We start from the raw sequence: 41,429 nt of genomic DNA on the forward strand, positions 1-41,429 counted from the left end.
TATCAGACTGCCTCAACGTCGAGAACTTTTGCTTCCTTACTCAGACTGTCCCCCTCCGGGTTGAAAGGGAAAGGGGTAAAAAACGTGGGAGTCAAAGAGACGCTTTTGACAGTCTCGTTCATATCAGGGAGTCCATGCCTCTCGTTAAGGGCGTAGCCGCAACAAGCTGCGTCCCTAACGGCTGCATGATGCCTGCCCTTGTGCGCTCCCTCCTTTGTCAGCGTTCTCTTTTAAAACCATTGCCCAATACTTCGTGCGTATCGCCGATAATAACAAATGCATCCGGATCTACGGACCTGACGAGCGTTTTGAGCCGGGTGACTTCATTCTGTCCCACGACCACCATCAGCACCGGCCGGTCCTCCTGCGTAAATCCGCCACGGCCCGCCAGCTCGGTCAAGCCTCGATCCAGATCCTCCAGAATGACTTTGGCCATTTTCTCCTTGTGATTGGAAATAATATAAGCCACCTTCGAATATCCAAGCCCCATTTCCACCGCATCAATAACTTTACCCGTGATATAGAGGCCGATGAGAGCATACAGCGCATTTTCCGGTGAAAGAGCGAAGCCTGCCAGCACAATAACCGTGCCATCGAGCAGAACGACCGACAGCGAAAAGCTGAAGCCAGTATATTTCTGGATGATCTGCGCTAGAATGCTCAGTCCCCCGGTAGACCCTCGTCCCCTGAATACGATGCCCAGTCCCAGCCCGACACCGATCCCGCCATATAATGAGGCCAGCAACGGGTTGGTCGTCGGCACCGGCCAGTTACTTGTAAAATAGACAAACAGCGGCAGCAGCACACTTCCCAGCAGTGAACGGAGGCCATACTGCCTGCCAAGCAGCAGCACACCGGCGATGAACAACGGAATATTAAGCGCCCACTGTGTAAAGGCAGGTTCCAGCCCGAACCATTCCTGCGCTAGGATCGACAGACCCGATACTCCTCCGGAAGCAATCCGGCTAGGCAGCAGAAACATGTTGAAAGTCAGCGCCGTTATAAAGGAGCCCAATGCGATCAAAAACATATCAAGCGCATTGCGTCCCGGCCCCGATGCGGGGAATAATTCCGCGATTCGCTTTCTGCGTGCGGAAGGTGAGTAAGATGATGCCATAGTTCAATTTCTCCTTTAAATGTTATTCACTTGTTATTCGTTGTTACCCCAAGCGCTGCAAAAGCATACCTATGCAACAGAAACGGACAACGGAAGCGGAACGGGTATGCATAATTTTAAGCAAAAAAATTCCTACACGAAGTGTACTCAAAAAACGTACACCACGTGTAGGAAAGGTTAGATTATTCGGTTTCCACCTTGATTTGGCTGCGCAGGTAACCGTCGATAAACGCATCCAGGTCTCCGTCCATAACAGCACCTACGTTCCCTGTCTCAACACTGGTACGGTGATCCTTTACCATACTATAGGGATGAAACACATAGGAGCGAATCTGGCTGCCCCACGCAATTTCCGACTGTTCTCCTCGGATTTCGGCCAAATGCTGCTCTTGCTCTTCAATTTTACGCTCATACAGCTTCGAACGAAGCATCGTCATGGCGCGTTCACGGTTCTTGATCTGGGATCTTTCGTTCTGACAGGTCACCACGATGCCTGTTGGCAGGTGGGTAATCCGCACAGCCGAGTCGGTCGTATTGATGTGCTGGCCACCCGCGCCACTGGCACGGTACGTGTCGATCTTCAGATCCTCCGTACGGATTTCGATGTCCACATCATCCGCGATCTCCGGCACAACATCGCAGGATACAAACGACGTATGACGGCGTCCTGACGAGTCGAACGGCGAGATACGCACCAGACGGTGAACACCTTTTTCCGCCTTCAGATAACCATAAGCGTTAAAGCCCTTGATCAGCAGGGTAACGCTCTTGATTCCCGCCTCATCGCCGGGCAGATAATCCAGTGTCTCCACCTTGAAGCCGCGCTTCTCGGCCCAACGGGTGTACATACGATGCAGCATTTGCCCCCAGTCCTGCGACTCGGTTCCACCGGCGCCCGGATGCAGCTCCAGAATGGCGTTCAGCTTATCGTAAGGCTGGTTTAACAGCAACTGCAGCTCGAATTCCTCCAGCCTGCTAACCAATGCGGACACGCTGTTCGTGACCTCGGTTGCCAGCTCCTCGTCGCCTTCTTCATCAGCCAGTTCAACCATCATGCTGGCATCCTCGTATTCCTGACGGAGCTTCTCATATTCGTCAACAGAGGATTTGACAGCGTTCAATTCAGCAATAATCCCCTGTGCCTTCTCATTGTCATCCCAAAAATCCGGGGCCGCCATCTTCTCTTCAAAGTTGGCGATCATCTCCTGCTTCAGATCTAAGTCAAAGAGACCCCCTAAGGTTTGTTAGTTTCTTGCTTATTTCACGCAGATCATGCTTTACACTTGGATCGATCATTCCGCAAAACCCCTTTTCATGAAATGAGCCCCCGGAGTGCAGCAGGCAATGAGCACCAGCCATCAGCTGGCACCCATTGCCTCTGCTCTCCAAGGAGCCTTATGTTCACCTCGCAGCAGCTTATGATGCTCAAGCTGCTGCAGCCTGTTTATTCTAATATCCTATGCTGTCCATCCCAAAAAAACTCGGCATGCCTTAAGCCTTGCCTGATCTCCGGGATGCTCTGTTCTGCTTCGGCGTCGAAGGCTCGCCGCTGGTGGACATTTTCTTCTCATCCACGACCGCCTGGCGCTCCTGGTTCGATTCGATTTTCGCTTTCATCACGTAAGTCGCAACCTCTTCCTGGATGCTGGCGATCATTTCATGGAACATTTCAAAACCTTCAAATTGATACTCACGCAGCGGATCCGTACCACCGTAAGCACGAAGATGAATGCCCTGACGGAGCTGATCCATGGCGTCGATATGGTCCATCCACTTGCTGTCTACAGCGCGCAGCACGATAACCTTTTCGAATTCGCGAACCATTTCCTCGCCAATCTCTTCTTCACGAGCATTGTACTTGGTCGTAACTTTCTCAAACAGAAGCTCGACAATCTCTTCCTTCTCTTTGCCCCAAAGCTCGTCGCGGCTCACTGCGCCTTCTTCCAGCAGCTTGCCGTTGACGTACTCAGCCACTTCTTCAAGCTCCCAGTTCTCAGGAATGTCGTCCCCGCAGTGCGCCTCAACTATACGCTCGATGGTAGGCTTGATCATGTCGAATACGATCTCTTTGATATTCTCCGACTCCAGCACTTCACGGCGCTGCTTGTAAATAATCTCACGCTGCTGATTCATGACGTCGTCATACTGCAGCACGACTTTACGGAGATCGAAGTTATTGCCTTCCACCCGCTTCTGGGCGGATTCGATGGCACGCGTAATCATGCGGCTCTCAATCGGCTGATCTTCCTCAAAGCCAAGACGCTCCATCATACTCAGCACGTTGTCTGCGCCAAAGCGCTTCATCAGATCATCGCCAAGAGACAGGTAGAATTGCGTCGAGCCCGGGTCCCCTTGACGGCCTGCACGGCCTCGCAACTGATTGTCAATCCGGCGGGATTCGTGCCGCTCTGTACCGATGATATGCAGACCGCCGGTTTCGGCTACGCCTTCACCCAACACAATATCCGTACCCCGGCCAGCCATGTTCGTGGCAATCGTAACCGCACCGGCTTCACCCGCGCGGGAGATAATTTCCGCTTCCTCCGCATGGTATTTCGCATTCAGCACCTTATGCTTCACGCCTTTGCGCTTCAGCATTTCGGACAGCAGCTCGGAGTTCTCGATCGATACCGTACCCACAAGCACCGGCTGCTGCTTCTGATGGCGCTCCATAATTTCATCGACAACCGCTTTGAACTTGCCTTTCACACTTTTATAAACAACATCAGGCGTGTCAATACGCTGATTCGGACGATTGGTCGGAATTTGCAGCACTTCCAGGCCGTAGATTTTCTTGAACTCTTCTTCCTCGGTTTTGGCCGTACCGGTCATGCCCGCCAGCTTCCGATACATACGGAAATAGTTCTGGAAGGTAATCGTCGCCAGCGTCATGCTCTCGTTCTGTACGCCGATGCCTTCCTTCGCTTCAATTGCCTGGTGCAGACCGTCGCTGTAGCGACGACCGGCCATCAGACGGCCCGTAAATTCATCAACGATGACAACCTCGTCCTCGGTTACCACGTAATCCACGTCACGACGCATGATCACATTCGCCTTCAACGCTTGCACTACATGATGGTTGATCGTCACGTTAGCCTGATCATACAGGTTTTCCACGGCGAAGAAATTTTCCGCTTTGGACACACCGTTCTCCGTCAGCGCAACCGATTTCACCTTCACGTCAACCGTGTAATCCTCTTCAATCCCCAGCGTTTTCACGAATCGGTCGGCCGCAAAATACAGCTGCGTCGATTTCTGGGCCTGTCCTGAAATGATCAGCGGTGTCCGCGCCTCATCAACCAGGATAGAGTCCACTTCGTCAATGATGCAGAACTGCAGAGGACGCTGAACCATCTGTTCCTTATACAGCACCATGTTATCGCGCAGATAGTCAAAGCCGAACTCGTTGTTGGTCCCGTACGTAATATCACAAGCATAAGCATGCTGCTTCGCACCATGGTCCATACCACTCAGGTTCAAGCCGACCGTCATGCCAAGAAACTCATAGATCTGCCCCATTTCACCGCTGTCGCGCTGGGCCAAATAATCGTTGACCGTAACCACGTGCACGCCACGACCCGCAAGCGCGTTCAGATAGACGGGCAGGGTACCGACCAATGTCTTACCTTCCCCTGTCTTCATTTCAGCAATTTTACCTTCATGCAGCGCCATCCCGCCCAGCAACTGAACGTCATAATGACGTTTGCCCAGCACACGCTTGGACGCTTCACGTACAGTAGCATACGCTTCAGGCAACAGCTCGTCCAACGATCCTCCCTGCTCCAGGCGGCTGCGGAATTCCTCCGTCTTCCCTTTCAGCTGTTCATCGGTAAGCGCACTAAAGTCCGGCTCCATCTTATTAATCAGGTCAACCGTCTTCATTAGACGTTTGACGTCCCGTTCATTCGTATCTCCGAATATCTTCTTAACTATGCCTAGCATGGTTTACCCCTTTCGCGCAAAAACAATTGATGGAATCAATTTCACAAACAAAAGGGTCCATGAAAATGAAATTGATTCGTACCTTTCAGCTTGCATCTGCTTGTTCATCAGCCATTTTCAGAAAAAAGTCTTTGGATAAATTGTAACAGTTTGTGGGAGTTGCCGCAACACACATGGGCTGGGCAATATCTACAAAATCCATTTCCTTTCATTGTATATTGTACAGACGAAGCATACGTCCGTTAAGTTTCGGATTTTGGCATTTTATCGGTGCCGATGGGTACGAAAAAGGCCCTCGTCCGGATATACGTCCGGGACAAGGGCACTCGTTAGTATTTTAGTTATTTTGCATTCTTAGTTAAAGGGTTCATCCATGCCTGCTGAAACGATCACTCCTGCTCAATCAGACCGTACTTCCCGTCATTACGTTTATAAACCACATTTACTTCCTGATTATCAATGTTGGAAAACACAAAGAAATTATGCCCGATCATGTTCATCTGGAGAATGGCCTCCTCCACATCCATCGGCTTCAATAAAAAGCGCTTGGTGCGGACTACCTCCAGCTCGTCGCTCTGGTCATCTTCGCCAAACTCGGGAACCTCCACCTCCGCAGCCGGCTGCTCTACGAACAGCGTCTTCAAGCCACCCTCTTGGCGGAACTTGCGGTTCAGCTTCGTTTTGTGCTTGCGGATCTGACGTTCGAGCTTGTCCGCTACCGCGTCGATGGACGCGTACATGTCTTCGCTTCTGTCTTCAGCCCGGAGGAGTACCCCTGGCAAAGGAATGGTTACTTCCACGGTGCGCAGCCCTCTTGTCGTGCTTAGCGTGACACTTCCATCAGATGTTGGCGGAGCATCGAAATACTTCTCAAGCCTGTTGAATTTCTTCTCAACATATTCTTTCAAAGCGTCAGTAACATCGATCTGTTGACCTCGAACGGTTAGGTTCATATGGAACGCCTCCTTTGCCCTTTCAGTATACCATATTTGTTAGGCGGGAGTAAAAATGAAGGTAGGGAAATGCAGGGATTTGTTAACGCCCGCACAATCTATTAAAAGAAGCTATGAAAATAAAAAGAAACCCTGGAATCGAGATTCCAGGGTTCATGCTAGCGTTTTCTCAATTGCTAACCATCTTACCGATTATGTAGGTCGGCTATGCCGGGATGATTATAATTTGATTACGTTAGCTGCTTGCGGTCCACGAGCGCCTTCAACGATGTCGAATTCAACGTCTTGTCCCTCTTCCAAGGTTTTGAAGCCTTCGGATTGGATTGCGGAGAAGTGTACGAAAACGTCGCCACCTTCTGCAGTTTCAATGAAACCATAACCTTTTTCTGCGTTGAACCATTTAACTTTACCTTGCATGCACTAACATTCCCTTCGTCATCAAATGAAGTGAAGCTCTCGCTCACATTTCCGACTATACCACCCAAGCTTATCCATTGTCAATTGGAAATGTAAATGGTTTAATACATTATTTTTCCACTGGTAGATTGACTGGAATTACAGCATAAATGGACCAATCCGGTTCTGAACTTGAGCTATTGATTATCTATTAAACCTATATGCTCCGGGTGAATCACACTCTGAATATTTTTTGTAGAATTTTTACTATCGAAAGCCTTAGCCGAACGGCTTAGCGAAACAATGTATTCTTCCAGGAGCGGCTGATAGCTGAAGATCGAAACGGTTCCAAGGTAGATAATGAAACGACTGTCTGAAACGATCGCGTAAGAAGAAGTACTGGTTGCCGTAGAGATAGAAATCAGCAAGCGGTTGAGATGGATAACACTTTACGTAACACGGTAACTGGGCTAGTAAATTCTCGACAGAAATTGACAGAAACATTTTTTTCAAGGTGAAGTATGTTGGGGTATAGAAAGAGAGCAAAAAAGAAAGAGCGATTGTTAATCGCCCTTTCCACATGGATATAAGGCTACCCAGTAATTCAAATACTGGTTTCAGGCTGGGAAGAAGCCTGTATGGGTTGCACGTTGGTGTTGTAGGCATTTACCTCAAAGGTAATAATTTTGTCATAAATGATATATTCCTTCCGATTCGTAAAAGGCCCTTTGTTGTTGTTATGTCTGTTAATCGCAAATGTGACAGACCCGGAGCCTGAGGCACGTTGCTCATACCAGCTAATGAAGGCATCCACTTCGCTCATGGAAAGATCATACTCTTTGACTTCACCGGTATTCAGCATGATGTCAAGTAAAGCTCTGTTTCCACTATTGTCTATCGGTGGCTCAGAGGGATTCCCCGGATCTGTTGTAACAAGAGTAGCTTGGGCTTCATTGGAAACAGCTACTTCGATACTGCCGTTAACAGCACGAACGATATAGTAATAAGGGGTGTTATTAACCACATTTGTATCTTCAAAGGTAGTAGCAGTTCCATATACAGTATCGATCACACTGTAAGGCCCACCACTTGTAGTTCCGCGTTGAATTTCAAAATTTGCAGCCTTTGAAATAGAATTCCAGTTTAATGTGACTTTTCCATTGCTTGCGGAAGCGGTCAAATTAAGTTTCTCCGTGGAGGGAACCTCCATGCTTTTTCCAAATAAGTTCCATTCGTACTGGTAAACGGACGTTCCAGCTCTAAGCACAACAGTTGAGACGTTCTGAACAGGGAGCGGCAAGTTCTCTAGTGTGTCATTGACTTTAGGCGAATAGGAATACAGTAAGGTATTACTGCTATCATAAAAATCAATGGATGAGTTGGCTATACTACTGCTTTTCAGAATAACCGAAGAAACCTCCATAGGTGAAGGGAAAGTATACCAGACAAGGCTGCCGCTCGACACGTAGTAACTGGTATTACTGCTATTATCTGTAACTTCACGAATAGTTGCAGTTTTAGTTGAAGTGGAAGTGCCAACATTAAGGGCAACCCGGTCAAGGAGACCACCCGTATATTTGGAAGCATTCGGGGTGATCGATTTTTCGGCTGAATCAGCGCTTTCACCCGCCTCATTGATAGACGATACAACATAATAATAGGTTGTTCCGTTGACAACGGAGGTATCGGTGTAAGAAGTACCGCTTACTGAAGCCAGTGATGCATAAGGTCCGCTTTTACTTGTTGAACGTTTAATATTATAAGATTTGGCCGCTGTAGATCCCCAATATAGATCAACAGTTTTATCCCCGCCCTGAATCCAGTTGATTACCGGCACCGCAGGAGCCGCTGTTGGAGTGGAGAAAACATTCCATTCATAAAAATAAGTGCTGGTGGCGGCTTTAAGGACAACTGTCGATACATTGGTAACCTCGACCGGCAGAGATTGCACAGTATCATTAGCTATAGGGGTGTAGGATAAAAGCAAATTATTGCTAGAATCATAAAACTCAATAGCTGTCGCCGAGCCACTATTTAAGATTACTGCAGAAATCGTTTGTGGTGATGAAAAAGTATGCCAGATTAAATTACCACTTGTTAAATAAGAGCTGGTGCTTGCGCTGTTATCTGTCACTTCCCGTGCTGAACCCGTTTTGTTCGATGTAGATGTGCCTATATTGAGAGTAATCCGGTCAAGCAGACCACCTGTATATTTGGTCGCGTTAGGAGTTGCGTTTTTTTCCCCGGAATTTTCGCTTTCCCCAGCTTCATTTACGGATGAAATAACATAGTAATATTTTGTTCCATTGTTAACAGAAGAGTCTGTGTAGGAATTGCCGTAAACTGATGCGAGAACGGAGTATGGACCGCCTGTAGATGTTGAACGTTTGATGGTATAGGACTTGGCCGCAATATTATTCCAGCTCAGATCGACGGTCTTGTCTCCGGCTTGAATCCAGCTAATGCTTGAAACTGCCGGGGGAGCCGATGGAGTTGTAAATACATTCCACTCATAGTGATAAACAGAAGCGGTTGATTTCAGCACAACAGTTGTGACATTCGATGCCGGTGTCGGTAAAGATTGAACTGTATCATTCGCTACAGGTGTAAACGATGTGATCATATTATTACTAGAATCATAAAATTCTATTGTTGAATTCAGGGAACTGCTCTTTAAAATAATAGCTGAGATATTTTGTGGTGAGGAGAAGTTGTGCCAGATTAAACTCCCGCTAGTCGAATAGTAACTTGTTTTTGAGTCTCCATCGGTCATTTGAGTGACAGTACCCTTGCTATTGTTAACCGAGGTACCAACCTTCAACTCCACATTGTCTAAGAGACCTCCTGTATATTGGCTGGCTGCTTGTGTTGACGTGTTAGGCAGGATAACCCATAATAGCGCCAGCAACAAAAAAGTGAAACCTATCTTTCTACTTTTCAAAACTTCTTCCCCCTTAATAATTCCTAATTTCGACAAGGAAAATTATAACATAATTATAGTTCTAAAGAAGTCGGTCTAAAGAATTATTTTTTAGCAATAAATGTTTAATTACATCTCTTAAAATGGGTATATATAACCGAATAAACATTCACTAAAGTGCACTTAAATGCCATCTTGCTCAAAGCAAGCTAAAGTTCGTGTCTGAAACTCGCTCTTCAATCTTGAACACTTCGTCGATTCTGGGGCTCCCTTGATCTTCGACATATTCTTTGATCATTTCTTCGGTAACGGCTCCAACTGTTCTACAGAAATATCCGGGTCGACAACCAGCTTGCTCAGCGTGTAAACTAAATGCGCCTCCCTATAATTTATCGGTTGACCCAGAGAGGGTTCCAATGTCTATTATAGAGGGCGCATTTCACGATCCTGACAGAGCTTTGTTAAATCTTTTAAGAATTCGAAGGATAATTTGGATTATCCAGCATTCTATTTACGATATAAATCAAGTCATCCTGATTTACATTGCCGTCGCTCACTTGATCAGCGCTGTGCTTTGTTGTGTCTGTATCAGCTACTGCAATACCATAATAAAAACCATCAACCGCGAGGTCAACAAGCGTATATTCACCCGAATGATTGACGTCCAATACCTCAGATTTCTCCACTATCACAGTATCTTTCCCACAAGAATCACCTTCAAGATCCCATTCGCTTTCCGTATTAGCAATTCGACAGCGAGTAGCATCTACATCTCCAGTTCCTTCTGCTTTGGCTCTGAAGTTAAGATTTAAGAAATGTAGCTTTGTCAGAAATGCTGTATTCTTTACCTTGACTTGCTACAATAAAACGAATCTTCCCATTCTCATCTGTTGGTGTGTTGTAAACTTTGTACCCTTCAACTTCATCATAACCCAAATATTCAAAAAGACTCGGGTCATATTGGATCGTGAAGTCTTCAGCGTAAATGTCACTTACATTCTCAAGAGAAATAGCGGAAGTAAATTTATCTCCGACTTTGACAGTATCTTTATCGATAGTAACATTCAGAACAGCTCCAACTGTAGTTTGTGGTGTGGCTGAAGCTTCATTAGAGTAACCAGATTCAATTCCATTTACTGTCGCTGTTACAACGAAGTAGTAGGTTGTTCCGTTAGTCAGACCAGGGATAACATAGCTTCCATAGGCGTCTTTAGTGACCGTTACTGTTTCAGTATATTTCCCAGCCTCGGTTCCGTATCTGACAATGTAGCTTTCAGATTCTTGAACTTGGTCCCAATTTAATGTTGCCTGACTATCTCCGGCAGCAGCTTTGAGATTGGTAGGAGTGTTTATATTTACTCCTAATGTTATTTCGCTTATTGCTACCCATGAAGAAGGGGTGTTGACTTCAATTTTTAATGAGTCGTAACTTCCCTTGGTTACTTCAATAGGATCTAGGATTGTTAGTTTACTTACAAGAGGAAACTTTTTTTCACCAATGACAGACCAAGTTTCATTTTGTAGTCCATAAATTGTATAAGAAGCGCTTGAGTTAGGGTCCGCATAACCAGCAATCTGCACAGAGTTCAAAGTGATTGCTTTCGGGAAGTCTAACTCAATAGTATCTTTATACCCAGCCGATAGCCATCGTGTAGTTAAATCTTTATCAAATACTTTGTCTGCTTCATAGTTGCCGTATGTTCTTGCTCCAGTGGCTTTTGTTCCATCAGGAGGACTAGCTCCCTGCATCCCATCAACATCTGAAGCCATCGCCATTGGAACCGTTAATAAAAAGACAAGAAAAAACAAAAATCCAGATGTCCATATAATAAATTCCTCATAATCAAATATTTTCTATATTAAACTGGACAAAAGGACCACTTTCTCTAAAATCTATACTCTATAGATTCAGAAAATTGGAAGAAAAATCTACTTAGAGCCTATCTCAAAATAAATTAATGTGAATGGACAGGAATAAAATTTTTTCCGAAATTTTTGTACCCTGCTTAAATTTATTGGCGCTTTCTCAAATCACTGCGCGGTTGATAATTTGGTGAATATTGAAAAAAAAGTTCGGGTGGTGCACTGAATTGTCGAATCCTGACGGATTGCTCGTAAAATGTAGAATGTATGCTTTTTTGTCGTACTGCTGATTTTCGTTCATTTATTCACCCCCCATTTTTAGGTAACCACTTTTTTTAGTTCGTCTAATCTACCTTATAGGGGGCATATCAAGTGGAAGGCTATAACAATCCCTTAATTATACGCGTTGACTTCAAAAGTCAAGATGTTATTGAAAGTGAGATAATCTATTCGACTGCGGAATGATCCGATGTTATTGTTGTTTTTATCGATAGCATACTTGGATGACCCGCTGCCAGCATCCTTTTTATCATATCAACTTATAGGAGTTTACTTCGGACATGGATAGATCATATTCCTTTTCCAAGTCATTTACCATGGTTATAACGAGGATCGCTCTGTCTCTGGAAGGGACTTCAGGTGTTGTTGGCAGATTGCCTTTAACTTTTTAAGCAATTCCTGATACCAGCGGATATAAAGTTACCGCTCACACGTTGTGACTATGCTACCGCCAAAAAGAGATGGCGATGAAACTTCACAGACTTGAGTGTCTAATACCGCCATCCTACTGTTCCTTGTATGGCTAATGAAAGTGATTAAGTGAGCCTCCTTGAGGACTTTTCATTATCGATGAGATTCTACTATTACCTGCAAGAAGCCTACCTCTGCCTTCTTCTCCACGATCTTGATTACAATAATAAACGGCGCAGAGCCAGATGATTTCAAACTAAAATTATTTTCTTTTCTTTCTGCAAACAGCCACCAAATACATAGGTTGCATATCTTTTACTAACCCCAATGGTATGAGATCATGATCAGCCCCATGTATCGAGTCCTTCCCAGTGGGTTTGAAATTTATATCCAATTTCCGTACTGTTCTAAGAAAAGTTGTACTTGCATTATTTTGATCATGAACATATGATTGTCCGTAAATTCCCACAATATCAAATTCCTTTGTCAGTTCTCCAATGAATTCAATAGCATTATATTCAAAACAATGATGCCTATTTAGAGGAGCTTCTTCAAAATAAGTACCTGGGTTAGTAATACTTCTGTTAGGAGTAGAGACTAAAAACAAGCCGTCCTCCTTGAGTAATCGTGTTGCTTCGCGAATCCAATGTGAACCATCTCTAATATGCTCTATTGTTTCAAACGAAACGATCACTTCAAAACTTGAGTCCTTAAATGGTAATTTATTTACGTCACCATATGAAAATTTAATATTAGAAGAGTTATAATCTTTTCTGGCATGTATTAAACTTTCCTCAGAAATATCAACCCCGGTAACATGTGTTGCTCCCGCTTCACTCATCATTTTGGATCCATACCCGGCTCCACAAGCAGCATCCAAAACTATTTTGTTTTTCACATGGCTGCAAGCAAATTTATATCTATTGATATGCTCTTCTAACACATCAGGATATTGATACTTAACATGACGATTGATAATCAGGCGCTCACCTGTAAATTCAACATCATTTTGTTCAAATTCTAAAATATCTTCATTTTCAAAAGACTCGTTTAAGTAATTTATGAATGATAGTACTTCTTGATCTTTATCCCTAATTTTTAGTACATAGCTAAGTGCAAGTTTTTGTTCACCTACTTCAGATAAGATCTGACCCAAATTCATTAACGCATCTTTATTAAACTCATCTTCTTTTAAAGCCTCTTCCAGAAAAGGTATGACATAATCAAATTGTTTGTATTGGTAGCACCCTACTGCAAGAATATTGAATAATTCAATCCTGTTATTTACTCGCTCATGAATACGAGCAATTAAAACAGGAAAAATTTTCTCGTCCTCTTTTATTGCATCTATAAGCCACTCAACGTTGCCATCCAATTTACCTTGATCCAGCATCCCTAATTTTTCTATCCAATTTAATCCAATCCCCATGGTATCCACTGCCTTTCAATATTTTTATCTTAAATTTCGAATCCCTCATAGCAAGGTCGGTTTATAAAACGGGAGCTAACTCTTACATCCTGGGTTGTGTGGATTCGTATTCTTGGCCGCGCGAGACTTATTCCCCTATACACCGTCTCCACAGTGGAATCAAGATCAAATTGTCATCATAACGTTGCTTTTAGCTCGTTTATAACTATAAGGAGATCATCATATGCCGATTTATCCAAATCACGGAGCTCTTCTATATATTCTGCTACCGCGCTTTCTTCCCCAATAAAATAAAGGGAATAGGAAATATTATACAGAACCTCCGTGTTGAAAAGATCCGTAAAATGAGCCCGTTCAAAAAATGGTAGTGCTCGATTGTATTCTCCGCTTTCAAAATGCACAACACCTATAAGATTGAACAATTCAGTTTTATAGCTGTCATCCGAAAATAATACATTAATCATTGTCAAAATATCTGTTGTTGCATAATCTTTAAGCTTATCTATGATTAAATTAGGCCGATCCTTATTATCCATAATTATAGGTATTATGTCATAAAGCGGATTTTTTGAAGCACTCAAAATATATTGATACGTTTCGAATTGAGCCTTAAGATTCTGTTCACCCAGCATGTCGAGCCGACTAATAAAACCTTCATCTTTCTGAGAAATCCCTTTACTCACTCCGCTTACTTCGTTGATCGTAAATCCAGTCCTAAAGTTCATCCGATGAATTTCATTAAGAGTGAAAAACCTCATTTGAGTTCGATTCAATATTCCTGCATCCTCATAAGAGAAGTTACCATCAATTAATAGATCACTCAAAACACTATGGTGCATAATATTATGAAGACTAATAAGTAATTTCCCGTTCGGCTTAAGATATTTACGAATATTGGTGAGTACTGTCCACGGATCGTATAAGTGTTCCAACACATCGGCCAAAATGATATAATCGAAGAAATTTTCTTCGTAGCTCATTATATCGTTTTCAACGTTTTCCGGTCTTACATCCGCGATAATCTTCGCAACCTCTGCAGTCGCTTCATTAAGTTCTATCCCATATAAATTACTATTCTTGTAGCGATTTCTAATTTCAAGCAACGTACCTCCGCAGGCACATCCTACTTCAAGTACATTTATCGGCGCTTCTGCCGGTTCTGTTATCAGGTTAACGATCTCCAAGCGGATATGCTGAGAATATAATGGACTAAATCCCCATTTTGTTTCGTATTTACGTGCATTGTTTCTCAAAATTTGACTATACTTTGAAGGCATTCTTCCAAATGACACACTGCCAAAATGATGAATAAATGTATCCCTGCACAGGAGAAGCTTATAGCCTGCTTTGCGGATTCTCAAAGAATAATCGTCATCCTCAAAGTTTCCGGGAGAAAACATTTCATCCAATGCTCCAACCTTTTTAAGAACAGAACCTTTAATCAGATAACAGAATCCAATCAGTTTTAAACGCTCATCCCATTTCGTTGGATCACTGACATTATACTGGGAAGCGAACTGTTGCATTTGCTTCAGGTCTTGATAACTAGTTGAAATCTTTTGACCATAGGAGCAATTGTTAGTTACACAACTCACGGCCCCGACGGAGTCATCACTGTATAATGCATACGTTAATTGCTCAAGCCATCGTTCAGTTACTATGGTATCATTATTCAACAGTAAAACATTATCACCAGAAGCTATTTCAATCCCTTGATTGCAGCCTTTTGGAAACCCGAGGTTACTTTCATTGAAAATTACTTTTATATCCTGCTGCCCTTTAAGCCAGTCAGTCGTCCCGTCTGATGAGGCATTATCGACAATAATAATCTCATAACTTCTCGGTTCCGTATATTTTCGGATGCTTTCTATGCAAAGTTTGGTATATTCCAGTTGATTATACGTCAAGATAATAATGCTTGTTTTCATTCTGCCTCCTGCTTGCTTTATGTCAAATTGACTGCTTTATTGTACCTATCATGGTTGATATATAATTGGTTTCCGGTCGGTCACCAACGCAAAACCCTATTTATGGAATAATAGGGACAAACTGTTCGGAGCGTTAAACTATGAAACCAGAAAAGTGAAATTTCGTGACGGTGAAAAGTATGATGTTCTTCTGTTATTTGATTTCTGAATTTGTTTTGCAGGAATATCCAACGGGCAAGATCGTGATGATTTGGGATAAAGGGAGAATCCGCCATGTTGCCCAGGCACTGTGGCTGCTTTCATGAAACGCGTTAGCATCGAGCCAATGAATGTCATTGATCGGCTTTGTATACCCTGCAAATCAAAAGTTCATTCTACATTAAATAATCGAAATGCTCTTCAGCAATTTTAAAAGTTACCGAAGCCCTCCAAAAAGAAAATGCTCCTTGTACAAGTTCAAAAAACTGACTCACGTCTTTTGGATATAAATGTAGAATTCGCAACATTCGATCTGTATGTGTATTAAACTCAGCATTATCCTCAAGAAAATTTAAATTTTGATTTGCATCAACCCATCTACATGTTCAGCAACCACTATGCTCATATCTTGTCTCCTCTTCTTTCGTTAATGCAAAATTGTGACAAGCAAGAAACAGAGCAATCCCGCTTTTTAAGCAAAGCTGCTCTGTAAACTCATAGCACTTCATTTTCGTTTATCCATCAAATAACTGTCCGGTGTATATCTGGATTCATATACGTTCTTTTGCACTTTGGCAGCGTTACGTTTCATTAGCCATTGTTGAGCATTGTTTCTCAGGGACAACATGTGCTGCTGAATTCTCTCATCGTATGACAATATGTTAGCAAGTTCTTTCTTCTGCTTGTCGTTCAACACCGTGGTGCCTGTTACTTGCTGCAACTGATCTACCACCATTTGCCGCTCACTTACAAATGCCTCTACTTCCTCCGAAGTTTTGTCCTCCAGTTGAACCACAAAACGTTCTGTCAGATTCGATAATCTTTCAAGCACAGCATTGATTTCTGCCTGATCGTTATTCATCTCAAACGGTTCCTGTCATTTGTTTATTAACCAATACCCACGTTTCACGTAATTCCTGCAAATAGCTGAGAGCCTCTTCTCCGTGCGCTATTTCCTTTTTGATGTTCGCCTGAATTAATAGATGGTTCATGTACTCATACAGAGCAAACAAATTTTTCGCTATATCATAAGAAGGATTCAAGGTCGACATCAGTTCGCTCAAAATGGTCTGCGCCTTGCCTAGATTTATATTTGCCTTAGCATAATCTTTAGCTTCGATCCCCTCTAAGCCAGCTTTCACAAAACGAATCGCCCCATCGTACAGCATGATCACCAACTGGCCAGGAGTAGAAGTCTGTACAGAAGATTGCTTGTATTTCTCATAAGGAGATGTAACCATAATCCATTATTCCCCACTCTCTTTATTGAAGATAACTTGTTAAACTTGAGGATTGGGATTGAAGTTGAGACATTGCCTGTTCCATAGCAGTGAACTGCTTATAATAACGGGTTTCCCAATTGGTCATTTTTCTTTCCATATCAAAGATTCTTTTGTTGTACTCCTTTAACTGCTCGCCCATAATACTTTCCGTCTTCAGGTTCATACTTGCATTCGTATCAAACTTTGAAGTACCTACTTTTTTGGAGAACAAATCCAGCGTATCATCCAACTCTGAGCTCAACTCACTAAAAATAGGCTTGCTCTTGGGATCTGATAGAGAACCGGTAAAAATGCTGAGCATCTTGTCAGGATTCGTGGTCAGCGCCTCAGTAAGCTTGGCCTCATCAATATATAGTTTGCCATTTTCATAGTATTGTCCGGTGGTAATTCCGATCTCACTTAATTCCTTATAATTACTTGAAATTACCGAACGCATAGATGTAACTGTTGAGCTGAGAATGGAGTCATTTTTCAGCAGGCCGCTTTTCGCCTTTTCTTCCCACTTCTTAATTTCGTCTTCCTTCATGTCCTTCTTCTGTTCATCTGTCAATGGAGGGAAATCACGATACTTCTGCTCGTCAACTTTGGAGTTCATCAGTCCCAGCAGTTCGTTATATGAATCCACAAAAGATTTAATCGTTTCAACTGCTTTGGCAGGATCGGATTGAGTCGTGATTTGGGAAGGCGTCCCCCCCGTTGTTTGCAGGATGGTTAGGTTAATGCCGTTAACGGTAAGCCTGTCACTATCCGTCGTATACGTTTTGGTCCCTCCAAGCTCACTGGTAACCTTAACCTCACCTTTTTGGGCAGCATTTGTAGTCATACCCAACAAAGTTGTCAGTGAGCTAGGTTTTGCTGTCTTATCCTGCCCGGTCGCAGTGATATCTTTCCCATACTCCTTAGAGGTGATCGTAAGTTTACCACTCACCTCATCAAAACTCGCATTAACCGTAGAGACTTCAGAATTAATCCGCGCAATAACTGTAGAAAGCTTATCTGTTTTCAGAAAGGTTACTGATTTATCATTGATGTGGAGTTCATATGTGTCTTGAGCGCTTCCAGAGCCACCAACAAGCTGCTCCAACGTCGTATTTAATGTAGCTCCCTCCAACCCTGCTCCTGTCTGCATATTGGCCTTTTGGGCCAGCTTGGTGACTTCAACAGTCATCGCTGTTGGGTTGGCATCTGCCCTGGCCTCAGCTTTAACAGCCGTTGTATTGCCACTTACGGTTGATTTTTTAGTATTCAAAGCTTCCGACTTGCTCAATTTTGCCAGCTTATCATTGAATTGAACAATTTTACTATTCATCTCTCGATAGCTGTCTCTTGTCCATTCGAGCGTTTGTTTTTGCTGACTCAATTTATCCAGAGGCACTCTCTTAACCGTCATAAGAGACTTCACCATACTGTCAATATCCATTCCTGAAAAACCGTTGACCCGCATACTCATTTACGCTAACCCCCTATACCTTTTCGTCAACCAGAATTCCGGCGATTTCCATCATCTTGGCTACCAAATCTAACGTCTTCTCTGGAGGGACCTCACGAATGGTCTCACCTGTTTCCTTGTCAAGCACTTTGACCATGATTTGATGAGTTTTCTCATGTATACTGATATCCAACGTTGTAGAGGGGCCTTGAAGAGCTTTAACCGCTTTGTCAATCGCTTGGATCAGACGTTCATCGCCAAGTGGAACACTAACTCCCTGACGCTCAAGTCTGGACAACTCCGTACTATTTCTGACCGTCTTCAATAATGAACTGTCCTGGCTGCCACGAGAATCAACTTTCATACCATCTACGGCCGCTTTGTTACCAGATACATTTGTAGTAAGTGAAAACTGTAGATTCATCGCTCATCCCCCGATGGAAATTATTTATTATATTTATCGGCTGGCGAGGCTTGGGATTGTAGAGGGGCGATGTAATCTCCCTTTTTTTGCACACGATTATTTTGCCCACAAACACAAGCTAAACTTCTTAGATATCTCAGCTAATACAGAGTCTTTTCCATTTGCATCATTCATCTTATCGTACAAGTCATACATATGTTCATAAGCACTATACTCATCACACATTCCAACCAGCTTCGTATAAAACAGCTTGGCATCCTCAAAGTAGCCAGACTTGAAACATACATCCCCTAGCAGCTTAACAACGCTCATATTTCTGGGATGGTCCTTATACAAATTAGCTAATAAATCAATAGCAATTTCACTAAAACCATAAGCAACTAAATTGACACACACTTGAGTCTTGACTCCAATACTTCCGCTCCATAAATAATTAAGTACAATCTCAAATATTTCGAACTCTTGCAAACGAATAAGATAAACCGAGATTCTCTCTAAAATATGTTCTACATGTGTAGTCATATTTATTACTTCAACAGGTTCGTTACTTACAACTTTCAAAAGCAGTTTTTTCTCTTTCACATTTAAGTTTAATAATGGAACAGCTTTTCGGAACAACTCTTCATCTCTAAGAATCATAGCCAACAAAAGTATATCCGTACCGTTTTGTTCCTCCAGATCAGTCAGCTCTAACCAAATCTTTCTTGCCTGTTGATGGTCTCTATCATATTGATGGGCAACGGCCGTGACATTACTTTGAACATTAACTTTATACATATCCATATATTTCAGTAGTAGGGGGTGCCTGAGTTGATATAACACTTCCAATAATTTTTGCAGTTGTTCTCGATGTTGGATATCAAAAAGATTGTCGACATTCTCAAGTACATCGTTCAAAGGAACTTGCGCTTTTTCGACAATTTCAAAATATTTAGCCATGATAGGCACGAAATCATTTTTCAGCTTAAGAGCCTCTACGATGTGCTCATATCCTTGTGCAAACTCGTTACGAGATGTATGCCACTCTGCTAGCCTGAAACGAGCAATATATGTGCCGTTCCCTTCCATAAACGTAATGCCCTTATCGCCAATTTCCATACATTTCTTCATACATTCGATGGCGTCTTTAGAGTAACCAATCTCCCAGTAGAATAGAGCCTGAATATGACGTAAGTCTACCTCTCGAGGATACACTTCCACAGCTTCTTTCAATACTGTAAGAGCCTCCTCATATCTCCCAAGTTCACCAAGACTCCGGCATAACGACGCAATCAACTCAGGGGCAATGGTCAGATTTTTGCTCATAGGATACGCCTGCTGCAAATACTTGATGGCCTTCTCATGTTCTCCCAGCCACATATAGGTTCTGCCCATATTAAATATATTGTAGACGGATGGATTTTCCTCAACCTCGACTTTCATTAAAGAGAGGTTCCTGCGCGCTTTCTCTCGATCCCTCATCATCTCGTCTGTATAACCTGTGTGCATAATGGTGAAGCTTGCATACCCTGCGAGTAATTGATCTTCTCGCTCTGTTGTGTTGAGATGCTCATGGAGACGATTTTTATAGTACAGCCCTATTTTATTTTTAAAAAGGCGAATAGCCATATGCGTCATTGCCCGCTCACCAGACATCAAGTTGCATATATTCACGAAATAGTAATCGGCTTCAGAGCCTAGTTCTGCCTCCAGGTCTGTCGACGATTCCAAATACTCATCCGCATCCAGGATTAGGATGTAATCCGTCTCTGCGTGCTTTATAGACTCATTCCTGGCTGCCGCGAAGTCGTTAATCCATTCCATATGAAAGATATCTTCCGTATACTCACTAGCGATTGAAATCGTGTTATCCGTTGATCCGGTATCCACTATAATAATTTGATCAACTTTGCCTTTTACGCTATCCAGACAACGTCTAAGAAATTGCTGTTCATTCTTTACAATCATGCACAACGCAATCGTTTTCCTCATGTGCTCCCTCTCTCGTTTCGCATTTACGAATTAAACCTTGTTACTGTAATTATCGGCTAAAACATATGTAATGGTTAGTAAACATGAACAAAACTGAAAAAAAGCCTCCGAGAATAATCTCGGAGACTCTGCTGATTCGAATATTAACGAAGCAATTGCAGTACAGCTTGTGGCTGTTGGTTTGCTTGCGCCAACATCGCTTGGGAAGCTTGTGCAAGGATGTTGTTTTTCGTTTGATTCATCATTTCTTTCGCCATGTCTACGTCACGGATACGGGATTCTGCAGCAGACAGGTTCTCAGAAGTTGTTCCCAGGTTGTTGATGGTATGCTCCAGACGGTTTTGGTTCGCACCCAGCTTGGCACGCTCAGCAGATACTGATTTAATGGCCACATCCAAGGTGCTGATCGCAGCAGCCGCACCCGTTTGACTTGCAATGCTTACTGAGGTAAGCCCCAAGGAATCTGCCCCCATATTTCCAATAGACAATGTAATTTGTTGTCCAGAGTTTGCTCCAATTTGGAAGACTGCCCCACTAACACCCGCTCCATCAAGCAGTTTCTTCGTATTGAACTCAGTGGTCGTAGAAATACGAGTTACCTCAGCAGTCAACTCAGCAACTTCTTTTTGAAGTTCAGCGCGATCTTCATTTGTGTTTGTATCGTTTGCAGATTGCACCGCTAGTTCACGAACACGTTGCAGAATGCTGTGTGTTTCGTTCAGTGCGCCCTCTGCTGTTTGGATCAGAGAGATACCATCTTGAGCATTCTTGGAAGCCATATCCAAACCGCGGATCTGACCACGCATTTTTTCGGAAATTGCCAGACCTGCAGCGTCATCGCCGGCGCGGTTGATACGCAGACCAGAAGACAATTTCTCGATAGCTTTGTTCGTGTTCGCAGTGTTCGTGTTCAGCTGACGATGAGTGTTCATTGCAGCAATATTGTGGTTGATAATCATTGTAAGTTTCCTCCCTGAATATAAATGAAGTTCCACATCCTTGTGGTAAACGCTGCGACATTAAGGTCGGCCGCCCTCCTGTTGCAGCGTCTACATTATATATCGACAGGAGAAAACCAAATTTTTATAGCCAGGGCAAATTTTTTTTATTTCTTTCTATCCTTCTCTTCGCGTAACAATTCCATTAATGCTGCAACCTCGGGAACAGATGGTGTTGCCGATTCCCGATTAGCCTCTTGAATCGAAACATATAGCTCTTTGCGAAAAATGTCCACATGCTTGGGGGCTGATATTCCAATCCTTACTGTATCACCGTCTACTTCTAGGACAGTAACCTCAATATGATCCTGAATGATGATGGATTCCCCTTTTTTGCGTGACAGGACAAGCATAGTTAGTCGCCACCCTTCATCAATTCTGCCTTGTCGGTCCACAATGCATGTCTTGTTTCATATCCGGATTGATGAAGTACAACCTGTTTCCCCATGCGGGTAACTGGATTCAGGACAAGAGGAGCCAACAAATTCATCGTCGATTGTACAACCTCGGAATGGATCGTTACGATAGCATATACAGCAACCTGGTCCTCAATCTTCAACTCTTCCTTGTCCTCATCAGCCAGTTCAAAGCTGTATTCCGAATGGAATTCGAACGGATCTGCTATCAAAAAAGACAATTCAGGCTTTGTCGTTGACTGCAGATAATGGAATGCCGTACCTTCAACAGGTACCATTGCAAAATCTGTCTCTGTCTCAAAGCCTGGCAACCCTTTCGCAAAATGATATATATCCTCTTCGCTTAACTCCAATTCTCCCCACTGACTGGTAGAAATTAAAATAACAAGCGCCCCCTTTGGCGATAAATTAAAATATATACAAAAAAGCTATAGCGGACTCAAAACGACCGTTTATAGCTTTCATTATAGCTATACCCCCAAATCTATAGCAGGTGGAGTAATTTGTACCGCTGCATATTGTGTGACATACATATCAAGTTTACCGCGCTGATACTCAATTTCGGGTTTATTGACCGTTACATTCATTTCCGATACGGCGGACTCAAAGCGAATCTCAGGCGGTCGGGTATTTATTCGTATATCCACATTATCGCTAGAAGCAGGTGTTCTTGTTTCGGGAAACGGCTTCGATTGCCAGTTGGTGCCCACGATATTAGCAATCGTATTGCCTGGCTTATGGATCGCTGCTAATTCGTTTCCTTGCTTGACCCGCTCAGCAATGTTCTCCAGAAATATCTTCTCCATACCTGAATAAATACGATGATTCATCTCCAGCATGCCGCCACCCGTATATGCGGAGAAGGCTTTACTTTGATCTACCTGAAAACTTATAGGGTGGCTCTCTATCGTTAATTTTGCAGGTCTCGTATGCATCTGAACATCTGCTTTAGGCTGGCGAATAGAATATTGCCCCGGATCAGCATCAATATGCAGGATAGCTGGTGTTGTTTGAATCTGTATGACAGGAAGCAGCTTCATAAGGTTAGCTCCTCCTTGACTATCTCAGAAAATCCATCAGCGATGGCGAAATAATTTTAGCCCCTGTGGACAAGGAAGCATTATAAATATTTTCCTGGATCTTCGATTGGATCATAAGCTCGGCATAATCCGCATCTTCGACCTTGGATTGCAGATCGGTCAAATTCCCTTCCAGATCATCCAGTCGTCCCATCATCAAATCTATGCGATTGGTCTTAGCGCCTATTTCGGAACGAATAGACAGCATTTTATCCGTCCGGCTATCAATCTGATCAAGCTGATTAGACAGCTCTTCTTGATCCCCTGTCGAAAGCGCCTGAATGATCGTGTCGAATACAACGAACAGATTGTCCTTTTCGGTTGAGTTACCAAACACCTCATTGCCATTCACATTAATCGGCAACTGCATGCTCTCGCCAACTGTAAAATTGATTTTCCCCGGATCCGTAACAATCGCTGCTGCACCCGATGTATCAAAAGATCCATCCGCATTCATTGGAAAATTGTAAGGCTTCTCATCATACATTTCACCATTAAATACATACTTTCCATTCAGTGTGCTATTAGAAATGTCGATCAATTGCGCTTTCAATTGCTTGACTTCCTCATTAATGCTATCCAGTGCGGATTGAGGGTTAGTCCCTGTAGATGCTTGCACTGTGAGCTCACGCAGACGCTGAACCACATTTCCTGCCTGATCTATAACTGTATCATTAAACTCCAGCCAGGATACAGCGCTATCCACATTTTTCTGATACTGTTCGTTGGAGGATAGTTCCGCACGATAACGTAATGAATAGGTGATGCCAGACGGGTCATCCGAAGGCTTGTTCAACTTTCTGCCGGTTGCCAACTGGATCTGAGTATTGTTCATCTGTCCGGCATTGCGATTCAGATTAAGCATTAACTGCGAGCTAAGCATGTTATTGGTAATTCTCATGGCTGTTAACTCCCTCCCGCAGGCTATCTGCCCACGACTCCCGTAGAATTAATCAATTTATCAAGCAACTCGTCGAAGGTCGTCATGAATCGTGCAGAGGCCGTGTAAGCGTGCTGGAACTTGATCATATTCGACATTTCTTCATCCAGCGACACGCCACTGACTGACTGGCGGCGAGTTTCCACCTGCTGCACGAGCACTTCCTGATTGGCAGCCTGGCGTGCCGCTTCCTGGGATTGAACCCCCAATTGCCCGACAATAGCGCTGAATTGGGCTCCAATAGGGGCATTGCGCAGACCATCAATCGACTTGATTGGTGTGTTTTTTATATTAGCCATCAGATTGGCCAAGGTGTTATTCCCTGCAACTACGTCTTCCTTGTCAGAGCTGGTCGTTGTCCGCAGAGAAGCGGCGATTTTTTTAGGATCTGCCTGAATCGCAGCGTTCATCGAAATATTTCCCGCTGTAATCGTTGCTGCACCGCCAGAAGCTGTAAAGAACGGCAGCCCAGCCGCAGTCGTGCCGTCCAGCCCGTAGCCTAACTGGTGCAGACCATTTAAGCCTTTTACGGTCACTTTCAAATCAGCAGTCAATGTGCGGGCCGTTCCTGTGTAGGTAACGTCATTCAAGACTGTATTATCAGGCAAAATAGAGCCCGCCGGAATGGTAATCTCCATATCTCCATTAGCAAGCGTATTGGCCAGCTCATCCATTTGTCTTTGATAATCCCTTACCAGCACATCCTTGGAGCGAATCATGCCGTATACTTCTCCGTCCGTCAGGGTCCCTCCCTGGAAAGCCCCTGTCAGAAACGCCCCATCCACTGCGGTGCCAACAGCATTACCTGTTACAAGATTTTGCCCGTTCATTTGAATTTGATAGCCCTGTGCCGTGTCAGTTACTGTAATGTTGATAATTTTGGATAGTTTATCTGTCAGCAAGTCGCGCTGATCCCGCAAATCGTTGGCGTTATCCCCAAGCGACTCAATTTTGGTGATGGAATCGTTCAAGTTGGCAATGTTCGTCAAGTATCCCTGTACTTCCTGTGCCTTAATATTAATATTCGTATTCAAGTCCTGGCTCAGGGCGTTAAGCTGGCGGCTAATCTGGTTCATCGAATCGGTCAGAGCTATCGTTCTTTCCTTTAAAACGGTACGTGCCGTAACATCCTCAGGATTTTTACTGAGGTCCGACCAGGCATTGAAAAAATTATCCATTACGGTACGAAGCCCGGTATCGGACGGCTCGTTTACGATCGCTTCCAGCTTCTCCAGCGTATCCTTCTGCACGGTCCAGTTCCCCAGGCTCGTATTCTCATTGCGGTACTGATCATCAAGAAATTTCTCGCGTACACGAGTGATAGAGCTGAACTCTACCCCTGTGCCGAGCTGGCCTGGCGCCGTACTGCGCAAAAACGCCAAGGGCTCCATCGGAATGGAGGCCTGCATGTTGACCCGCTGCCTGGAGTAGCCCTCTGTATTAGCATTCGCCACATTGTGACCCGTTGTGCTCAATGCCGTCGTCTGGGTCATTACACCACGTTTGGCGGTCTCTATGGAATGAAATGTAGATGCCATATTGCGTCCTCCTCGTTATTTTGTCATCCCCGAGCATCAAAAAGGCCCGTTCTTCCAACTGCGCCCCCCGCCTGAGAAGGATGCTTATAGGTAGCCTCTTGCTCCGGTCTCATACTGAACATCTCCATAGAGAGATCAAGGAACATGATGGACTGTTCAATCAGCTTCTGATTAAGTTCATTCAACCGCTTGAGTTCCTGCAAAGTTGAAGATAACTTCTGTTGAATGTCAAACAGTCGTTGCTTGTCATCGTGATCAAAAACCAGCCTGGACAGTTCGGTAATGCTTAGGTTGAGTAACGATTTAATACCACGCTCCTGCAGGAATTCATGAACAGAATCCATTCTCGCCTTCTCCAATGACTCCAGTTGTTTCATGAATCTGGATTCCTTATTCAGAATTTTGATTAGTTCATCAACCTCATTGTTCACGATAGCCTGACGTTTCCATTGGCTCAAATCCAGCATCTCGCTGTGACTTTGCTCCAGTTGTTCCAATACGGCAATTAATTTGTCCAGTGCTGTCATGGCCATAATTCCTTAGTCCACATCAGTCGACTTGAAATAAGGCATCAGCTTCTCCGCAAGTTTGTCCGCATCCACTTTGTACGTGCCCGAAGCGACCTGCTGCTTCAATTCCTGGATTCGGTTGGCCCGGTCTGTGTTGCTGCTGCGCTGCAGCATTTCCATGGCCTCTGCTGAGATGGATACCTCGTCCTTGCGCTGGCTTTTCTTCTGGTTTTCTTGAACGTTAGCTTCGATATTCCGCTGATATGGATTAATGGCACCGATACGGTTGGTCTCGTTAATTTTCATAACTTAACTTCCACCTTCCTTAATATTTCAATATTTTAAATGCAAATTTATCGAGAAAATGAAAAAACCGATAAGCTCTAATTAAGATTATCGGCGGTTTACAAAGCATTTTGAATAGCTTTAAATGTTTTTAATTCTACTGTACTAGAAAGTCCGTTTCTTGTCGATAGCGCTGTAGGTAGACGAGCCCATGTTATGCCCCTGGTCCCGTGCGTTATCATTGCGTGTCGCTTCCGTCAGCTCCTTCGTAAGTCGTGTTCTGCAGGATTCACACATGTGGCCTTCACGAATCAGGGTTCCACACACCTCGCACGGATACGTCAGGTTGGGCGCGTTCACAACGGAAATACGCCCTTCACGGATAAACTTGGTGATTTGCTTGATGCTCACTTCCGTCGCTTCAGACAGTTCCTGGATATCGGCACCCTTGTTATCGCGTAGATATTGCACGCATATTTCATATTCTTTTTCAATGTCTTTAATGCAATTAAAGCATAATTCCCGGATATTAACCGCGTACAGCTTGCCGCAACGAGGGCAGTTATCAATATTCATCCGCTCTATTGCTCCTCTCATTTCCGACACATGCAACTCTAGTACTTCCAGAGTACATGATATGCGGATCATTCGTCTAGTGGGGCTTGGCCGTTTTCAGCATATTTTGCGTGAACGTGCATTGTTCTTCCCTTAGTGAATATATCGGCATCTGACTGCAGCATTTTAATCACCCGCATCAGGATCTGGCCCAGGTAAGTCCATACACTTCAATCTTCAGCCCGACCGCCTCACCTTCACTGCGGAGTACACGGCTGCACGCCTCAAGCGTGCTCCCGGTGGTGTAAATATCATCAACCAGCAATACACGCAGCGGAGGATTTGGTAAAGAAGAGCCCTTGCGATACTCCCTCACCTCCCACAGCCGATCCCCGATGCCAGGCAATACCGAGAAGGCGGCCTTCATGGACTCACCTCGCTCGCTGCGGGATTTAAAGCTTTGCTTGCCCGTATCCCGGTTTCTGACAAGCAGCGGACAAAAAGGAACCTGACTGTCGGCAGCCAAGAGCACAGCCAGCCTTTCCGCCTGATTAAACCCGCGGTCCGCCAATCTCGCCTCACTTACCGGCACACAGGTCATGAGATCAGCCTGCCACCACTCTTTCTTATGCCCGCTCCATTTCTTCGCGAATAACCGGGGAAAGCTTGTAGATTCACGGGCACGCGTCCCCTGATTCCGGAACGTGAGCTCTGACTGCATGGCTGTATAAGCCCTGCCCAGCATAGCAGCCAGCAAAGGCTCATATCTTTCTTCCCCCCTGTATTTATACCATGAAATCCATTCTTTCATTTCGGCCGTATAAGCAACAGCACTCCGGTTGCAGACGAAGGCCCGGTTCACGCGGTCCGGCCGCAAGCAATCCGGGCAGCCTACAGGGCGGCCGCAGCAGTTGCAACGGATTCTGCCGATCCATGGAATTCGCTGTGCGCAGCGGCTGCATATACCGGGTAGTCCGGCGTTTAATACGGCACGGCCTCCGCAGGTGAGACAGCGTTCGACCGGGGGCTTCAGCAGTTCCAATAGATGGCGGCCAATGGATGCCAAGGTAACAACAGGCATGTGTATACCTCCTTCATGAATTCGGATAGATCATAAGCAGTAGTACCAGCTACACTAGATTCACCTTAAATAGCCAAGCTTGGATGCCAATGCATTCATGGAACGGATATGGGCTATCGCTTGTTTTTGCCCCTTCGTCCATTCAGGTGAGACAAAAACGACCTTCCCTTTGGGATCATCCTTGGAACGTCCTGCTCTACCAGCCATTTGTACAAGTGAAGCCTCGTCAAACAAAGTGTCATTTGCATCCAGGATGTAGACATCACTCCTGGGGACCGTAACTCCCCGTTCCAATATCGTCGTTGTTACCAGTAGTCGGATATCCGTATTCCGAAAGGCGCTGACTTTGGCGCTCCGGTCGGGGTCCTGGGAAGAAGTGCCTGCCACTCTCACATCAGGAAAGCAATCGGCCAGCAGCTTTACCAGAGGATCGATCTGTGAGATGCGCGTGGCAAACAGGAAAACCTGCGCACCTCGGGTGAGAGATTCTTGAAGCCGTGAAAGCAGGGAGGATGGGAGCCTCCGCTGTTGCAGGCAGCGGCTTAGAGAAGCCCCTACCAGCCTGACGGGAACAGGGAGCGGATAGCGATGGAAGCGTACCGGCACTCGGGCATGTGCCAGCTTGCCCTGCCTAGCTTCCCGCTGCAGCGCGGCAGGCGGCGTGGCCGACAGATAGATGAATTTGCCGCTTGTAAGACATGCCTGCTCCGCCGCAAATGCAAGCATAGGGTCATTGTGATAGGGAAAAGCGTCAATTTCATCCACAATAACAAGGTCAAACGCCTGATGAAACCGCAGTAGTTGGTGTGTTGTAGCCAGCGTCAGCTTTCCTTTCTTCCAGCGTTCGGGACTGCCGCCATAAAGGAGAGCCATTTCAACATCGGGAAAAGCCTTGGCCAAGCGAGGCGCAAGCTCCAGCACAACATCCCGGCGCGGTGACGCAACCAGCGCGCTGCCGCCCCGCTGGATGACCTCATCCAACAGCGGAAAAATCATTTCGGTCTTGCCGGCACCCGTTACGGCCCATAGCAGGAAGCGACGGTCAGTGTGAGGCGGCTGGCCGGAAGCCGCCCACAGCCGCTGCAGCCACGCGGGCGCAGCGGGCCTGGCTGCCGCGCGCACAGCCGGCGCGGCCAGAAAGCGCAGCGCCGCTTCGGTGGCGGCCCGCTGCGCCGGGCTTAGCCCCCACCGCTCCAGCGCGGCGGTGGGGGCGGGGTCGCCGGCCTGGCTACGCATGGCCGGCACCGCTGCTGCTGCATGAAGCAGCAGCGAGCAAGCGCGGCTGCGCCCCAGCGCGAGGCAGGCCTCGCAGTAGGCGCAGCCCGCCAGCCCGCACGACGCACAGGCCGTGCGGGCCCCGGCTACGCTGCCGCAGCGTCGGCAGCACAGCCCACTGCGCCGCGCTCGCGAAGCGTGCGGCGCAGGCGACAGGCCGGCGGCAAAGCCGAGCCGGCCCTGGAGATGCGCAAGCTGGGCGGCGGCACGCCAGCTTGCGACCAAGGCTGGCGCTGCCTCCGCCAGCAGCGCCTCCAGCTCGGGCACGAGCAGCTTCCTGCCGGCCAGCAATCCGGCAAGCTCGTCTGCCCCTCGCTGCAGCTTCTGCCAGACTAACACTCCTTCCCCTTCTGCTACGGCTATCCCATCTCCGCTACGGCCTTGTCCATCATTCCAGCGGTTTACACGCCCCAACGCCCTTTCCCTTTCCAAACCAGCTCCGTTCACGCGGGGCAGTTCAGCAGCGAGGTCCTCATGCAGCCGGGCAGCAGTATACTCCCCCCACCTTTGCAACGTCCAAGAATCCATAACCGGCTGGCTGCGAAAACTGCGGCACAGCTTAAATGCCCACGGAAGCGGAAATGCTGAGCCCAGCAAAATCCCCCCTCCTGCATTCAAATCCCCCTCCTCCTGTGGACTAAACTCCCGCCACAATTGATCAACCTCCAGATCAAGTGAGAGATTGATTTCCCAGCCTTTACGGTTTCGAAGCACATACACAGCCACTTTCAATGCTTTACCCTCCCCTATTTTTTTCGAGCAGCACAAAAAAGCACATACCGACCCAATGGCAACGGCGTGTGCTTCACGCTTTTAACAAATTAACTTAGCTAAAAGTTTATAATATAAGTCATTAAGCAGCTAAGTCTTTTAACACCTAAATCATTCTTAATCTACATATAACCTGCTATCCAAAAACCCGCCTTACCTAAGCAGCGAATCGTAGAAATTCTTCTTCTGAAGATAGATCCGTGACCCTTCGCCCCATAGTCCAGTACAGAAAAGGACATTGCAGACGCACTACAGCAAAAAAGCACCCCTCCATGCCAAACGGCAAAAAGTGTGCTTCACTCATTCACGTTATTCATCTATAACTCGTAAAATCATATAAGAAAAACGTCTATCGACGTACATTCTAAGAAGACAGACCGCCATAACGGATCAACGAACAAACGGGATTTTATCGGTAGGCTTCATCGTTCTCAGGTCGAGCACTGCCCGGGCTTCCCCTGCCTCTGCTTCCATCGTAGAGGGCTCCACACTTAATGGGCTTGAAATTACAGCCAGCTCAAATCCACCCCTACGACCCAACCGTTCCAAAATACGCACCGTATGGTCTTCCGACTGATCATCTATGACCGATATGCGCAGATGTCTGCCCAGCAAATAGGAATATACTGTTAGTACTCTGATTACCCACTCCACCCACAGCTCATGGTTGGACGTAATCAGAATATAATGAATGCGCCTTTGATCAGGACGTTTCTGATGCCCTGTCAGCAATTCGGTCGCATGCCGTATATAAAGCAAACGAACCACGGCGGCCGCCAGACCGTACACAAGCAGAATCCATGCCAGTTGAATTGCCATGGAAGCCCCACCTCCTCATAGCGACAATATATGCCGGTATGCAGGAAGGAGTGACAGCCTAGCAGCCTGGCCGATTATAGAGTAACCCAGCCGTATTTGATGGAATTGATTACCGCTTGAGTGCGGTCATCGACCTCCATCTTCTGCAAAATACTGCTGACGTGGTTTTTCACCGTCTTCTCACTGATAAAGAGATATTCACCAATCATCTTGTTGCTCTTGCCTTCCGCCATCAGACGCAGAACTTCAGCTTCGCGGCGTGTCAGCGGATTGTTCTCGCCCGCCACAAACTTCACTCCGGCTTCAGCGGAATGCCCTTCAGACATAGCGCCTGTTTCGTTCAGATAAGTCATCCGGCGCAGTTGCTGAATCAGCTTGCCTGTAACCTTCGGATGAATAAACGCATACCCTTCATGTACGGAACGGATCGCATTGATCAGTGACTCCGCCTCCATGTCCTTCAGCAGATAGCCATTGGCTCCTTTACGAAGCGTCTCAAAAACATAGCTTTCATCATCGTGGATCGACAAAATGATGACTTTCACTTCCGGGAACATCTCGCGCAGCTTCTCGGTAGCCTCAACACCGTTCTCGACAGGCATATTAATATCCATGAGCACGATGTCAGGTTTCTCCTCGTTGCAAAACTCGAGCACCTGAATTCCGTCACCGCATTCTCCGATAACCTCGATATCCTCTTCCATATTCAAAATACGCTTCAGTCCCTCTCGAAACAACTGATGATCATCAGCCAAGAGGACCTTAATTGCTGCAGCTCTGCTGTCATGGTTTTCCATCCTGTTACTCCTTTCCCTTCTCCACGTTGGTCGGGATATGAATGACGATCTTCGTCCCTTCGTTCTCTGCAGACTCGATCTCCATTCTCCCTTCGAGCAGTTCAACCCTTTCTCGCATGCCAATCAAGCCAAAATGATTATGATCTTTGCCCTTTTGTTCGAATAACTCAGGTTTGAATCCCAGTCCGTTATCCTGCACAACTATTTTTACCAGTTGCGCCTGGTAAGTGATCTCTACCAGAACGTAAGTTGGATAGGCATGTTTTGCGGCATTGGTGAGGCCTTCTTGGATCAAACGGTAAATGGCCGCTTCCATCGCGGAAGAGAGACGGTGTTCCTTCCCCCTCGTTTCAAAGATCGCTCTTATTTTCGTCTTTTCCTCAAAGTCCTGAACATACTTCCGCAGCGTAGGAATAAGACCCAAATCATCCAGCGCCATCGGACGCAAATTGAAAATGACCTTTCGCATTTCTTCGAGGCTGGAACGGACCTGTCTCTTCAAATCTATTATTTCGTCCTGTACCATCTTGAATTCCTGCTTTGCAATCATTCTTTCAACAATTTCCGTCCTAAGCACTAGATGAGCGAGCAGTTGTGCAGGTCCGTCGTGTATTTCGCGCGAAATTCGCTTGCGCTCTTCTTCCTGGGCCAGAATAATTTTCAAACCAATAAGTTGTCGATTCTTAGCAGATTCAATAATCCGGGTCACCTGCCCCAACTCCCCTGACAGATACTCCAGCACCACACCCATTTGCGAGCCGATCGTTTCCGCCCGTTCCACCGATGCTTCGACACTCTTCGCCCGCTTCTGGAGATCATCCCTTCTCGCTTTGAGATACATCTCTTTTTCACGGTAGATCATCAGGTCTAGCTGCAGTTGTGTCGCCTTTTCATAAGCCGTTTTGATATCCTCTTCCGTATAACGGACAAAATCCCGGCTGACTTCCGTCAGCCGGATCCGCGAGCGCCGGTAATTCATCTCCAGTTGATCGACCTTCTCAATCGTCTCGGCCGTTTCCTTAAGCACCGCCTGCAATTCCTGGTTCAAATTAATTAGTTCAGTCCGCGCCGAATCCAATACTTCGAACATTTGGTACTTGCTCTTCTCCATCACCTGGATGGCGTTCTTGATGACTCGGTCTATGACATCGGCTTGAAAATCCACGAATTTTAATCTCCAATCCTAGCATTTCAGGTATATATCATACCATATCATGATTGGATCGTAACGGTCTTAGTTTTCTGTTCCCATTTTACAGTAAGTCCTAGCTGCTCAGACACTAGTCTTAATGGGACCAAAGTCCTACCATCCAGAACCAATGGAGCCACATCGGCATTCATACGTTTTCCGTTCAGGACAAACTGCTTTTCTCCTACGGTAAGATCCATCAGCACTGCGCCGCGAATAACCGTCACGCGCTGGGCTGAGGCATTCCACTGCGCTTGTCCGCCAAACGCATCCAGAATGTATTTAATTGGTACATAGGTAGAGCCGTTACGGGTAATTGGGGCGGCGTCAATTGCCGTCTTGCTGCTGTTCACGGTCATTGACTTTTGGCCGATACTCATCTGAACCGTTCCGGTTTTGAGGCCATTGTCGCTTATCGTCCCAGGAGCATTTAACGCTATGTTATCAACAGCCACGCTTCCTGTTTTGGCCCGCTCATCCTGTCCTTCCTCCACATTGACGACGTACAGACGCTTCAGCTTCGCAGGATAAGCAATATTCAGCCCGCTCAGGTCTGCACTCAACGATTTCCAGCCGTTCCAGTCAATCGCCTTGGCCAGATCAACATATACCGTGTCGCCGTCGGCATCCGTAATCTCAGCACGAAGCCAATTGAGACTCTTGTCGCCGAGCACATCCATCGAAATGGCTGTTGCCGGGCTTTGAATGGTTTTGCCGGAAGTGCCGTTCAGTTCGGCATAGGCGTACATTTTGCCCGATCCACCCGTCATGTCGTAGTCCAGTTGAAGAACCTTCGAGCCCGCCTTCTCACCGCTGCCTGCCGTGATGGAAGCTGCACCGGTTACCCCCTGGGCATTGGTGGTGAAGCTCACCTCGTAGCCAGCATTTTCAAAATCCTCCCACATGCTGCTTCCGCCATCCGCTGTCAGAGTAACCACCGTGCTGAATCCATCATAACGGCCGATGGCATATCCGACTTCAGCCCCGGAGTCTACAGAGAATACTGTCAGCTCGTTCCCTTTCACACTGCCTTTAAAGCCGATAAATTCCCATTTCAACGCGTCGGCGGAAATGCTTACACTTTGTCCGTCCGTCGTTTTGGCCGTTACCGGGATGGATACGGTTGTTCCTTTACTGAGCGAGCCCGTGCCACTGCCTGCCGTCAGGGAAGAGATGCCTTCCGCTCCCAGCACGGTTACCTTCATGGTCGCTGTAGCGGAGCCGCTCTTGGCCGTCAGGGTTGCCGTCCCTGTCTTCACTCCTTTGACGGTTCCGCCGCTGGCCGAAACCACTGCCGGATTGCTCGATGACCAAGTAACGGTCGTATTTCCGATATTATAAGGATTGTAATACGTATCGTAGCCTTTTAACGTGTAACTTCCTGTTTGGCCGATCAACAGCGTTTTGCTTCCACCAACCGTGAAGCCCTTCAGTGTCCCTTTTGGAGCCTCCGAGTAGACACCCACTCCGTTGACCACACTGCGCTGCTGCGTACCGTATTCCGTGTTGAACGTCAAATCAGGCTTAGTATTGCCGAGATCGCGGGTGACCAGGGTCGTGGAACCGCCGCCATCCAAATTCAAGCCCTTCCATACGCCGATGCTGGTCATGAACGACTGCAGCTCGTTAAGCGACATGCCCACACTGCTGCTGTTCTTCTGCACAGCTATCAAATAAACATACCGATTATCTTTGGAATACCCTAGAGCCGTGCGTGCACGGGTTCCTCCTATACTGGATACGCTGCGGGAAAAGGAAGATGCCTTGCCATCGTTAACCAGTATGGTATGACCGCCGATCATCATTTGCAGAGTTGAAGGATCAACCTCTTTGCCGCTCGATTTTACGCGCAGCTTATAATCAGTCGTAATCGACTGGCCTACGGCCAAATGCTGTTTCACAAAATCCGCAGCCTTGCCGTGTGTACGCAGAATATAACCGTTCTCAGGTACAGCCACCTGCAGCGCGGCATTCGCCGAGATTTGGGTAACGACCCCATTCTCGACCAATACCTCCGTCGGCGTCGTCGAACTGTTCTTCGGCCGTTCAAGCGCCTTCCATGCAGAGGTATAAATATAGGCCGCATTCGAATGGCTGTAAGTGCCGCCTGTTGACTCAGGCGTATAAGCCACTTTATTGATCCCGGCGAGCTCAAACGACGAACCGTCTTCCGCCGTAACGCTTCCTTCAAATGTAAACTGCTCAACCATTGGGGTGCCGTCCTTCGTCACGGCAAAAGCATACATTCCCGACAGATCGGAAGGTGTGGACATTAGTTCTCCATCAGATACCTGCCCGCCGATCGGTGCACCCTCACGTGAGGTGTTGAAATAATCGCCATTAATTCCTGCCACGGCTCCAGTTTCTTCAGCCATGCCTTCCGTGCTTTGCCGTGTTGTGAACTGGCCTCCCTGACCTGTCATAACATCCAGCTTCACATTCGGATTGTCCAAATCCACTCGAACAACATCCGCCAAAGCCGTTCCTGATGAGGTGCTGTACCGGTATTTCATCAAAATGGCACCCGAAGTAAGGATCTCTTCACCAAGCTTAACCGCGGATGCGGCGCTGGCTACAGAGCCCCCTGTCCAATTGAACGGCGTAAAGCCGCTCCCTCCGATGACCGGTCCAACCCACAATATGCCTGCAAGCGATAGAATCGCCAATCTTTTTCCGCTGCCCGTCCCATTGCCCGTTTGTTTGGTGCGACGCAAAACCATTTAGTTATAAACTCTCCCATCTTCATGCTTATTTGAAATAGGTTCATCCTGTGAAAACTGCTTCCTAGTAATAATAGACTGAAAAAATAGAGAAAAGTTACGGACTTGTCCTAATTTTCCTGGGCAAATGTCTGTCTGGTAATCCAACCCACTTATATATTGACAGGCCCATGTCCTCCTTCTATAATCGATTTGAACTTATAAGTTCAAATTATACTAATAAGTTCAAATGTTATTTACAGGGAGGAAGCCATTCAGAATGAACCAAAATAAATTCCCATTTCTACTGCCAGCTTTACTCGCTATCGCTATCGCTACGGTCGGGTGCTCGGCGGAACAGCCCGCTTCGGATGCGGCAGTGGAGGCCAACGGCACCTTTGTAGATACCATGGTGGTCAAACAAGAACCCCTGAACACGGTCTACGACCTTTCCGGAACGCTGCAAGCCTATGAGGAGCGGGCGCTTTCTTTTGAAAACGGGGGGCGTGTCACGGCCGCTTCTCCTGCAGCAGGTGCCGCAGTAAGCCAAGGGAGCATTCTCGCGCAACTGGATCAGTCCAATTACCGGCTCCAGCTTGCCCAAGCAGAAGCGGCCATCCAGGAGATGCAAGCAGCAGTCGCCAATGCGGAAGCGGGAATCCGTTCGGCGTCCTCCTCTCTTGCGTCGGCAGAGGCTCAGGTCGAAAGTGCCCAGGCCAACGTACGCAAAGTCAACAAGGGGGCAAGAAAACAGGAGAAAGCTCAGGCCCAGGCCGCTGTTGACAAAGCGCAAAGCGCTTATGAAAAGATAAAAGCGGATGCCGACCGCATTCGCCAACTGTATGAGGCAGGCGCTGCCTCAGCGTCGGATTATGAAAATGCCCAGCTTCAGCTAATCAGCGCAGAAAAGGATCTTGAAACTGCTCGCGATTCATTATCTCTGCTGCTAGAAGGAGCCACTCCCGAGGATACCGATACCGCTGAAGCCGCCCTAAAAGAGGCAGTAGCGGGCAAATCCGCCGCTGAAGCCGCACAACTGCAGGCCCGTTCCTCCAAAGAGCAGGCGGAAGCCTCTTACGAAAAGGCAAAGGTCGCCAAAGAGCAGGCCGAGCTCGCTCTGTCCCGCACGACGCTGTCAGTCCCTTTTGACGGGGTTGTGTTGGAAAAACTGATCGAGCCCGGAGAACTTGTGGCTTCCGGCCAGACGATCTACCGGATCGGCAGCATAGACCAGTTAAAGGTGTTGCTCCCCGTTCCGGACAGTGAAATTCAGGAATGGAAAAAGGGACAAAAGGTCAGCATTAGTCTGTATGGTCAAACCCGTACCGCCTCTGTGTCCGCCATCTACGCAGCCACAAATGCCAATACAGGCACGATCAACGCCGAGGTGGTCATTCCTAATCCTGCACATGACTGGATGCCTGGCCAGGTTGTAAAAGCCGCGCGCGGGCTCTCAAGCAAACAAGGTTTACTTGTCCCGGTTGAAGCGGTCATTCAGACAGGAGACCAGCCTTATGTATTCAGGGAGGTTGACGGCAAAGCCGTTAAAACAACCGTCGAGCTGGGCGGGCAAATGACGGGCAACAAGCTGCAGATCATTTCCGGCCTGAATGAGGGGGACCACGTCGTCACAAAGGGGGGCTCCTCTCTATTTAACGGAGACACGCTCCAGCCAACGGGAGGCGACAACGAATGATCGCCTACTTCGTCAAGAAACGTAAAATTACGATTCTCTTCTTCCTGATGGCGGTTCTTGTCGGGGCTTTTAGCTTCATGCAGCTCCCCCGCCAGGAAATGCCGGATGTTGTCGTAAGACAAGCTATGGTAACCACCATTTATCCCGGAGCCGCACCACAGAAGGTAGAGCAGACCGTAACTAAAAAATTGGAGCAGCGGATCAAGGAGGTTAAAGGGGTAGGTGACATTACCTCAACTTCCGGCAATGGATTTTCGTCCATACTCGTGGAAACCGAGGACAACGCCGACCCGGAAACCGTCTGGGATGAAATGCGCAAGAAGGTCCAGGATGCGCAGCCTGATCTGCCCGAAGACGCCGAAGTGCCGGTGATTAATGACAATCTAGCCAGCTTATTTATTGGCTCCTATGCCATCATTGCCGATTCCAGAGATTCGCTGTATGCCCTAAACAGTCTGATGACCACCTGGGAGGATCAGCTCGGGGCGCTGGACGGGGTATCTAATGTGACCATCTCAGGCCTGCCTGAACAGGAGGTCAGAATTGACATCGATACACAGAAGCTCCAGCAGTATCATCTCCCTTGGGGACAGGTTGTGCAGGCCGTGCAAGGCCGGATGGACCTCGTTCCGACCGGTGACGTGGAATATAATGACCGGACCTATCAAATGATTGTAAAAGAAGCTTCAGATCCTGATCAGTTGAACAGACTCCTGTTCACCCGTACCGAATCCGGTTCTCCTGTATACCTCAGTGATATAGGAACCGTTCAACTCACTCATGCAGAGGCCGATTATTATGCGTACGCGACAGACAAACCGGCCATCCGTATTGCGCTTGGCGCAGAAACGGGTACAGATGTCGGCTCTATGAACGAAAGGGTTAACGCCAAGCTGGCCGAATTGAAGCAGACGCTGCCAGACGACGTGCAATTCGTGACCCTGTTTGCACAGCAGGACAATGTGGATGAGATCTTCGCCGACCTCTCCCGTGAGACACTGATGGCGATCGCGGCTGTAATCCTCATTTGTACGCTGGGCTTGAATCTGCTTACCTCTTCCTTTGTCGCTTTGGCTATTCCCGTCTCTGTTGCCATAGCCATGATTTTTCTTCCGATGCTCGGCGTCACCCTGAATCAGATTTCGGTTGTCGGATTGATCATCGTGCTTGGTATTCTGGTGGATGACGCGGTGGTCGTGAATGATAATATCGAGCGCAGGCTTACCGATTTGGGAGAAACTCCTGCGGAGGCTGCTGTGAACGGTACAAAGGAAGTGGCCATATCCATATTAACCGCTACGCTGGCAACTATCTCGGCATTTACGCCCTTGTTGTTTCTCAGCGGGGATGTAGGGGTGTTCATCAAACCCATTCCCATCGTGATTTCGCTGGCTATGCTGGCTTCCATGCTGATGTCGCTTGCCATCATCCCCATCTTCCGTGAATGGTACGAGACGCGCAGGCTTCACAAACGCAAGGACAGAACGACCAAACCAGCCGGACTGCTGGGCCGTCAAATTCAATCTTTGACTCATCTCTACTCCGGTAAAATCATGGCGAAAGTCGTGAAAAGGCCGTTGTTCACCGGGCTCGCCGGGCTGCTTATCGGGACGGCTGCGTACGGGCTGATCCTGTTTACACCGATCGAGCTTTTTCCAGAGTCTGAGGATCCGCATATGACCATGAATGTTACGATGCCCGTGGGGACTTCCCTCGCAGAAACAGACCGTGTCGTGCAGGAAATGGCCGGATGGATACAACAGCAGCCAGAGACAGAGAAAGTGGCATATGCAGCAGGGGGTGGTGCCCCACAGCTCTACAGCGATTTAACCGGGGGCTCACCTTCAGAAGGGGACATTTACGGTCAAATCAGCGTTGCAGGCAAAGAACATATTTTTGATCTTGATGAGACACCCGAAGCTTGGAGCCGCTACTTTGAAGAGACCTATCCGGGTGTGACGATCACAGAAAGGATTCCACGCCTCGGGATACCGGTCGGCAAGCCGGTTTCCGTTCGGATTTCAGGCACAGAAACCGAACAGTTGCAGGCACTCACTCAACAAGTGCGCGAAGCTATAGCTTCGATCGACGGAACAACGGGAATTACAGATGATATGGGGATCGAGCGTTACGCCCTGGAGCTTGAGGTTAATCAGCAAGCTATGGATCAATATCAGGTGAGCCATGCCGACTTGACTCAAACTTTGCTGCTGCTTAATGAGGGATTGGATGCCAGCCTGTTTGATACCGGCTCGGAGCTTATTGACATTAAGGTGTACTTGAATCAGGACACTACCGATCCGAATGTGCTGTTCCAACAGCTTAGTGTAACCAACACCACCGGCGCACAAATTCCGCTGTCTCAGCTCGTTGAAGTTAAGCCGTCTTTTACCATCCAACAAATTAAGCATTACAATCTGGAGCGAACGGTTACCGTTGAGGCGGATCTGGAAGGACGGACGGCCGCAGACGCGGCTGGCGATGTGCAGACCATGCTTGCTGCAATTTCGTTTCCAGAAGGATATTCCTGGGAAATCGGAGGCGAAACATCGGATCAAAGTGAAATTTTTGCCGATTTAGGAACGCTGTCTATTATTGTCGTATTTTTAATATTGGTTCTGATTACGATTCAGTTCTATTCCATCACCATCCCGCTGATTATTATGACAACGGTCTATCTGGCAGCGGCAGGCGGCATTCTTGGCATTTTCCTGACCGGTATGCCGGTTGGGTTCATGAGTATTATGGGCATTATTGCGCTCGCGGGTATCGTCGTGCGGAACGGCATCGTTATGATTGAATTTATTGAGGACGCTCGACATCAGGGCATAGAGCTGGAAGAAGCGGTTATACAGGCCACAGCCGCCCGTTTCCGCCCGATCCTGCTGACATCCCTTACAGCTATCGTAGGGATGCTCCCGATCGCACTGCTGGGTAGCCTGCTATTTAAGCCACTCGCTTATGCCATCATTTTCGGCCTCCTGTTCTCTACACTCCTGACCTTGTTTGTGGTACCATCCCTGTATATGCTGATGGCGCAATATAAATTAAGACGGGAGCTGCGCAAGGAAACAAAGACATCTGCGGAGCCTGACGTCTCTGACACCGGGTACTTGCAGCAGTAACGCGCCCTGAGCGGCAAGCCCTAGGAGGAATACGATTTTGGATAACAAGAGAGATGACATTGTACAGGCAGCCATACGGCTCTTCTCCAAAAAAGGCTTTGCTGCGACCTCTGTCGAGGAGATTGCCAAGGAAAGCGGGATCGCCAAGGCATCCTTTTATAAATATTTTCAGGGGAAGCATGAATTGCCTCTGGCCGCATGCAGCAAGATGGAAGAGGAAATCGAGAAAGGTATTAAAGCATTGTACAGTCAGGCTGGCCTTTCATCGAGAGAAAAGCTCTTTCAATTTATTAAAATCTATTTGAACAATATTATTGGGAATAAAACTCATATGCTGCTTATTGCAGGTCCGTTCCCGGCCAATACGCATGACGAGCAGACGAACCAAGCTCTGGAGGAGCATGAGAAGCGCATCTTTCGCTGGATTCACGATTGTCTGCTTGATGTGTACGGCCCTGACCTGGAGCAGCACATATGGGACATCACCTTTATTTTAATGAGTGTCACCTTTGAATATATTCGTGTATTCGGGGACCGTATGGAACAGGAAAGCATCGACAAGCTGGCCGACTTTATTCTTTACATCACCGATTCACTAATCAACGGAATGCGCCAGCAGAGCGGGCCTCCTTCCTTCTTGTGGGGCCTGGAAGGGTGGTTTGGCAGCAGTAGAGACGCGGACCCCTTCCAGGAAGGGAAACAGATTGCTGGCCTGTTGGAGAGGCTGGAAGAGAAGCTTATGCGTGTGAACATGGGCGATAGCAGCAGGCATGAATATTTGGACATTATCGGCCAACTGAGACAGGAAACCTCAGCGAGTACCGCCTCCAATGGGCTGCTCAAGGCTCTGTTGTCTTACCTGGAACAGCTTGATGACCTGAACGAAGATGCTCTGAAGCTGAGAGGTTTGTTAGGTCTCTAAAATAAGAAAAACGTCTATCGACGTACTCACAGAGAGGACGAAAAAGACGACTGAACCCTTCAGTCGTCAGGTTGTTGACAAAGCCCTGTTTTTTGGGGCTCGTTTGGATAATGAAATGAATTCCTGAAGTATTGAGCATTATGAAAACAAGAAGATCGCCCTATCCGGCCAGCTTGGCCAGGTGGTTGGCGA

33 protein-coding genes are annotated in these 41,429 nt (G+C 46.8%); 3 read left to right on the forward strand and 30 right to left on the reverse strand.

Annotation, left to right across the window (positions count from 1 at the left end; genetic code table 11):
* Positions 1 to 217: 217 nt before the first annotated feature.
* The 30 genes from OIN60_RS17740 to OIN60_RS17885 form a co-directional block, all read right to left on the reverse strand.
* Positions 218 to 1,117, reverse strand: coding sequence for a YitT family protein (locus OIN60_RS17740; RefSeq protein WP_305756204.1), 900 nt, complete (start codon positions 1,115 to 1,117; stop codon positions 218 to 220).
* Between the two features lie 182 nt (positions 1,118 to 1,299).
* Positions 1,300 to 2,413, reverse strand: a protein-coding gene (prfB, locus tag OIN60_RS17745; protein ID WP_305756205.1) for a peptide chain release factor 2 whose coding sequence is annotated in 2 segments (ribosomal slippage) — positions 1,300 to 2,340 and positions 2,342 to 2,413 — 1,113 coding nt in all. Because the reading frame shifts where the segments join, the coding sequence is not laid out codon by codon here.
* A gap of 195 nt (positions 2,414 to 2,608) precedes the next feature.
* Positions 2,609 to 5,059 carry a preprotein translocase subunit SecA gene (gene secA / locus OIN60_RS17750; protein WP_305756206.1) on the reverse strand — a complete coding sequence of 817 codons (2,451 nt, stop codon included), beginning with the start codon at positions 5,057 to 5,059 and terminating at the stop codon, positions 2,609 to 2,611.
* Positions 5,060 to 5,448: 389 nt separating this feature from the next.
* On the reverse strand, positions 5,449 to 6,012 hold the full coding sequence (gene hpf, locus OIN60_RS17755) for a ribosome hibernation-promoting factor, HPF/YfiA family (protein ID WP_305756207.1): 564 nt from the start codon (positions 6,010 to 6,012) through the stop codon (positions 5,449 to 5,451).
* A gap of 219 nt (positions 6,013 to 6,231) precedes the next feature.
* Positions 6,232 to 6,429: a cold shock domain-containing protein gene (locus OIN60_RS17760; protein WP_018887618.1), complete on the reverse strand. Its 198-nt coding sequence runs from the start codon at positions 6,427 to 6,429 to the stop codon at positions 6,232 to 6,234.
* Positions 6,430 to 7,012: 583 nt separating this feature from the next.
* Positions 7,013 to 9,349, reverse strand: a complete 2,337-nt coding sequence (locus OIN60_RS17765; protein ID WP_305756208.1) for a hypothetical protein — start codon at positions 9,347 to 9,349, stop codon at positions 7,013 to 7,015.
* A gap of 449 nt (positions 9,350 to 9,798) precedes the next feature.
* Positions 9,799 to 10,014, reverse strand: coding sequence for a hypothetical protein (locus OIN60_RS17770; RefSeq protein WP_305756209.1), 216 nt, complete (start codon positions 10,012 to 10,014; stop codon positions 9,799 to 9,801).
* Positions 10,015 to 10,129: 115 nt separating this feature from the next.
* A complete protein-coding gene (locus OIN60_RS17775) occupies positions 10,130 to 11,098 on the reverse strand; it encodes a cohesin domain-containing protein (RefSeq protein ID WP_305756210.1) in 969 nt (322 codons plus the stop codon).
* Positions 11,099 to 12,143: 1,045 nt separating this feature from the next.
* Entirely contained in the window at positions 12,144 to 13,310 is a 1,167-nt protein-coding gene (locus OIN60_RS17780; protein ID WP_305756211.1) for a class I SAM-dependent methyltransferase, read from the reverse strand.
* Positions 13,311 to 13,486: 176 nt separating this feature from the next.
* Positions 13,487 to 15,238: a bifunctional glycosyltransferase family 2 protein/class I SAM-dependent methyltransferase gene (locus OIN60_RS17785; protein WP_305756212.1), complete on the reverse strand. Its 1,752-nt coding sequence runs from the start codon at positions 15,236 to 15,238 to the stop codon at positions 13,487 to 13,489.
* A 703-nt stretch (positions 15,239 to 15,941) separates the two neighbouring features.
* On the reverse strand, positions 15,942 to 16,298 hold the full coding sequence (locus OIN60_RS17790; protein WP_305756213.1) for a hypothetical protein: 357 nt from the start codon (positions 16,296 to 16,298) through the stop codon (positions 15,942 to 15,944).
* 1 nt (position 16,299) lies between these two features.
* Positions 16,300 to 16,677, reverse strand: coding sequence for a flagellar export chaperone FliS (fliS, locus tag OIN60_RS17795; protein WP_305756214.1), 378 nt, complete (start codon positions 16,675 to 16,677; stop codon positions 16,300 to 16,302).
* 22 nt (positions 16,678 to 16,699) lie between these two features.
* On the reverse strand, positions 16,700 to 18,169 hold the full coding sequence (gene fliD, locus OIN60_RS17800; RefSeq protein WP_305756215.1) for a flagellar filament capping protein FliD: 1,470 nt from the start codon (positions 18,167 to 18,169) through the stop codon (positions 16,700 to 16,702).
* A gap of 13 nt (positions 18,170 to 18,182) precedes the next feature.
* Positions 18,183 to 18,512, reverse strand: coding sequence for a flagellar protein FlaG (locus OIN60_RS17805; RefSeq protein WP_305756216.1), 330 nt, complete (start codon positions 18,510 to 18,512; stop codon positions 18,183 to 18,185).
* A gap of 156 nt (positions 18,513 to 18,668) precedes the next feature.
* Positions 18,669 to 20,543 (reverse strand): glycosyltransferase, encoded by a 1,875-nt coding sequence (locus OIN60_RS17810; protein ID WP_305756217.1) that lies wholly within the window; start codon positions 20,541 to 20,543, stop codon positions 18,669 to 18,671.
* A 143-nt stretch (positions 20,544 to 20,686) separates the two neighbouring features.
* Complete coding sequence (locus OIN60_RS17815; RefSeq protein WP_305756218.1) at positions 20,687 to 21,502, reverse strand: flagellin N-terminal helical domain-containing protein; 816 nt, start codon at positions 21,500 to 21,502, stop codon at positions 20,687 to 20,689.
* A 146-nt stretch (positions 21,503 to 21,648) separates the two neighbouring features.
* A complete protein-coding gene (csrA, locus tag OIN60_RS17820) occupies positions 21,649 to 21,894 on the reverse strand; it encodes a carbon storage regulator CsrA (RefSeq protein WP_305756219.1) in 246 nt (81 codons plus the stop codon).
* Between the two features lie 2 nt (positions 21,895 to 21,896).
* Positions 21,897 to 22,376, reverse strand: a complete 480-nt coding sequence (fliW, locus tag OIN60_RS17825; RefSeq protein ID WP_503122966.1) for a flagellar assembly protein FliW — start codon at positions 22,374 to 22,376, stop codon at positions 21,897 to 21,899.
* A gap of 51 nt (positions 22,377 to 22,427) precedes the next feature.
* Positions 22,428 to 22,997, reverse strand: coding sequence for a DUF6470 family protein (locus OIN60_RS17830; protein WP_305756221.1), 570 nt, complete (start codon positions 22,995 to 22,997; stop codon positions 22,428 to 22,430).
* A gap of 19 nt (positions 22,998 to 23,016) precedes the next feature.
* The gene (flgL, locus tag OIN60_RS17835; RefSeq protein ID WP_305756222.1) at positions 23,017 to 23,937 is read right to left on the reverse strand and encodes a flagellar hook-associated protein FlgL; all 921 of its coding nucleotides are present in this window, start codon (positions 23,935 to 23,937) and stop codon (positions 23,017 to 23,019) included.
* 23 nt (positions 23,938 to 23,960) lie between these two features.
* Entirely contained in the window at positions 23,961 to 25,514 is a 1,554-nt protein-coding gene (flgK, locus tag OIN60_RS17840) for a flagellar hook-associated protein FlgK (protein WP_305756223.1), read from the reverse strand.
* 23 nt (positions 25,515 to 25,537) lie between these two features.
* A complete protein-coding gene (locus OIN60_RS17845; RefSeq protein ID WP_305756224.1) occupies positions 25,538 to 26,041 on the reverse strand; it encodes a flagellar protein FlgN in 504 nt (167 codons plus the stop codon).
* Between the two features lie 12 nt (positions 26,042 to 26,053).
* On the reverse strand, positions 26,054 to 26,329 hold the full coding sequence (gene flgM / locus OIN60_RS17850) for a flagellar biosynthesis anti-sigma factor FlgM (protein WP_305756225.1): 276 nt from the start codon (positions 26,327 to 26,329) through the stop codon (positions 26,054 to 26,056).
* 144 nt (positions 26,330 to 26,473) lie between these two features.
* A complete protein-coding gene (locus OIN60_RS17855; RefSeq protein ID WP_305756226.1) occupies positions 26,474 to 26,884 on the reverse strand; it encodes a TIGR03826 family flagellar region protein in 411 nt (136 codons plus the stop codon).
* A 178-nt stretch (positions 26,885 to 27,062) separates the two neighbouring features.
* Positions 27,063 to 27,944: a ComFC family protein gene (locus OIN60_RS17860; RefSeq protein WP_305756227.1), complete on the reverse strand. Its 882-nt coding sequence runs from the start codon at positions 27,942 to 27,944 to the stop codon at positions 27,063 to 27,065.
* Positions 27,945 to 28,004: 60 nt separating this feature from the next.
* Complete coding sequence (locus OIN60_RS17865; protein ID WP_305756228.1) at positions 28,005 to 29,951, reverse strand: ATP-dependent helicase ComFA; 1,947 nt, start codon at positions 29,949 to 29,951, stop codon at positions 28,005 to 28,007.
* Positions 29,952 to 30,380: 429 nt separating this feature from the next.
* Positions 30,381 to 30,809: a hypothetical protein gene (locus OIN60_RS17870; protein ID WP_305756229.1), complete on the reverse strand. Its 429-nt coding sequence runs from the start codon at positions 30,807 to 30,809 to the stop codon at positions 30,381 to 30,383.
* Between the two features lie 74 nt (positions 30,810 to 30,883).
* Entirely contained in the window at positions 30,884 to 31,606 is a 723-nt protein-coding gene (locus OIN60_RS17875) for a response regulator transcription factor (protein ID WP_305756230.1), read from the reverse strand.
* A 4-nt stretch (positions 31,607 to 31,610) separates the two neighbouring features.
* Positions 31,611 to 32,771 (reverse strand): sensor histidine kinase, encoded by a 1,161-nt coding sequence (locus tag OIN60_RS17880; protein ID WP_305756231.1) that lies wholly within the window; start codon positions 32,769 to 32,771, stop codon positions 31,611 to 31,613.
* Between the two features lie 47 nt (positions 32,772 to 32,818).
* Positions 32,819 to 35,515 (reverse strand): stalk domain-containing protein, encoded by a 2,697-nt coding sequence (locus OIN60_RS17885; protein ID WP_305756232.1) that lies wholly within the window; start codon positions 35,513 to 35,515, stop codon positions 32,819 to 32,821.
* A 259-nt stretch (positions 35,516 to 35,774) separates the two neighbouring features.
* Between OIN60_RS17885 and OIN60_RS17890 the strand changes: the two genes are divergently transcribed.
* The 3 genes from OIN60_RS17890 to OIN60_RS17900 are packed head-to-tail and all read left to right on the forward strand — an operon-like array spanning position 35,775 to position 41,237.
* Complete coding sequence (locus OIN60_RS17890) at positions 35,775 to 37,190, forward strand: efflux RND transporter periplasmic adaptor subunit (RefSeq protein ID WP_305756233.1); 1,416 nt, start codon at positions 35,775 to 35,777, stop codon at positions 37,188 to 37,190.
* Positions 37,187 to 40,315, forward strand: a complete 3,129-nt coding sequence (locus OIN60_RS17895) for an efflux RND transporter permease subunit (RefSeq protein WP_305756234.1) — start codon at positions 37,187 to 37,189, stop codon at positions 40,313 to 40,315. Before OIN60_RS17890 ends, OIN60_RS17895 begins: the two co-directional genes overlap by 4 nt.
* Positions 40,316 to 40,352: 37 nt before the next feature.
* The gene (locus OIN60_RS17900; protein WP_305756235.1) at positions 40,353 to 41,237 is read left to right on the forward strand and encodes a TetR/AcrR family transcriptional regulator; all 885 of its coding nucleotides are present in this window, start codon (positions 40,353 to 40,355) and stop codon (positions 41,235 to 41,237) included.
* The last annotated feature ends 192 nt before the right edge of the window (positions 41,238 to 41,429 follow it).

Origin of the sequence: Paenibacillus zeirhizosphaerae, from assembly GCF_030705605.1 — a bacterium.
Taxonomy (GTDB): Bacteria; Bacillota; Bacilli; order Paenibacillales; family Paenibacillaceae; genus Paenibacillus; species Paenibacillus zeirhizosphaerae.

Excerpts from the sequence above, each read along its gene's own strand:
- OIN60_RS17830 (WP_305756221.1), bottom strand. The coding sequence starts at position 22,997 with ATGAAGCTGCTTCCTGTCATACAGATTCAAACAACACCAGCTATCCTG.
- OIN60_RS17875 (WP_305756230.1), bottom strand. The coding sequence starts at position 31,606 with ATGGAAAACCATGACAGCAGAGCTGCAGCAATTAAGGTCCTCTTGGCT.
- OIN60_RS17895 (WP_305756234.1), top strand. The coding sequence starts at position 37,187 with ATGATCGCCTACTTCGTCAAGAAACGTAAAATTACGATTCTCTTCTTC.
- OIN60_RS17815 (WP_305756218.1), bottom strand. The coding sequence starts at position 21,502 with ATGATTATCAACCACAATATTGCTGCAATGAACACTCATCGTCAGCTG.
- OIN60_RS17885 (WP_305756232.1), bottom strand. The coding sequence starts at position 35,515 with ATGGTTTTGCGTCGCACCAAACAAACGGGCAATGGGACGGGCAGCGGA.
- OIN60_RS17785 (WP_305756212.1), bottom strand. The coding sequence starts at position 15,238 with ATGAAAACAAGCATTATTATCTTGACGTATAATCAACTGGAATATACC.
- OIN60_RS17855 (WP_305756226.1), bottom strand. The coding sequence starts at position 26,884 with ATGAATATTGATAACTGCCCTCGTTGCGGCAAGCTGTACGCGGTTAAT.
- OIN60_RS17740 (WP_305756204.1), bottom strand. The coding sequence starts at position 1,117 with ATGGCATCATCTTACTCACCTTCCGCACGCAGAAAGCGAATCGCGGAA.
- flgM (WP_305756225.1), bottom strand. The coding sequence starts at position 26,329 with ATGAAAATTAACGAGACCAACCGTATCGGTGCCATTAATCCATATCAG.
- OIN60_RS17790 (WP_305756213.1), bottom strand. The coding sequence starts at position 16,298 with ATGAATAACGATCAGGCAGAAATCAATGCTGTGCTTGAAAGATTATCG.
- OIN60_RS17760 (WP_018887618.1), bottom strand. The coding sequence starts at position 6,429 with ATGCAAGGTAAAGTTAAATGGTTCAACGCAGAAAAAGGTTATGGTTTC.
- OIN60_RS17775 (WP_305756210.1), bottom strand. The coding sequence starts at position 11,098 with ATGGCTTCAGATGTTGATGGGATGCAGGGAGCTAGTCCTCCTGATGGA.
- csrA (WP_305756219.1), bottom strand. The coding sequence starts at position 21,894 with ATGCTTGTCCTGTCACGCAAAAAAGGGGAATCCATCATCATTCAGGAT.
- flgK (WP_305756223.1), bottom strand. The coding sequence starts at position 25,514 with ATGGCATCTACATTTCATTCCATAGAGACCGCCAAACGTGGTGTAATG.
- OIN60_RS17860 (WP_305756227.1), bottom strand. The coding sequence starts at position 27,944 with ATGCCTGTTGTTACCTTGGCATCCATTGGCCGCCATCTATTGGAACTG.
- OIN60_RS17890 (WP_305756233.1), top strand. The coding sequence starts at position 35,775 with ATGAACCAAAATAAATTCCCATTTCTACTGCCAGCTTTACTCGCTATC.
- hpf (WP_305756207.1), bottom strand. The coding sequence starts at position 6,012 with ATGAACCTAACCGTTCGAGGTCAACAGATCGATGTTACTGACGCTTTG.
- OIN60_RS17780 (WP_305756211.1), bottom strand. The coding sequence starts at position 13,310 with ATGGGGATTGGATTAAATTGGATAGAAAAATTAGGGATGCTGGATCAA.
- OIN60_RS17810 (WP_305756217.1), bottom strand. The coding sequence starts at position 20,543 with ATGAGGAAAACGATTGCGTTGTGCATGATTGTAAAGAATGAACAGCAA.
- secA (WP_305756206.1), bottom strand. The coding sequence starts at position 5,059 with ATGCTAGGCATAGTTAAGAAGATATTCGGAGATACGAATGAACGGGAC.
- fliS (WP_305756214.1), bottom strand. The coding sequence starts at position 16,677 with ATGGTTACATCTCCTTATGAGAAATACAAGCAATCTTCTGTACAGACT.
- OIN60_RS17805 (WP_305756216.1), bottom strand. The coding sequence starts at position 18,512 with ATGAAAGTTGATTCTCGTGGCAGCCAGGACAGTTCATTATTGAAGACG.
- OIN60_RS17845 (WP_305756224.1), bottom strand. The coding sequence starts at position 26,041 with ATGACAGCACTGGACAAATTAATTGCCGTATTGGAACAACTGGAGCAA.
- fliD (WP_305756215.1), bottom strand. The coding sequence starts at position 18,169 with ATGAGTATGCGGGTCAACGGTTTTTCAGGAATGGATATTGACAGTATG.
- OIN60_RS17870 (WP_305756229.1), bottom strand. The coding sequence starts at position 30,809 with ATGGCAATTCAACTGGCATGGATTCTGCTTGTGTACGGTCTGGCGGCC.
- flgL (WP_305756222.1), bottom strand. The coding sequence starts at position 23,937 with ATGAGAATTACCAATAACATGCTTAGCTCGCAGTTAATGCTTAATCTG.